The 57,671-nt window shown below is 41.8% G+C and carries 38 protein-coding genes and 1 tRNA gene (2 of these 39 cut by a window edge); 33 read left to right on the top strand and 6 right to left on the bottom strand.

The genetic code is table 11. From position 1 onward, the window contains the following. From relA to eno, 4 genes are all read left to right on the top strand, one after another. A protein-coding gene (relA, locus tag HHO47_RS08925; protein WP_169019975.1) for a GTP diphosphokinase crosses the window boundary here: on the top strand, positions 1-609 show its 3' portion. Its footprint begins 1,548 nt before the window's first position; 609 of the gene's 2,157 nt are visible here — the last part of the coding sequence; its start codon lies off the left edge, out of view; its stop codon occupies positions 607-609. An 8-nt stretch (positions 610-617) separates the two neighbouring features. Continuing rightward, the gene (mazG, locus tag HHO47_RS08920) at positions 618-1,433 is read left to right on the top strand and encodes a nucleoside triphosphate pyrophosphohydrolase (RefSeq protein ID WP_169019974.1); all 816 of its coding nucleotides are present in this window, start codon (positions 618-620) and stop codon (positions 1,431-1,433) included. A gap of 134 nt (positions 1,434-1,567) precedes the next feature. Beyond that, entirely contained in the window at positions 1,568-3,202 is a 1,635-nt protein-coding gene (locus tag HHO47_RS08915; RefSeq protein ID WP_169019973.1) for a CTP synthase, read from the top strand. A gap of 110 nt (positions 3,203-3,312) precedes the next feature. Continuing rightward, the gene (gene eno, locus HHO47_RS08910; RefSeq protein ID WP_169019972.1) at positions 3,313-4,611 is read left to right on the top strand and encodes a phosphopyruvate hydratase; all 1,299 of its coding nucleotides are present in this window, start codon (positions 3,313-3,315) and stop codon (positions 4,609-4,611) included. 113 nt (positions 4,612-4,724) lie between these two features. Here eno and mutH read toward each other — a convergent pair whose 3' ends face one another. Next, positions 4,725-5,396 carry a DNA mismatch repair endonuclease MutH gene (gene mutH / locus HHO47_RS08905; RefSeq protein WP_169019971.1) on the bottom strand — a complete coding sequence of 224 codons (672 nt, stop codon included), beginning with the start codon at positions 5,394-5,396 and terminating at the stop codon, positions 4,725-4,727. Positions 5,397-5,823: 427 nt separating this feature from the next. Here mutH and rppH point away from each other — a divergent pair, with 427 nt between their 5' ends. The 17 genes from rppH to HHO47_RS08820 all read left to right on the top strand — a co-directional run bounded on the left by rppH (position 5,824) and on the right by HHO47_RS08820 (position 23,074). Further along, complete coding sequence (gene rppH / locus HHO47_RS08900) at positions 5,824-6,345, top strand: RNA pyrophosphohydrolase (RefSeq protein ID WP_145240920.1); 522 nt, start codon at positions 5,824-5,826, stop codon at positions 6,343-6,345. Positions 6,346-6,362: 17 nt separating this feature from the next. After that, entirely contained in the window at positions 6,363-8,636 is a 2,274-nt protein-coding gene (ptsP, locus tag HHO47_RS08895) for a phosphoenolpyruvate--protein phosphotransferase (RefSeq protein WP_169019970.1), read from the top strand. A gap of 243 nt (positions 8,637-8,879) precedes the next feature. Continuing rightward, positions 8,880-9,689 carry a sulfite exporter TauE/SafE family protein gene (locus HHO47_RS08890; protein WP_169019969.1) on the top strand — a complete coding sequence of 270 codons (810 nt, stop codon included), beginning with the start codon at positions 8,880-8,882 and terminating at the stop codon, positions 9,687-9,689. An 11-nt stretch (positions 9,690-9,700) separates the two neighbouring features. Beyond that, positions 9,701-10,504, top strand: coding sequence for a prolipoprotein diacylglyceryl transferase (gene lgt, locus HHO47_RS08885; RefSeq protein ID WP_169019968.1), 804 nt, complete (start codon positions 9,701-9,703; stop codon positions 10,502-10,504). A 15-nt stretch (positions 10,505-10,519) separates the two neighbouring features. Next, the gene (locus tag HHO47_RS08880) at positions 10,520-11,371 is read left to right on the top strand and encodes a thymidylate synthase (protein WP_169019967.1); all 852 of its coding nucleotides are present in this window, start codon (positions 10,520-10,522) and stop codon (positions 11,369-11,371) included. 35 nt (positions 11,372-11,406) lie between these two features. Beyond that, the gene (gene galU / locus HHO47_RS08875; RefSeq protein WP_169019966.1) at positions 11,407-12,285 is read left to right on the top strand and encodes a UTP--glucose-1-phosphate uridylyltransferase GalU; all 879 of its coding nucleotides are present in this window, start codon (positions 11,407-11,409) and stop codon (positions 12,283-12,285) included. Positions 12,286-12,407: 122 nt separating this feature from the next. After that, complete coding sequence (locus HHO47_RS08870) at positions 12,408-13,052, top strand: SPOR domain-containing protein (RefSeq protein ID WP_169019965.1); 645 nt, start codon at positions 12,408-12,410, stop codon at positions 13,050-13,052. A gap of 120 nt (positions 13,053-13,172) precedes the next feature. Further along, entirely contained in the window at positions 13,173-13,766 is a 594-nt protein-coding gene (locus HHO47_RS08865) for a DUF4402 domain-containing protein (protein WP_169019964.1), read from the top strand. 31 nt (positions 13,767-13,797) lie between these two features. Next, entirely contained in the window at positions 13,798-14,241 is a 444-nt protein-coding gene (locus HHO47_RS08860; protein ID WP_211183669.1) for a DUF4402 domain-containing protein, read from the top strand. A gap of 8 nt (positions 14,242-14,249) precedes the next feature. Further along, positions 14,250-15,062 (top strand): fimbrial biogenesis chaperone, encoded by an 813-nt coding sequence (locus tag HHO47_RS08855; protein WP_149981655.1) that lies wholly within the window; start codon positions 14,250-14,252, stop codon positions 15,060-15,062. Between the two features lie 6 nt (positions 15,063-15,068). After that, complete coding sequence (locus HHO47_RS08850; RefSeq protein ID WP_211183668.1) at positions 15,069-18,029, top strand: hypothetical protein; 2,961 nt, start codon at positions 15,069-15,071, stop codon at positions 18,027-18,029. Between the two features lie 152 nt (positions 18,030-18,181). After that, a complete protein-coding gene (locus tag HHO47_RS08845) occupies positions 18,182-18,775 on the top strand; it encodes a FlgO family outer membrane protein (protein WP_169019963.1) in 594 nt (197 codons plus the stop codon). Between the two features lie 12 nt (positions 18,776-18,787). Next, entirely contained in the window at positions 18,788-19,468 is a 681-nt protein-coding gene (locus tag HHO47_RS08840) for a FlgO family outer membrane protein (RefSeq protein WP_169019962.1), read from the top strand. 8 nt (positions 19,469-19,476) lie between these two features. Beyond that, positions 19,477-20,136: a FlgO family outer membrane protein gene (locus tag HHO47_RS08835; protein ID WP_169019989.1), complete on the top strand. Its 660-nt coding sequence runs from the start codon at positions 19,477-19,479 to the stop codon at positions 20,134-20,136. A gap of 183 nt (positions 20,137-20,319) precedes the next feature. After that, positions 20,320-20,394 (top strand) — tRNA-Arg (locus HHO47_RS08830). Between the two features lie 524 nt (positions 20,395-20,918). After that, positions 20,919-21,473: a hypothetical protein gene (locus HHO47_RS08825; RefSeq protein WP_169019961.1), complete on the top strand. Its 555-nt coding sequence runs from the start codon at positions 20,919-20,921 to the stop codon at positions 21,471-21,473. A gap of 101 nt (positions 21,474-21,574) precedes the next feature. After that, positions 21,575-23,074 carry a hypothetical protein gene (locus tag HHO47_RS08820; RefSeq protein ID WP_169019960.1) on the top strand — a complete coding sequence of 500 codons (1,500 nt, stop codon included), beginning with the start codon at positions 21,575-21,577 and terminating at the stop codon, positions 23,072-23,074. A 229-nt stretch (positions 23,075-23,303) separates the two neighbouring features. On the opposite strand, the gene HHO47_RS08815 is transcribed toward HHO47_RS08820, so the two are convergent. The 4 genes from HHO47_RS08815 to HHO47_RS19320 all read right to left on the bottom strand — a co-directional run bounded on the left by HHO47_RS08815 (position 23,304) and on the right by HHO47_RS19320 (position 25,108). Further along, on the bottom strand, positions 23,304-23,648 hold the full coding sequence (locus tag HHO47_RS08815; RefSeq protein WP_169019959.1) for a mannan-binding lectin: 345 nt from the start codon (positions 23,646-23,648) through the stop codon (positions 23,304-23,306). Positions 23,649-23,780: 132 nt separating this feature from the next. Next, positions 23,781-24,578 carry a hypothetical protein gene (locus tag HHO47_RS08810; RefSeq protein ID WP_169019958.1) on the bottom strand — a complete coding sequence of 266 codons (798 nt, stop codon included), beginning with the start codon at positions 24,576-24,578 and terminating at the stop codon, positions 23,781-23,783. Between the two features lie 18 nt (positions 24,579-24,596). Then, a complete protein-coding gene (locus HHO47_RS19325) occupies positions 24,597-24,887 on the bottom strand; it encodes a hypothetical protein (protein WP_248290965.1) in 291 nt (96 codons plus the stop codon). Positions 24,888-24,922: 35 nt separating this feature from the next. Next, complete coding sequence (locus tag HHO47_RS19320; protein ID WP_248290964.1) at positions 24,923-25,108, bottom strand: hypothetical protein; 186 nt, start codon at positions 25,106-25,108, stop codon at positions 24,923-24,925. Between the two features lie 610 nt (positions 25,109-25,718). Between HHO47_RS19320 and HHO47_RS08800 the strand changes: the two genes are divergently transcribed. The 5 genes from HHO47_RS08800 (at position 25,719) to HHO47_RS08780 (ending at position 45,265) form a co-directional block, all read left to right on the top strand. Next, entirely contained in the window at positions 25,719-26,957 is a 1,239-nt protein-coding gene (locus tag HHO47_RS08800) for a hypothetical protein (RefSeq protein ID WP_169019957.1), read from the top strand. 10 nt (positions 26,958-26,967) lie between these two features. Beyond that, positions 26,968-27,903, top strand: coding sequence for a methionyl-tRNA formyltransferase (locus HHO47_RS08795; RefSeq protein WP_169019956.1), 936 nt, complete (start codon positions 26,968-26,970; stop codon positions 27,901-27,903). A gap of 137 nt (positions 27,904-28,040) precedes the next feature. Further along, positions 28,041-28,526 (top strand): hypothetical protein, encoded by a 486-nt coding sequence (locus tag HHO47_RS08790; protein ID WP_169019955.1) that lies wholly within the window; start codon positions 28,041-28,043, stop codon positions 28,524-28,526. A gap of 134 nt (positions 28,527-28,660) precedes the next feature. Further along, positions 28,661-29,275, top strand: a complete 615-nt coding sequence (locus tag HHO47_RS08785) for a phage tail protein (protein WP_169019954.1) — start codon at positions 28,661-28,663, stop codon at positions 29,273-29,275. A 78-nt stretch (positions 29,276-29,353) separates the two neighbouring features. After that, positions 29,354-45,265, top strand: coding sequence for a tandem-95 repeat protein (locus HHO47_RS08780; RefSeq protein WP_169019953.1), 15,912 nt, complete (start codon positions 29,354-29,356; stop codon positions 45,263-45,265). 147 nt (positions 45,266-45,412) lie between these two features. Here the strand turns inward: HHO47_RS08780 and mnmC are convergent, their stop codons facing one another. Beyond that, positions 45,413-47,437 (bottom strand): bifunctional tRNA (5-methylaminomethyl-2-thiouridine)(34)-methyltransferase MnmD/FAD-dependent 5-carboxymethylaminomethyl-2-thiouridine(34) oxidoreductase MnmC, encoded by a 2,025-nt coding sequence (mnmC, locus tag HHO47_RS08775; RefSeq protein ID WP_169019952.1) that lies wholly within the window; start codon positions 47,435-47,437, stop codon positions 45,413-45,415. Positions 47,438-47,614: 177 nt separating this feature from the next. Here mnmC and fabB point away from each other — a divergent pair, with 177 nt between their 5' ends. From fabB to folC, 7 genes are all read left to right on the top strand, one after another. Further along, the gene (gene fabB, locus HHO47_RS08770; RefSeq protein WP_169019951.1) at positions 47,615-48,826 is read left to right on the top strand and encodes a beta-ketoacyl-ACP synthase I; all 1,212 of its coding nucleotides are present in this window, start codon (positions 47,615-47,617) and stop codon (positions 48,824-48,826) included. 109 nt (positions 48,827-48,935) lie between these two features. Continuing rightward, positions 48,936-50,054 carry a 4-phosphoerythronate dehydrogenase gene (locus HHO47_RS08765; RefSeq protein WP_169019950.1) on the top strand — a complete coding sequence of 373 codons (1,119 nt, stop codon included), beginning with the start codon at positions 48,936-48,938 and terminating at the stop codon, positions 50,052-50,054. A gap of 51 nt (positions 50,055-50,105) precedes the next feature. After that, positions 50,106-51,122, top strand: a complete 1,017-nt coding sequence (locus tag HHO47_RS08760; RefSeq protein WP_169019949.1) for an aspartate-semialdehyde dehydrogenase — start codon at positions 50,106-50,108, stop codon at positions 51,120-51,122. A gap of 319 nt (positions 51,123-51,441) precedes the next feature. Beyond that, positions 51,442-55,209, top strand: coding sequence for a FimV/HubP family polar landmark protein (locus HHO47_RS08755; protein ID WP_169019948.1), 3,768 nt, complete (start codon positions 51,442-51,444; stop codon positions 55,207-55,209). Between the two features lie 178 nt (positions 55,210-55,387). After that, on the top strand, positions 55,388-56,182 hold the full coding sequence (gene truA / locus HHO47_RS08750) for a tRNA pseudouridine(38-40) synthase TruA (protein WP_169019947.1): 795 nt from the start codon (positions 55,388-55,390) through the stop codon (positions 56,180-56,182). Positions 56,183-56,342: 160 nt separating this feature from the next. After that, on the top strand, positions 56,343-57,218 hold the full coding sequence (gene accD / locus HHO47_RS08745) for an acetyl-CoA carboxylase, carboxyltransferase subunit beta (RefSeq protein ID WP_169019946.1): 876 nt from the start codon (positions 56,343-56,345) through the stop codon (positions 57,216-57,218). A 23-nt stretch (positions 57,219-57,241) separates the two neighbouring features. Beyond that, positions 57,242-57,671, top strand: partial view of a bifunctional tetrahydrofolate synthase/dihydrofolate synthase gene (gene folC, locus HHO47_RS08740; protein ID WP_169019945.1) — the start only. The gene runs 836 nt beyond the window's last position; 430 of the gene's 1,266 nt are visible here — the first part of the coding sequence; its start codon is at positions 57,242-57,244; the stop codon falls past the right edge of the window.

Genomic DNA, 57,671 nt, shown 5'->3' with positions numbered 1-57,671 from the left:
CCGGCTATTGCTCGCTATAACTTTAAAGAGTTAGATGACTTAATGGTTGCGATAGGCGCTGGCGATGTGCGTTTAAATCAGTTACTGAATTTTATCACTGATCGCTCAGATGACGAGCCCGTTATCCGCTTTAAGAACCCGACTAAAATCAGCGGTGATAAAAATGGTATTGTGGTTGATGGAGTGGGTAGTTTAATGAGCCATGTGGCTAAGTGTTGCCGCCCAGTACCAGGAGAGTCAATCATCGGTTATATCACGCAAGGCCGTGGGATTGGTGTACACAGGACTGATTGTGATTCGTTTAATAATTTAAGAACACAGCATCCTGAACGTGTTATTGCAGTGAGTTGGTCCGATGACATTAATGGCTCTTATGCTTTAGCGATTAAAATTGAAGCAAGTGACAGAGCTGGGCTTATACGTGATATTAGTTCGGTACTGGCCAATGAAAAAGTAAATGTGCTGAATATGAATATGGAAACCGTGGATGACCGTCAATTAGCGTTATTTACCATGCAAGTTGAAGTACATGATTTATCAAGTACCAATCGATTACTATCAAAATTAGATCAAATCGAAGGCGTGCATGAAGCAAAACGTAGTCACTAGGAATGTAAATGAACCAGAGAACTCATACCTCGACGAATACCTTAACAGAGTTATTAGCCATTATGGCTAAATTACGTGATCCAGCAACAGGCTGCCCGTGGGATTTGAAGCAAGACTTTACATCCATCGTACCGCATACCTTAGAAGAAGCATACGAGGTAGCTGATTGCATTGAAAAAGGTGATTTCGGTGAGCTTAAAAATGAACTAGGTGATTTACTCTTTCAAGTGATTTTTTATGCGCAATTGGCACAAGAGCAAAGGTTATTTGATTTTAATGATGTAATGGCTGGGCTAAATAATAAGTTAGTGCGTCGCCATCCACATGTATTTGCCGATCAGCAAGGGCTGACTGAACACCAACTCAGCCAGCAGTGGCAAACCATAAAAGCACAGGAGCGGGCAGCAAAAGCTGAACCGCAGAGCAACACATTATGGCAAGATATACCTGCAAATCTGCCTAGTTTGAGTAAAGCCAAAAAAATTCAGCAGCGGGTTGCAGGATTAGGCTTTGATTGGCCTAGTTATCATGGTGCATTAGATAAAGTGGCTGAAGAAGTTGATGAAGTAAAAGAAGCGTTAGCCGTTGATCCATTTTCAGCACACAGCGCAGAAGAGATCGGCGATTTATTGTTTGCTACAGTTAATGTGGCACGGCATATTAAACGTGACCCAGAGCAATTATTACGTAGCGCCAACGATAAGTTTTCAGCGCGATTTGAAAAAGTACAAGCCTATTTATGTGAGCGTGGGCAATCGCTTGATACCGCAACCCTTGCTGAAATGGATGCCGCATGGAATGCGATAAAAAGCAGCAGTAAATAATGCGAAACGCTGAGTGCGTTTTTTGTGCAGAGAATTACTAACTTTCGCTGGATTGATGGCAGTGCCTTTGCTATAATTTCGCCCCGTCTTGATTCTATATTTTTCCTTTTAATTCCTGATATTCTAGGGTTCGCATGAGTACAAAATTTATCTTCGTTACTGGCGGGGTTGTTTCCTCGTTGGGTAAAGGTATTGCAGCAGCATCGTTGGCAGCTATTTTAGAGGCCCGTGGTTTAAATGTTACCATTTTAAAGCTGGATCCTTATATCAACGTTGACCCAGGCACAATGAGCCCAATTCAACATGGTGAAGTATTTGTCACCGAAGACGGCGCTGAAACCGATCTTGATTTAGGTCACTATGAACGTTTCATCCGTACCAAAATGACAAGCCGTAACAACTTCACACAAGGTCGTGTATATGAAGATGTGCTGCGTCGTGAGCGTCGTGGTGAGTACCTTGGTGCAACAATTCAGGTTATTCCACATATTACCAACGATATTAAGCAACGTGTTTATGACGGTGCTGAAGGCCATGATGTGGCACTCGTTGAAATTGGTGGAACGGTTGGTGATATTGAGTCACAACCATTCATAGAAGCAATTCGTCAGCTTGGCACAGAGATTGGCCGTGAGCGCGCATTGTTTATTCATTTAACGTTAGTGCCATTCTTAGGCCCTGCGGGTGAAGTGAAAACCAAACCAACTCAGCATTCGGTTAAAGAGTTACGCTCGATTGGTATTCAGCCTGATATTCTTATCTGTCGTTCAGATCGTAAATTACCAAATAACGAACGTGCCAAGATCGCGCTTTTCACTAACGTTGAAGAAAAAGCGGTTATTTCATTACCAGATGTAGACAGCATTTATAAAATTCCTGCGCTATTAAAATCGCAAGAACTTGATAACTTTGTATGTCGACGTTTCCACCTTGATTGCCCTGAAGCTGATTTAGTTGAGTGGGAACAAGTGTTATACCAAGAATCAAACCCAACGGGTGAAGTGACTATCGGTATGGTTGGTAAATACATTGAACTACCTGATGCCTATAAATCTGTGAACGAAGCACTTAAACATGCGGGCCTTAAAAATCGTTTAACAGTAAACATTCAATATGTTGATTCGCAAGATGTCGAAAGCAAAGGTACTGAATTACTGGCTAATCTTGATGCTATTTTAGTACCAGGTGGTTTTGGTGGTCGCGGTGTTGAAGGTAAAATTTTAGCGGCTCAATATGCCCGCGAAAATAAAGTACCTTACCTTGGAATTTGTTTAGGTATGCAAGTTGCGCTAATTGAGTATGCACGTAATGTTGCTGGTCTGACTGATGCAAATTCAACTGAGTTTAATGCTAACTCAGCAAGCCCTGTTGTTGGTTTGATCACTGAATGGTTAGATGCTGAAGGTAACATTGAAACACGTAGTGAGAAATCTGATTTAGGTGGCACTATGCGTTTAGGCGCACAAAAGTGTCATTTAACACCGGGTTCTAAAGTACGTGAAGTATATGGTAGTGATGAAATTGTTGAACGTCATCGTCATCGTTATGAAGTAAACAATAATTTTGTTGAACAGCTTGAAAAAGCTGGCCTGAGTTTCACTGGTTTATCGGAAGATAAGAAGCTAGTTGAAATCATCGAGAATAAAGATCACCCGTGGTTTATTGCGGCTCAATTCCACCCGGAATTCACCTCAACCCCGCGTGATGGTCACCCGTTATTTGAAGGGTTTGTTGCCGCTGCATACACCCATCAAAAAGCGTCATCGTAATGCGAATAAGCCGTGCTCTATGCACGGCTTATTTGTTTTTAAAGCGGCGGTATTAAGGAAAATTAATAAAGCCAAAGTAGACTCACCATTTTGGGAAAAGAGGAATCAATATGTCAAATATCGTAAAAGTGATTGGTCGCGAAATTATGGATTCGCGTGGTAACCCAACTGTAGAAGCTGATGTTCATTTAGCGGACGGTTCTTGGAGCCGCGCTGCTGCACCATCAGGTGCATCAACAGGTACTCGCGAAGCACTAGAATTACGTGATGGTGACAAAGCACGTTACTTAGGTAAAGGTGTGTTAAAAGCGGTTGGTTTTATCAATAATGAAATTTCTGCTGCTTTAGAAGGTCAAAACGCACTAGAGCAAAGCACTGTTGACCAAGTGATGCTAGATTTAGACGGCACTGAAAATAAAGAAAAATTAGGTGCAAATGCAATTCTAGCAGTATCACTTGCTACAGCAAAAGCTGCTGCTCAATCTAAAAAAGTAGAGCTTTATGAGCACATTGCTGACCTAAACGGTACGCCAGGTGTTTATTCAATGCCATTACCAATGATGAACATTATCAATGGTGGTGAACATGCTGATAACTCAGTTGATATTCAAGAATTTATGGTTCAACCTGTTGGCGCGACTAACTTCCGTGAAGCATTACGCATGGGCGCTGAAGTATTTCACAGTCTTGCCAAAGTACTTAAAGCTGAGGGTCATTCAACTGCTGTAGGCGATGAAGGTGGTTTTGCACCAAACCTTGCCTCTAATGAAGCGGCGCTTGCTGCAATTAAAGTTGCTGTTGCTAATGCAGGTTACGAGTTAGGCAAAGACATTACTCTAGCGCTTGATTGTGCTGCGTCTGAGTTTTATGACAAAGAAGCAAATATCTACGACCTTAAAGGCGAAGGTAAAAAATTCACGTCAGAAGAGTTTAACTACTTCTTAAAAGATCTAACTGAACAGTACCCAATCGTGTCTATCGAAGATGGCCTTGATGAGTCTGATTGGGACGGCTTTGCACACCAAACTAAGCTACTTGGCGATAAAGTTCAGTTGGTAGGTGACGATTTATTCGTAACAAATACTAAGATTTTAAAGCGTGGTATCGACAACGGTATTGCTAATTCAATCTTAATCAAGTTTAACCAAATTGGTTCACTAACTGAAACATTAGCAGCAATCAAAATGGCTAAAGACGCTGGTTTCACAGTTGTTATTTCTCATCGCTCTGGTGAAACTGAAGATGCAACAATTGCTGATTTAGCAGTGGGTACTGCTGCGGGTCAAATCAAAACAGGTTCATTGAGCCGCTCTGATCGTGTAGCTAAGTACAACCAATTGCTACGTATTGAAGAGCAATTAGGCGCTAAAGCCCCTTTTAATGGTCTTAAAGAAGTGAAAGGTCAGTAATTCTTTTATAAGAAGCTGATTTAAGCTTTTTGAAAAATCCTCGCAAATGCGGGGATTTTTTGTTTTAAGAATACAGTGGCTTGCTGGCGCGTTTTTTCCAACGCTTTAGAAAATCACAGCCGAAATTGCTGTTTCAAAATCTGCCCTGTAAAGCTGGTTTTTAAATAAAAACCACGGGGGAGGGTTTTAATAATTTGCCCATTCGGGCCGATGGCATCGGTGACTATTCTACTATTAGCGGCTTTTGGGCGAATTTGCATCACATCCCCTAGGTGCCCTGAAATTTCATCAACACGTCCCAGCGCTATCAGCTCCATTTGCTCTTCCCAGTCTCGCTGTAACTGCGCATCTTGCTCAGCTGTGGGTTGCCATAAAAAGCCACTGCCAATGATCCTGTCAAATGGTACAATGTCGCGCTCGCCTAATATAGGCAGCCACAAGACATGATTGAGTTTTTTACGCACATTACTTTGCTGCCATGTCATACCTGTGACATTTAATAATGGTGTCACAGACACAAAAGTGGTTTCTAGTGGTTTGCCTTTATATGAAATTGGTAACGTTTTAAGTTCAATCCCTAGCTCTTCAAAGTCAGGAGTTGGTTTGGAACCCGCTGTTGCTCCTAATGCATATTCAATCAATTGGCCTGTCCAACCTTTCTCCTGTAATAAATGCTCAGGTGTTTTAAACTGATAATGACTTGCTAATTGACCTAATGTTAGTCCTGCAATGTTGCTAGCACGTTGCATTAATTCATTGATTGAATGTGGTTTTATCGGTTTCATGGTGAGTTATTTGGTTGTATAAATTCACTACTGATGATAACAAAAGAGTTTAACCGTGGATATCTTTGCGTTTGGGTGTTTTTTGTTCAGCTATGGAACGCTGTGTTTTTAGGCAAGGTAAAACTTACTGATTTTAAGCTTAATATATTGAATTTAATGGTTTTTAACTATTAAATTTGTAAGGCTATTAAACTATGTTGAAAACTTGTAGGGATAAATACAGAACTATGAACAATGTTATCCACAGAAATTGTGGAAAAGGCCAGTTATTGGATTGGTGATTGTGGATTTGTTTGCAAAATGAGCTGCATAAACTAAAGTTATGCACAAGCTGTGAGTAAGATGCGTAAAACTCTGAATATTGTTTGCCGTATTGCAGGTAATGTGGAACAATCATTAAAAATCGACTTACAAATGAGGCACTAAGGTGATTGATGCCGAAGGTTTTCGTGCCAATGTCGGAATTGTAATTTGCAATAATCAGGGGCAGGTCTTTTGGGCCAGACGTTATGGTCAGCATTCTTGGCAGTTTCCTCAAGGTGGTGTTGATAGTGGCGAAACAGCAGAGCAGACCATGTTCCGTGAATTACACGAGGAAGTTGGCTTGCGCCCTGAAGATGTAGAAATTGTCGCAAGTTCAAAACATTGGTTACGTTATAAATTGCCCAAGCGTTTGATCCGCCGAGATTCAAGTCCGGTGTGTATTGGGCAAAAGCAAAAATGGTTTTTATTGAAATTGCGTTGTAAAGACGAAGACGTCAACTTACTAAAAACACATCATCCGGAATTTGATGATTGGCGATGGGTGAGCTATTGGTATCCGGTAAGGCAAGTTGTATCGTTTAAGCGCGATGTTTATCGCCGTGTTATGAAAGAATTTGCACCTTTTGCGATGCCTTTTAATAAACGTGAACAGTCCAAAGATACTTGGCGTCATAAAGGTAAATAATATAAAGGAGCAGTATTATGCTAGCTACGCTCAGAGCTATTGCCGAGTCCGTTTCGCAACAAGCGAGTTTGGATAGCGCGCTAGCATGCTTTGTTAAAATGGTAAAAGATGCCATGAAGACTGAGTGCTGCTCCATTTATTTTGCTGATTATAGTCAAGATAATTTCGTATTAATGGCTACTCGGGGTCTTAACCCTGCTGCCGTTGGTAAATTTAGAATTGGTTTTACTGAAGGTTTAGTCGGCTTAGTTGCACAACGAGAAGAGCCTATAAATATTGCCTTTGCTAAATCACACCCGCGTTTCAAACTCTCACCAGAAGTGAATGAAGAAGGCTTCAACGCATTTTTGTCTGTGCCTGTAGTTCATCAAAAAAAAGTGCTGGGCGTTATTGTTGTACAACAAAAAATTGCTCGTGTATTTAGTCAAGATGAAGAGTCTTTCTTAATTACGTTATCTGCGCAACTAGCGTCGCAATTAGCCCATGCAGAAATCAAAGAAGTACTACGCCAAGATGAGTTTTCTCATCAAACTTCCGTTTTAAAAGGTGTTTCCAGTGCACCAGGCATTGCGATAGGACAGGCGTTTGTTATTCTGCCGAAACTTGATTTTAAATCGATAGAATTAAAAAAAGACGAAAATTGTACTGAACAACGCCGCTTATTTACCCAAGCTGTTGCTGCAACTCGCAAAGAATTTAACACTCTGTCGATGACACTTAGTGATTCTATCCCTAAAGAAGCGTTGGCAGTGTTTGAGGTGTATCAGCAATTACTCGACGCAAAAAGTTTAGGGCAAAATGTTGAGGTACAATTATTAGAAGGCTGGTGTGCAAAAAGTGCATTAAAAATTGTGATTGAACGATTGATCTCGCAATTCAATGCCATGCAAGACCCTTATATTAAAGAACGTGCAGTTGATGTTAAAGATATTGGCCTGCGCGTATTACATCATCTGGTTAATACTGAACACGCAGTAAAAAGTTATCCTAAAAACACGGTACTGATCACTAATACCTTAACCCCTGCCATGCTCGCAGAAGTGCCGAAAGGCCATTTAGCTGGCGTAGTGAGTGTTAATGGGGCGGCAAATAGTCATGCGTCAATTTTAACCCGTGCCATGGGGATCCCTGCAATTTGGGGTATTGAAGATTTACCGTTATTGCAGTTTGATGGTAAACCAATGATTTTAGATGCATACTCAGGGCGATTATATATTTCGCCATCGCAAATGCTGCAAGATGAGTATTTACAATTACAGCACCAAGAAAGTCTATTAAACGACAAATTTGTGGCTGAGCAAGAGTGCGATGCGGTGACATTAGATGGCGAGCATATTAGCTTGTTGCTCAATGCTGGTTTGGAACTCAATACTGAAAAAGCTAACACCAAAGTCTGTGATGGCGTTGGCTTATACCGAACTGAAGCCTGGTTTATGCAAAAAGGCCAGTTTCCCTCACAAATAGAACAAGAGAACTGGTATCGCGAAGTACTAGCCAGTTATCATCCAGAACCTGTAGTGATGCGTACGCTTGATATTGGTGGTGATAAAGCACTTGATTACTTTGATATTACAGAAGAAAACCCATTTTTAGGCTGGCGTGGTATACGTGTTACCTTGGATCACCCAGAGATCTTTTTAGATCAGCTCAAAGCCATGGTTAAAGCAAATATTGGTTTAGGTAATTTAAAAATTATGTTACCAATGATAAGTGGTACTGAAGAGGTTGATGAATCGTTAGCATTGTTAGAGCAAGCCTATTTTGAACTGGAAGAAAAATACCCAGAGCAAGCCATTGAACGCCCTGAGATTGGCGTAATGTTAGAAGTCCCTTCAAGTGTATTTATGCTGCCTGAGTGGTCTAAAAAAGTAGATTTTTGTTCCGTAGGTAGTAACGATTTGACGCAATACTTACTTGCCGTCGATCGTTCTAATGCGCGTGTTGCTGATTTATTTAATCCCTATCATCCAGCGGTATTAAGAGTGCTGCAAAAAGTTGCAAAAGAGTGTCAGCAATATGAAATGTCATTTAGTTTATGTGGTGAATTAGGTGGCGATCCTGAAGGTGCATTACTGCTGATTGCTATGGGGTATCGACGTTTGAGTATGAACTACTCATCGTTAAGTAAAGTTAAATGGGTATTAAGACGTTTAAAAGCCAGCGATATGGAAGCCTTATTGACTGAGTGTTTAGCACAATCTACTGCAAAACAAGTGCTTAGGTTAACGCGTAATTTTATGATCGAGCACCAACTCGGTGAATTATTTTATACCCCTAATCAGGTTTCTTAGTTATACCAATCGACTTCAATATTTAACCATTCTAGCGTGCCAAATAAAGCGCTAACTGCGTTATAAATTTCTCAAGTAGAACAACTGCATGTCGAAATTTATGCCTTGTTATCACTCTATTTATCTGTCGCTATAAATGGCTAATAACTTAACACGATTGGTATTACCAAAACGAGTGCTGTAAAGATTCGTTATAATCGATTAGTATATGCATATAATAAATCTAATTTATAAGAGTGTACAATGCATGATTTAATCATCCTGATTATCAGCTGCGCGTTATTAGGTTGTGTGGTTGGTTTTTTAGCAGGGTTATTAGGCATTGGTGGTGGACTGATTATTGTACCAGTGCTGAGTTCATTATTAGTGTATTTTAATGTTGTTGCGGTTGATCATGTACTGGTTATTGCTATTGCTACCTCCCTTGCTTCTATTTTATTCACTTCAACGTCATCTGCATTAGCGCATCATAAGAATCAAAATGTGCCATGGGAAATTGCCCCTTGGGTTATGTCTGGCGTGGGGCTTGGTGCTTTGATCAGCGGTTTTGCAGCCAGCTTAATTCCTGAACAATTATTACGCATCGTTTTTGCTATTAGTGTAGTGTTTATTGCAGCGCGTATGGTGTTGTCTGCACGAGATAAACCTGTCGCGGTCAAACCGATGCCAAGTGGCCCGATAATTGGCGCGATTAGTGCTGTGATGGGAGGATTATCCGGTTTGATTGGTATTGGTGGCGGTGCGCTAATTGTGCCACTACTGCATTATTTTTCAGTTGATATTAAAAAAGCTATCGGCTGCGCGGCAGCATGTGGCATTGTGATTGCGCTATTTGGTTCAATGGGATATATCAGCGCCGGGTGGCAAGTTACCGATTTACAACATGGCTTTGCTGGTTTTGTGTATTTACCTGCATTATTAGGTATAGTAATAACCTCGTGGTTTATGGCACCTATTGGGGCTAAAGCAACGCATTATTTACCTGTTTCTACGATAAAAAAAGTGTTCGCGGTATTATTAATAATTATCGCGCTTAAAATGGTTTTTAGTTAAGGTTTAATTTTATGGCTCTTGAATTTCCAGAGATCGATCCGATCATCTTCACAGTCGGTCCGCTAAGCGTACGTTGGTATGGTTTAATGTATTTAATTGGTTTTGCTTTTGCCATGTGGTGGGCAAATAGGCAAGCGGCTAAACCTAACTCGGGGTGGACGAAACAAGAGGTCAGTGATTTACTGTTCTACGGTATGTTAGGAGTCATTCTGGGGGGGCGAGTTGGCTATGTCCTGTTTTATCAATTTAGTTACTTTTTAGAAAATCCTTGGTACTTATTTAGAATCGATCAAGGTGGTATGTCTTTCCACGGTGGTACTTTAGGGGTGATAACCGCTATTTGTGTGTTTGCTTGGACACGTAAAAAACAGCTACTTGCGGTTGGTGATTTTGTCGCCCCGCTAGTACCAGTTGGTCTTTTAGCAGGGCGTATTGGTAACTTTATTAATGGCGAACTATGGGGGCGCACAACTGATGTACCTTGGGCCATGGTATTTCCTACTGGCGGGCCATTGGCGCGTCACCCTTCACAACTGTATGAAGCGTTTTTTGAAGGCTTAGTGCTGTTTATTATTTTGTATGTGTTTACTAAAAAGCCTCGTCCAGCGGGCAGTGTCGGTGGATTATTTTTACTCGGCTATGGCGTATTTAGGTTCTGTGTTGAGTATGTACGTGAACCCGATGCACATTTAGGTTTATTTGGCGGCTTTATTTCAATGGGACAAATATTGTCATTGCCAATGGTCATCGCAGGCCTTGGTTTGATAATATGGGCGTATAAAAAGCCACAGCCAACTGTTGCCAACAAAGCTTAATAAAAGAAGTTAATAATGAAACAATATTTAGAATTATGTCAGCGCATTGTTGATGAAGGTATTTGGGTTGAGAATAAACGCACCGGAACGCGTTGTTTAACAGTCATTAATGCGGAGCTTGAATACGACGTTACGAACAACAAGTTCCCAATGATCACCACCCGTAAAAGTTATTATAAAGCGGCCATCGCAGAGCTGTTGGGTTATTTACGTGGTTATAGCAGTGCTGCGCAATTTCGCGACATAGGTTGTATGACTTGGGATGCTAACGCTAATGAAAACCAAGCATGGTTAAATAATCCGAACCGTAAAGGTGAAGATGACATGGGCCGTGTATATGGCGTACAAGCCCGTGATTGGCGACGCCCTGATAGCACACCGTTAGATCAGCTAAAAAAGGTCATTGATAATCTTAAAAATGGTGTGGATGACAGAGGTGAGATCATCACCTTTTATAATCCGGGTGAGTTTGAATTAGGGTGTTTGCGCCCATGTATGCACACGCATACTTTTTCGCTTCTTGGCGATACGCTTTATTTAACCTCGTATCAGCGCAGTTGTGATGTGCCACTTGGTTTGAATTTCAATCAAATTCAATGTTTTGTATTACTTGCACTGGTCGCGCAGATCACTGGCCACAAAGCAGGTAAGGCCTATCATAAAATCGTTAATGCCCATATTTATGAGAACCAACTGGAATTAATGCGCGATGTGCAGTTACAGCGTGAGCCATTTGCATCACCAACGCTTACGATTAATCCAAATATTAAATCACTCGAAGATATCGAAACGTGGGTCACCCGTGATGATTTTGAAGTATATGATTACCAGTGTCATGACGCTATTAAATATCCATTTTCGGTATAATCATTAAATATAGTAACTATTTAAGGAAAAATATTATGAAAGCAGTGATCCCAGTCGCAGGACTTGGCACCCGTATGTTGCCGGCGACTAAAGCTATTCCAAAAGAGATGTTACCTGTTGTAGATAAACCCTTGATTCAATATGTAGTTAATGAAGCGGTTGCTGCGGGTATTAAAGAAATTGTATTAGTGACTCACTCGAGTAAAAACTCGATTGAAAACCATTTTGATACCAGTTTTGAGCTAGAAGCAACGCTAGAGAAGAGGGTAAAGCGTCAGTTACTTGCTGAAGTACAAGCTATTTGCCCTAAAGATGTGACAATTATTCACGTTCGCCAAGGTGAAGCAAAAGGCTTAGGGCACGCAATCAACTGTGCAGCGCCAATTATTGGTAACGAACCGTTTGTGGTTATTTTACCTGATGTGATCATAGATGATGTTGAAAGTAATCTTAAAAAAGATAATTTAGCTGAAATGATTACTCGTTTTAACACAAATGGCGAAAGCCAAATTATGGTTGAACCTGTGCCAATGCAGGACGTTGATAAGTTTGGTGTAGTCGATTTAGGCGACGTAAAGCTTGAGCAAGGGCAAAGTGCAGCGATCCTTAATATGGTTGAAAAACCTCCCTTGCATAGCGCACCATCAAATTTGGCTGTGGTAGGTCGTTATGTGCTAAGTAAAAATATTTGGCCATTACTTGCAAAAACTCCCGCAGGCGCCGGCGACGAAATTCAGTTAACAGATGCAATTGCGATGCTAATGGAAAAAGAATCTGTTGCTGCTTATGCAATAAAAGGGCGTAGCCATGATTGCGGTAGTAAGTTGGGCTATTTAAAAGCCACTATTGAATTTGCACTGCGTCGTGATGAATTTAAAGATGAACTAAGTGATTTTATTAAAACCTTAGTTTAAGCTCATTTATTGAGCCTAACTTATAAAAGTGCCTTAGTGGCACTTTTTTATTGCTTAAAAATCCTGAAACTGGCACTGACTTTGCTTATAATACGGCATTATTTATTTTGTGATGCTAACAGATGATGTGTTTTAAAAAGCAAGCTTGGTATACCACAGTGTTGGTTACAGCAACTGTCTGGCTTAGTGGGTGCAGTAGTATTAATGCTAACCCGGTGGAACAGCAGCCTGCATTAATTTCTGATCAACAAGTTAAAGAGTATGTTCAGCAATGGCACTCGCAACAAGAGAGTATTACTCGTTTAGCTGCGATGGAGGAAGACTTGCAACTATTAATAATGGCACTTGCATCAGATACAGAAATAGCTGAAAACCCAGCAGCGTTGCGTCAAAATGATGTTGCAGTTGTACATAGCAGCGATGATCCACAACTATCTCAACTCAATAACGCAGCAAATCAACAAACTCAAGCACCCGCAAACAATTATCAGTCACATTTAACTGCTCCCTTACCTGGGGCACAACTTGGCCTGTATTTAAAACCGCAGAGAGTGAGGACGCAAATAGTAAGGTTACAGCAACAATATCCGCAGGCATTTAGCCAATTAGATTTTGTAATGACAGAGCGTCACAATAAAGGTGTTACTATGTATGGGTTACGAGTTGGACCATTTCAAAACTATAATGAAGCCAATGTTTTTTGTTCATTAGCACAAAATTTAGGCCAAAAATGCCTGAGTGCCCCATTTGTTGGTCAGCCTTTGTAATTAAATAAGCTATTTTTCTGATTTTTCAGTAATTAAGCTTAAAGTAATTGTTCTGAGTGTCGATAATATCTAAGATAGGGGCAACATAGGGTAATGTCCCATCACTTATAAGGATTTAATATGAAATTATCTTTAACTCTTCTGGCAGCAGTAGTTACAGCAAACTCATTCGCGACTTATGCAACAACTGAAAGCTTTGATGCGAAAGTTAAAGTGCAAAATACTGTCGTTTTAACCAAAGGAAATGACTTAGATTTTGGTACAATTCGAGCGGTTGCAGATCCAGACGGTGTTAACCAAGCTACATTGGTTATCAACCCTGAGCCTACAGCAAGTCCTGTATCGTCTAGAACTGATAACGCACCTGCGATTATTTCAATAATAGAGCAAGGTTCACCTGCATCTTTTACAGTATCGGAAGTAGTGCCAAATGCTCGTTTATCAATTACTAACCCAACAGCAACAACCCTGAGCTCTAATGGCCAAGGTTTGAATGAGCCAAACTTTACGGTTGGTACTTGGACATACTTTATCACTAGCGGTCCAAATGCAAACGCTTATTATTCATCAGTGACGCCTAATTTAACTGCTGACGGTGATGGCAGTGTATCGTTTAATATTGGTGCAACTCTTTCTACAGCATCAACAACTTCTAGCGAAGCGTACCGAGATACTGAGTACACAGGCACTTTTCAATTAGAAGTTGCTTATTAATTTAATCATGCGTTTTTTCTTGTTATTTGCGATGCTTTCAATACTGTATTCACAGTCAACAAGAGCCGCGAGTATAGAGCAACAAGCGCTTGATTTTGGCACCTTAGTTATTCTTAAAAGTGATCAAATAGGTTCTGTAATTATCAAGGATGATGGTTCGATTAGCACTTCTGGCGAAATTTATATCCTTAAAGAAGGTCGCCCAGCTGAGCTGATACTCACTGACATCCCCCCTGGCACTCGAGTCTCTATGAATTTAGTGGCTCCTGCAACTATGCAACACAATACTAAAGGAAGTAGTAGTGCCGACTTTAGAGTGACCTTAAATGGCTTTCCTAAAGACGCAACAAGCGATGAGTTTAGCGAAGTGCATGTATTTATTGGTGGTAAATTAGAAATAAATACAAGCAGCAAACAATATGTTGACGGCGACTATTCAACAACCACAAACTTAGAAATTTCAGTGGATTATTAAGGATTTAAATGTTTAATAAATTAACCGTGATACTGCTTTTAAGCTTTTGTTTTTTTAGCCAGGCGGTAATGGCGAATTTACTTATTTCTCCTACTCGTATTAGTTTTGATGAGCGTCAACGTACTGCAAAGGTCACAGTGATCAACACCAGTGACGAGTACAAAACTTACCGAGTGCATTGGAGCGAAAAGCAATCCACATCAACCGGAGGGTATGTAACCTTACTTGAGCCGACGGCGACAAGTTTAAGCCCGATGACGCGCTTATCACCAAAGCAAATGCGTTTGGCGCCTGGTGAAAAGCAAACCGTTAAAATTGCAATTCGAAAACCAAAACAGTTAGCAAATGGTGAATATCGTTCGCATTTATTATTTCAGGCGTTGCCAAATGAAAACCCAAATAGTACGAGTTCAATAAAAATTAATATGATCATGAGCTACAGTATTCCAGTCATCCTTCGTGAACATGCTGAAGTACCAAAAGTATTCATTGAGCAAGCGCAAGTGATTAAAAACCAGGGCAACCAACGACTACAATTTAAATTAAAACTCAATCGTGAAACTCACTTTAGCAGTTATGGTAAATTAACCGCGTTTTATCAACAAAATGCTAATGCTAAGCTGGAAGCTATCGCTGAAATTGGCAATTTAAGTATTTACTCGGATGTAAAAAATGCCGAGGTAATGTTGAGTTTATTTAGTGATAAAACCCTAGATAAGCCTGGTACTGTTATTTTTAAATATATCGGTGCAGATGAATATCAAGACATAAATTTTGCCGAGTATGCTTTAGCGATTAGTCCAAAAATGCTGCAACTTTAACTCTTCATGACCAAGAATACAGGGCTAAAGTGCATCACACTATGGCTAAGTTTATGCCTTAGTAACAATGCATTCGCGACTAATAACGTAACTGTGAATGATGCATTAAAAACACTTCGCAAGATTGAAGCTAAATTAACCGACTTACCAACAGCTTCTCAGCCTAACGTTAACAGCCCTGTTGCGTCAAACCAACCGCGGATCGCAAGCGGTGAGTTTTTATTATTTTCGTTGTCTTTAAATGATTACTACTTAGGCGAAGTGTTCGCTTTAAAAAGTGATCAGGGTATTCAACTTGGCCTTAGTAGCCTAGCTGATATATTGCAATTTGGAATAGAAGTTGATCTTGTAACTCGTTCTGCCCAAGGCTGGTATCGAGATCAACAGCCTTTCATTTTAAATGCCAGCAGCCAGCCTGCAACCCTGATAACTGACGCAGGTATACTTGAACTAACGGCTGCTGATATTAGCATTGATGATGACATGTATATTGAAATGGCGCAGTTAAAAGAGGTTTTTGGGCTGCAATTTACAGTCGATTATGGTGATTTAGAAATAGAGTTAAGTTCGGCCATCTTATTACCAATTGAACAACAGCGAGAACGCCATGCTAGAAGGCTTAACCCCTCGAATCGTAATGCCAAGCCCACCTTGCCTTGGAAAGCCAGCCCGTATCAAGCGCTTTCATCACCTGTTGCTGATTTACAATTAAACTACAGTGCTGATAAAAATCAAAATAGAACAAGTTACTCATTATTAGGTGCACAAGACTTTGCTTATTTATCTGCCGAATACTTTTTATCTGGTCGCGAGGGCGATTTACTCAGCGATTCGCGTTTAACATTTACTAAGCAAGACCCGCAAAGCTCATTACTGGGAGTGTTAGCAGCCAGTGAAGTTGAGTTTGGTGATGTAACGGCCACACAAGTTGGCAGCCGTTACAACAGTCAGTATGGCCGTGGTATTAAGTTTTCAAACCGCGGACTGACTCAACAATTCGATAGTAACCGTATTAATTTAAGTGGTCCGGTTCAGTTAGGCTGGGACGTTGAGCTTTATCGTAACGGCATATTGATTGCGCAGCAAATAAGCCTTTCAGATGGCCGTTATAATTTTGAGAATGTTGATTTGTTTTATGGTGAGAACAACTTCGAGCTTATTTTTTATGGTCCTCAAGGGCAGGTCGAGCGAAAAAGCGAATATTATTTTATTGATAGTAACCAATTAGCACAAGGTGAAGGATTTTATGAACTATCAGTCTCTGAGCAAGGTAAAAAATTGCTTGGCAATACAGCCTTCAATAATGACAGCACGGGCTGGCAAATAGCAGGGCGCTACGAGCAAGGTATTACAGACGACTTCTCGATATATACCGCTGCATTGGCACAAAAAAGAACACATGACGACCTACAACACATGTCACTGGGGACTAACCTTAGCTTATTTAGCGCTCTGCTATTAAACTTAGATTACCAGAAAAATAATCAACATGAACAAGAGCTTGAACTTACAGCACGCACGCAATTTGCTGATCAATCTTTACTTTTTAGCGCAACGAATCGAACCGATGAATTAAAACAAAAATACGACAGCTATCAGTTTGATATGGCTGGCGAGTTGATGCAAAACAGTTACGGGCGGCTAAACTACCAAAACAATTTATTGTATCAAACATCAGATAACCGAGGCATCTATAAGCAAGCACAGAACCGTTTGAATTATGCGATTGCAGGTCTAGCTTTGAGCAACCAATTACAATGGCAACAAAGTAATAATGTTGAATCAGTGTATGGCTCAACACGTTTGCAAGGGCGTTTGGGTCGTATTTATAGCCGTTTTAGTGTTGATTACACATTATCTCCTAGCAATGAAGTCACCAGCTACGAGGCTGAGTTTAACCGTAGTATTACCAGTCAACTGCAAGCAGAAGTCACCTTACGTGATTCTCGTATTAATGATATTCAATCGGCTGATTTAGGCTTAAGTTGGCAAAGCAATAAGTTTAGTCTCACTAGTAATCTAAACTACGACAGTGAAGATAACTGGCAGCTTGGCGTATATAGCCGATTCAGCCTTGGTTATGACACACAAAACAATCACTATTTTGTGTCCAAGCAAAGCTTAACAACGACAGGCACATTAATGTTACGGGTATTTTTAGATCAAAATAACAACGGCATTATGGATCCTGACGAGCAAGGTGTTGCTGGTATAAAAGTAAAAGGGCTGCAAAATTATCGCCAAGCAATAACCGATGAAAATGGCATTGCATTGTTAACCTCAATGCCAGCTAATCGCACCACAGATATTGTGCTCGATAGAGACAGCTTCCCCGATCCGTTTTTTGTGCCTGCCAATGAGGGCTTTTCAATTACCCCAAGAGCAGGGTTTATTGAATACATGGATTACCCGCTAAATAACGCCAGCGAAATTGAAGGGGTGGTATATCAGCAGCAAGGCGATCACACTTATGTGCAGCCTTATGCAACAATTACTTTACTAGATGAAGCTGGAAAAGAAGTTGCAAACACCCAAGCGGCTTATGATGGCTATTATTTGTTTACCGACCTACGGCCAGGGCAGTATCGGGCTGTGGTTGACGATAGCTTTAAAGAACGTAAAGCATTAAAAAACACCCAGCAAGTAACAGTTGATTTATCAGCAAAAGGGGATGTGTTGGTTGGGGTTGATTTTACGTTAAAATCACTTGAAGAAGTGTCGGGGACTATTGTGAATGCGGGGAATTTTTCATCGTTAATGATGTTAAAGGCATACTTACGTTTGATAAGCCCACGCTTAAAATTACAACAGCAAGACGTGTTTTATATTCATGATCAACAGCAAAGTAAGTATATACTCGCTTTAGGGTATGCAGAGCAGGCAAAACCTGAATTTACGGATCTTTGTCAGTCATTAATACAACAGGGGTTGAAGTGTGATATTGAACAACGAACAATACTTTATTAAAGGAATATCAAAAAAATGCCCAAGCTGATTGTGATAAATTAAAGCTACAACAGCTCAACTGCATGGTGACTCACTACACAGATAACCCAATAAAACTATAAATAGGCATAGTACTTGCTTTGTTATTGCCATGTTTAGTGAGGATGGCAATTATGCGCCTTTTGTTATGTTTATTATTGCTGAGTCTAACTGCGTGTAGTCTAACGCAAGAAAAACCGCCAGCACCAAGTACCAATGCCCCAAAAGCAACAATGGCATCTTATACTGTGCATCAGTATGTGAGCGACTTGAGTAGTCAATTGAGCCATGTGCAAGGGCCATTTAAAAGCTCTGCACGGATTGCCGTTACTAGCTTTTACTTAGCCAACGCGCTAGACAGTGAGCTGGCACAAGGGCAGGGCGCAGGTCTGAGTCAACAAATTCAAGAAAGCTTACTTACTCAGTTTACCCAACTTGGCTATAACACGATTGAATATCGCCTTGAAAAACACCTTAATTTAGCCAGCAATGCAGATAGCATGTTAAGTCGTGATATTAGCAAGTTACGCCAACGTCAGAATATTGACTTTGTGATCACGGGAACACTCACACGGCAACAACATGCCTATATAGTGAATGCCCGTATGGTAAATACACAAGATAGCCGCGTTGTATCTGCCGCTAGTACAGAAATTCCCATAAATGTGATGTGGGGCGATGAAAAAATACAACAGCGCGACGGTTATATTTACCGCAGCGAATACTAATTAGGAGCTCTCATGAAACGCTTAATATTAACTTTATGTTTGCCACTGGGTTTTGGTTGCGCGCAAATGATGGAACCGGGCAAAACGGCACAAACTGATAACTCTGCGCAGTTAGAGGGTGATCAAAGAATGGTTGCTGCTCCTGGGCAAAGTAATACATTTTATCAAAATAATATTCCAGTGATGAACGATAGCAGCCAAGTAACAGTCCCAACACGTAAAAATATCAACCATTACGTGCGGGGTATAATGCAAGACATGGCAGAAAACCTGCAATACGTGAACAGTAAAACGCCGCTGGCCGTATCAAGCTTTATCTTTTTAGATGATGATTACAACGGCGGCACATTATTAGGTAATCAAATCGCTGAAAGTTTTATGCACGAGCTACACAGCTTTGGTGTACCGGTGATCGACTTTAAAACCACCGACTACATGCGTGTTACTCCCTCTGGCGACTTTGTATTTAGTCGCGATTATTTAGAGCTAAGTAAAGATCAAAACTTTAACTATGTACTGGCCGGCACTATGGTAAATCATCAAGGTGGTGTACTAGTCAATGCCCGAATTATTGGTTTAGCTAGTAAGGCTGTGGTTGGCTCTGCACAAGGGTTTATTCCGCAATCCGTTGTTGATGCACTCGACAGCAGCTATCGCACTGATGGCGTAATGCTGAAACAAGCGAGTAAGTGAGGCCGATGATGAGTAAGCTAATCCACAGCGCTAAGTTATTAACCGTAGGGGGGATGATCAGCATCCTCAGCGCATGCAGTATGACCAATAATACGGCTGAGCCTGTACAAAGTACGACTAGCCGATATGACCTTACTCAAATGCTAAAACAAGTACAAATGAATAGTGCCGAGCCACTCGATAACTCAGCGCAGTTTAGTCCTAACAAGCATCATAAAACACTGGTTAATTATGTAGAGCAAATGGCGTTAGACTTAGTCGACACAATGCAAACAGAGCTTGATACCTCGATTGCCGTTACTTCATTTGTAGATTTAGATGCCAGCCTTAATAACAGCAGCCAATTAGGCAACCAGTTATCAGAGAGTTTTATTCATCAACTGCAAAAATTTGGTTATGGTATTGTTGACTTTAAAACCACCGACCAAATAACTATGAACCCACGCGGTGACTTTGTATTTTCACGCGATATAGAGCAGTTAGCGGATCAACGCATCGCCAGTCATGTGTTATCAGGCACCTTGATCTATCGCAGTAATGGTGTTGAAGTAAATGCCCGTATTATTGATATCACCAGCAAACGCGTCGTTGCCAGCAGCAACAAAATACTGCCTTATTACGTACTCAACAACGCCGATATTCACCTACAACGCGCGAGTATTAACTAGCGTCGTTATAAAATCCATTTAACTGCTTGATTGTAAATAGGATAAACCGTTATAATTTCTTATCAGCTATCAGCTATCAGCTATCAGCTATCAGCTATCAGCTATCAGCTATCAGCAGCTCGAAGCTCGAAGCTCGAAGCTCGAAGCTCGAAGCTCGAAGCTCGAAGCTCGAAGCTCGAATGTGGCCTCTTAGTTAAATGGATATAACGGCCCCCTCCTAAGGGGCAGTTACAGGTTCGATTCCTGTAGGGGCTACCAATAAAATCAATGGGTTACGAGTTGTTTTCTGTTTTATTTGTTTTTTTGTAGCACATTTATAGCAGTCTAAATCGAAATTTTCTAATTTCAAAAAAGTTTATTCGCGCGCCAGTTTTCAAAATATCCAAATTACATTTAAGACAGCTTACCCTAATAGCAAAAGTTAATTAACCGTGATGTATGATCAAGATTTACTCCCTTTATTTCTAGTCTTTCATGCTATTACTATAGAATTTTGGTTGTTAAGTATAAATTGAGTTCTTGAGTCGCGGTGATCTATAACTGTGCTTTAAATGGGTTAGTTGTTTTAAAGTAATAAATTAGGTTTAATAGAAGCAGAATAAACGCTGGGCAATGCAGTAATAGCTTGGAAGTGACTGTCACTTTATCACTGTGTTTATTTTGGGCAAGTTCAAAATCCCCAAATCATCAGCAATACCATTTAGTTGCATCTAATGTTATTGCAATTTCAGTTCGGTACAAATATTAGGGTGTTAGTAAATAAATGGAGGTTTAGTTTGGAAATGAGTGCAGCCTTAAAGTCAGCGAAAGCTCTATATGATATCAGAAGTAATTATAAACAGAATCAACTGTTTGAGCTGTTGAAAAAGGGAGAGCTTTCAATAAATGATTCTGAAGTGAAATATAATAAAATAATTTCTGCGATCATTGTAACTCAAGAGGTATTAGAAAGGGCTAATTGCGAAGAGAAATTTGAAATATTAATGAGCTTCTATATGGCAAGTACAACGTCAAAACTCATTGATGAAGACCCCGATTTTTATCATGAAGCTTTAGCTGCTTTAAGTAACTTATCTTTTCGTGAGCTTACTGTTTTATATCATTTAGATGAATATCAAAAAAAAGTCTCTCATCGTAGCGAGATTAATTATAAACCTGAAGATTATATCGCAGATAAAACTCACATATTGATTGATGATGTTTATGCTCTTTTTCACAGGCTGCTCAGTAGTGGTTTAGTCATTCAATGTCCTTTGATGGGCGGTTACGTCAGGGTATATACATCACCTATCTTTAGCCGAATTCAAAGGTTAATAACCTATGATTATTTTAAATAGCTACGAATTTAGTAACTTACTTTTCTAACTCATCAATATTTTAACTAACAACCTTTTTCATTATTAGTGCGCTAAATGGTATAAATGGAACTTATAAAGCTATGAATTTAAATGAAATTTTACAAGAAAACTTTAATGCTAACGATACAATTAAAATTCAAAAATATATTTCAAAGAATGCGAGTTATTATATTTCTGAAGGTGAAAGGTATTCCTTAGATTTCGCCTTTTTCATTGATGTTGCTTCAAGGATGAAAGTAGGTGGTGAATTAGTACTATTAAGTAAATTCATAAAATTATTAGATGCATTTGAAATTAGTGATTCAAGTGAAGAAAAACACAAAAACTACTGCCTTATAGCCAGCTTATTATATCCTCTTACAGAGGTAGATAGTAATTTTGATGAATTATTCGAGTATTATTGCGAAAAAGTAATATTACTTTCTGGTGGTATAGCAAAAGCACTTAAAAATAGACTTATAGAAATATTGCCTAGGCACGGCACTTTTGAGTTGTATGCTAAATATTTATTTTTTAAAGAGCGTTACCATGAGGTTGATGCTTTATGTGAACACGCTAGAGCACAAGAGTGGAGAGGTAATTGGAATAAATGGAAAGGAAAAACGGTTGGAGAGGTCAAATTATCAGTTAAAAAAGCAACTAAAGTGCAAAAAATTGGATTTGATGGTGAGATGGCAGCCATCGTAAAGTTGAAAGATATGGGGTATGAAGTAGCTAGGTTCGGTAAAGAACGAAAAAATAGTAGTCTAAATCATAAGTTACTCAATATTGTTCCAGATACGCACGTTGGACTTTCGCATATAAATATTTTTAAAAATAACTTGGGTCAAAAAAGGGGGTTAGGTATAAATATTTCGTCTGAAAATTTAGAACAAAACACCTACCCAAAAGAGTTAGACTATACATTTGAGGAGTTTATAGAATTAGCTAAAACTTGCTCATCAAAATATCCTTGTCACTTATACCAAAAAGACAGAAAGCAGGCTCCTTGTAGCTTGGGAAGAAATTTATTTAACCCTATCTATTTAGATGGATTAACCCCGCCCCTTTATACAGGGCACTTTCATAAATGTGCCAGTATTCAAAAGTGCCAAGGAAGGTTTGGCTTGATTTCTGCTTTACAACGAGGAAAAATCGGTAGCCTCAATGTAACTAACCAATTTTTGCAAGATAATATTCGGGTTCATTTATATATTCAAAAGTGCTTCCTAGAACATCAAAATAGTAAAAAAACTCCCAAAGATATTTTGGATGGTGGGAAAAAATATAAAAAATTAGGGCATCCCGGGAGGTATGATTTTATTGCATACAATTCAGAAGAATGCGTCGCTGTAGAAGTAAAGGCAAACACATCTAAACTATCATATTGGCAAGAGATGAGGCTTGCACTATTAGCTAGCTTTGGTCAAAAGGTTATGGTTCTGAGTGTGGTTGATAATATTACAAATATCATAACTCCCCAATTTAATGTTGAGCTGCCAACAGAAGAAGATTTTTTATCAACTCTAAATTATTCCCACCCACCGGAATCTCCTATAAAGGGAGTAATTGGTGACACTTTAATTACTGGTTATAGCTAAAGAGATTTTAAAGTTTAATGCCATAGGGATAAATCTTATTTCATAGTGTAAATATTACTAGTACAGTTATTTACAGAACTCCAAGTAAGAGCCTTTTTGCCATTCTGGCAAGTGGTTAGCTAAAGGTATTTTGTATGCTTTCGTTTTGGTAGTGGTTGCAAGTCTAGTTTGAGGAGCAGTTAAAGCGCTATAAGCTTAGGTGTCATAGCGCTTTATAAATTCTAACTAATTAAAATTTATACTCTATTTCAATAACACTCATCACACCATTTACGATGGTTTTCCATTCACCGGTAAACTCTGCACCATATGAAGCGGCGATAGTTTTACCTATTTTTTGAGCTTCGTCATTGCTCCAAAGAGGGCCGGCTAATACAGTTGTTTTGAATGAATTACTACCTGTGTTTGTCACTTCAAGTTCAACTTCAACAACACTCATTTGACTTTCTACTACTGTATTCCATTGGCCTGTCCATGTGCCTTGATGTGCTGCGGCAACGGCTGGCGCTTTTTCTTCAGCATCTTTTTGATCCCAGATTGGACCTGCTGGGATATTCACTTTAAATGTAGCCATAAATTTCTCCTTAAATTGCTTGAATAGGTTGGCGAGCAAAAGCTATTTGCTTTACTCATTAAGGAGTATAGGAACAAGGACAGGCTTTTCTATTACACGTCATTACAATGAGTGTTGCACTGATATCATAAATCACACTGACTTTGGTAACGATGAGTAAGCAATTACAGCGGCATCCCTGTGTGCTAGATCGGGGTGCTGTAATTTTTTACTGTATTCATCACAAAAGGTGATTACATCTCCTTCCGTTACCAAAAAAGGGTCGTGAGTAAAGTTTAATAACAGCGATTGCCAGCGTTGTATTATCTTTTTAGGTGGGCTTGGCAGCTCTTTTAATATTGCTTTTGACTGGCTAAATTGGCTCTGTATTGCGATGTTTAGCATATCGTCATTTGCAGCTCCTAGCCAGCTAGTACCATTATCACCCACACATAAAAGTGGCATATAAGGCGCAAGTGCTGGGCATACATCATTTCTATACACCGCAACTTTCCAATAGCTACGGGCTATTTTTACAAACTGAGTAAAATCTTTAATTGATGTAAAGTTTGATGTCGATAAAGGCAAAATCTCTACTCTGGGTTTATTGGCATTTACGGTGTCGTTGGCAACATCAATATACCAAGGACCAATAATAAATGCGTTTTGAAAATACTCATCCCGCAGTGAACCCCATGCTTTTTGTAAAGGATTGCCCTGTGCAATAAGACCTTTTAATAAGCTAAGCCCTGGTTTGTTTGTGTGTGGCAGTTGTGCTTGTAGTAATGTAAATACCTCGTCTCTTATTTCTCTGCAGCGGCCAATAGGATAAGGTTTTTCAGCAAAGTACGGCATAGTAGGCGCAAGTGTTAAATCGGCTACTAATCTTAGTTGGGCTAAGTCAGCACATAGTAAAGTAAGCTGCTCTGAGGGGAAGTTATTATCAAGCACGTATATTCCTTATCGTATTTATTGTAATTTTTTTAGTTGAGCTTGCGTATAGGCGTCATCCCTAAGCCACCTTAACATGTTCGGATAACCGTTGGGGTGATCAGGTTGTTCGCACATAAACCATGAATATAACAGCGGATAGCCAAAGCCAGTGTTATCACTAAAAGCGGTTATTAAGCTAGCTGAACTGCCTTTATAACCGTGTTGATGAAATAAAACATCGGGTGCAGTATTTAAGTAACAGGCTGCGGCCCATGACCATGCAATCGCGGTCATTTCTTCAGCGGCTTGATGATCATGGTTTTTCATATCGCCGGTTAAACAGGTTCTGTTTGTCTCTGAGGTTACTGCAATATGCCCTGCTTCATGAAGGATGTCACCAGGTATAGACCTTTTTCTAAATCAAGTAGTAAAGTGCCCAGTACAACTTTAATTCCCGGCAAAAAAGTCTTTTCGTTTAAGGTAGTATAGCGATGATGTATACCTATATCTGTAAGAAAGGCGAGAATTTTTTCAACCCTAATATCCATATCACCCCTTGTATTTAGCTGCGACACTTGTTGCTTTTAATAATGTAGCACTCTTTTTTAATTAAGTTTAGCTGGAGCCTGCTTATCTTTCGGGCGCTTACCACAGTAATATGTTTCTTTAGTCAAAATAGAGCATTTTGTGGTGTGGTTATTCCCCATAAATAAGCGATAACGCTGTATAAAGTTACAAAAACAAAACTGTGCGGATAAAAAGAATAGCAGAGAAGTGGTCGCTCGATGTCAAATTGGGCTAATAGTCCTCGAATTGTGCAATATATAAATATGAACTCATTATAAAATTAAGCAAAATCAAGCCTGCAGTTATTTATAAGAATAACAATTATGCCATGTAATAAGGTGTAATGTTTTTTATAACGTACCTGTGCCATTCTCAGAACACTTAAAAATAAGCCGCATTTATTAAAATATTTATTTTTATAATGCTTTTTTTACTATTTTTGATATGAATCAAATAACTTAAAAGCCATATAAAATAAATGAAAATTAAAGTTGTACCTTATAGTTTTTAAACTAAGCTTTTAGCTGAACATAGCATTAATTCCCCAATGGAATTTAGCATAATAATTGGATTTCAAAGGAATGTTTCAGTATGGAAGCACATAATTCACAGCCTACAGTGAGTTTACAATACGTGGATCCCCAAGTTGATGAGTTATTAAAGCATTCAATACGTACTCAGCTTGAGTCTCTCTTGAAAGCTAAATTAACAACAGGGCAGCGTCAGCTGCTTTTGAAAAAAAGTTTTGTGGATGCGATGACGTTGGTATTGAGTAACACTCAAGTTGAACACCTGCAATTAGTTAACACTTTCGAAGCTATGTACGATCAAGCTGTACAATCAATGGCATTGGCGCAGCTTAGCCAAGAGCAGTTAACGCGGCAATATGTGTCAGCATCTGGCTTAATTATGTCTCCTCATAATTGTAAACACACCATTAAAGATGTTTATCGCATTAAGGGATATGCGCGTGGGATTGATCTAGCGATACAAAGTAAACTAAAACACTCACCGTCAATCACCATTTTATACCCTGCATGTGGCCCATTTGCGCCGTTATTACTGCCTTTGTTGAGCTATTACAAAGACAGCAATACTTTTACATCACAGCAAATCAACGTCATTTTGGTGGATGTACATCCTGGCGCAATATTGTCTTTACAGCAGTTAATTAAAGACTTGCAGCTTGATGATTTTATATTGCGAATTGAAGCGGCTGATGCAACCGAATATGAGCCCGCAGAATCGATAGATTTATTAGTATTAGAGGCCATGCAGCATGGTTTTACCAAAGAAGGGCAGCTCAGTATTGCTAAGCACTTAGTTAAATTTCTAAATATTGATGGCTGGATGATCCCACAAAATGTGTCGGTTAGGGGCATGATGGTGATAGGAGAAACCGAGTTTAATCAGCAATGGAAAGAGGTGGAATATAGTCATTCGCTCAATACGAATACTAGCGCACAGCAAGATCGTGTGGAGTTGGGTGAAATATTAAACATCAATAAATCAACATTGCTCAATATGCAAGAACTTGAATTGCAAGATGGCGTGAAGGTTATTCCTGCAAGCAAGATTAAATTACCCACAGGTGTGAAAGATATGGGGGAGCGTATTTTAGCTATATATGCGCACATCGACACCTTTGCCGATGAAGGTGTTGAGCAATATGACTCAGGCGTAACTCATCCTAGACCGGATATGACTTTTTACATAGATGCTAAACCTCGTGATGTGGAGCATACCCACTTTGTCGCTAGTAGCGGCGACATGGTGCAGTTTTATTATCAATTGAGCGGTTTACCAGGGTTTGTGCCGGTAAAGTTATAAGGAGGTTGCAATGCAAAAATTCGCCGTTTTTACGGGTAGCTGTCAAAGCTTACCTATAATGCAATATTTATTAAAAAACAATAGATTAGCTTGTGTGGTATTGGTTGATACGCAGCAAAACCATGACTTAATGCAGTTACAACACTGGTTGCAGCAAAGTGCTATAGAAACACTCACTTATAAATGCTCAGATGATAAAGGTTTGATTGCGCAGCTAGATCGGCTGGCAGTTAACCGAGGGTTAATTTACCTGTTCAGGCACAAAATCCGCCCTGCATTGCTCCAGTACTTTACAGGTCACTTAGTCAATATCCATCCAAGCCCATTGCCTGATTATAGAGGGCCTTTCCCACTTTATTGGCAGTTGAGAAATGGTGAAAACACAATCGCTTTAAGCTTACATCAAGTAACCGAGTTAGTTGATTATGGCAATATCGCGGCAGATGTTGAGATAGAGATTCATCCCTTCGATACCATGAACAGTGTGCAATACAAAGTCGCACAGGCTCTACCGAGGCTTGTTGAAAAATACTGTCAACTAGATGAAAAAAAAGAAATTAAATGGCGTAAGCAAGAAGGAGATGGCTGCAAGAGCGCACCACAAATAGAGCAACAGCAGCTTATAGTCAATTGGCAAAAGCAAACGGGCATGCAAATTGTCAATATGGCTCGTGCGGGTAATGTTGACTTTGGATGCGCACTATTTCAGTTGCGAGGTGAGGCATTTCAATTGTTGCAAGCAAGCGTTGTAGATAGCACTCTAACTGGCGTACAAGCAGGTATGGTCATTGAAGTCGATAGGCAAAATGGACTAGTGATTAAAACCGTTGATGGCGCATTGCGCTTAGATATCATTGGCACGCAACTAGGGGGGTTTGATGGCTATCGATTTGCGATGTTATTTGGTTTAGAGGCTGGTATGTCGTTGGTGCAAAAAAACTTTTAGCCATGTGCTTGGATGTTTAAGGCTTAAATTTATTAGGGAGCAGTGTTTTTTCTGAGGCGATAAATAGATGTATGTGGGTGTTATCGGTTTTTGGGTTAAACAGTGCTTAAAACATAACTTCAGGTGTGAGATGGCAAATGAAGATAAATATTAATGTGACTAATCGATATGGTTATGACATAGCGATATACCCCTACAACAATGGTGCATTGCCAAATAAAGAGGCAGGTCAAGTTGTTTCAAAGCTAGAAGGGAGCGGTGAATTAACCGTTGGTACAAGTGAGTCTGGGGTAATTGAAATCCCGGGTATGGGGGCGATGGTGTTGATGTTTTTAGGGGAGCAAAAGCTTGCCAATTATCATGATAAATTTTGTGAGCAACCAGATGAGTTCGACCAATGCGAGCAAATGGTATTGGTTCGCTATAAAACCACTGAACTGTATTGGCGTTTTCCTACTTCGGATAAATCGCCATCATTGGAGATCAGTGTAAATGAATTAGGTACAGTTTGTTTTGACAAAACATCGGTTGGCAGTATTCGCCAAGTATCCATACCTGAGTTATTTATTCCTCCTGTTTTTTCTGCAGATCCTTTTGCTGAAGAAGTTAAGGAAGAGTCGTAGCCTAAGTGAGTTGAAAACTAAGCACAGTGTGCTTTGGCACAGGTAATTTATAACAAGTAACGAGTGAGTGACACCGAGTGTAATATTGAGGTCCGATTGTCACAAAAAAACTTAACAATCAAAGAGGATTAAATATGGCTTCTGATTCATTTATTGGCACTATGATGCCGTTTGGCGGAACTTTTGCTATTCGAGATTGGGCTTTGTGCTACGGTCAGCTGCAAGCAATTAGTGAAAATACAGCATTATTTTCATTGCTGGGTGATAATTATGGTGGAGATTCACGTACTTCTTTTGGCTTACCAGATTTACGTGGGCGGAGCCCCGTAGGTATGGGGACGATGCCTGGAGGTATGAATTATAGATTGGGTTGGAAAGAAGGGCGAGAAGCCACTTCATTGTCGTTAGACCAGCTACCAACACATACCCATGGTGCCGCGTTCTCACCCTCTGGTAGTGGCTCAGTATCAGGCGTAATGCATGCTGCAACTGATGGTGCAAATACACAAGTGCCTAGTGCTGATACTTATTTAGCTGCTAATTCAAGCGCTGGGTACTATAAGCAATCCGGTTTTGCTCCGGCTCCTAGTTTGACGCCTATTAGCGGGCTTGTAGTGGATGGTGGTAGTGAAGGTGGTACGGTCACTATAGATACTGCTGGTTCGTCTAGAGCCGTGAGTATAATGAGCCCATTTCAGGTGGTAAATTGGCAAATTGCTCTACAGGGTCTATACCCGTCAAGAAGTTAGTTCGTTAAACATTTGTCATCGACCTTAAGATAGTACGAGCCTATCTTGATTTAAACAATACAATGGAGCGTGCACGCTATGCAATTAAACAAAATAACTCAATCTTTACATTTGCTTGGCGTGTCAGTTGCTCTTGCTGTATCAGCAAACTCGTGGGCGCAAAGTACGATAGATTATACGTCTGTTAATACTGGCGGTGCAGTAGATAATCACACAGCAACAGTCGGTTTATCAACAAGTACAGATTTTACAATTGATTGGGGAACAGGGTTACAAGGAAGTAATGAATATACTGATGAGAAAGTAATGGCGAGTAATGCTGCTATGCTTCCTTACAGTACCGTAGACGGAATCGCATTTAATAACTCCACTGGTGGGTTGCAATTAACAGCGACAAACTTTTTTGCTATTAAGTCAATGAATTTAGGCCGAAGGATTGATGGTAATGATTTAAATAACAATAGTTTTACTGTTACTGGCTACAGAGGAGGAGTTGCTGTTGCAAGTGATGAATTGACCTGGAGTACATTTGGCGCAGGCGAAGCTGAAGTGTTTACGCAAGGGGCTGGGACTTGGGAGTCAAATGATGTCGATTGGAGTAACTTAGATAAAATAGTAGTAAGTTGGGCGACTGTGAGTAATGGTAGCGGTGGCGTCGATGGTTCTGCTGATTTTCAAGAAATAGCAGTTTTAAATATGGTTGTTGATGACCCAACAATCTCTGATTCTACCGCGCCAACGTTAGCTGAAATTACAGCGGTTACCACACCAACAAGTGACAATACCCCAAACTATGTTTTTAGCACTGACGAAGCAGGCACTCTGTCTATGGGGGGAAGCTGTGGTACTTCTACTTCAACAACGATCAGTGGTACTGGTAATCAAACAATTACACTAACGCAGACAGACAATAGTACGGCGTTGGCCGATGGCACTTATGCTAACTGTACAATAACCGTGACTGATGCTGCAAGCAACGCAAGTAGTGCTTTAAACATCACTAGTTTTACGGTAGACACTACGGCGCCTATGGTAGCAGAGGTAACTGCGGTTACAACCCCAACAAACTCTACTACGCCGAGTTATACATTTAGCTCAACAGAAACAGGGACATTTTCAGTCGGCGGTAGTTGTGGTACTTCAACTTCAACGGCTATTAATAGTACGGGTAATCAGGTTATTACCCTTACAAATACGGATAATAGTTCAGCATTGGCTGCAGGCACATACAGTGATTGTACGATTACAGTTACCGATGCGGCAGGTAATTCTAATACACCGATAACCATTACTTCATTTACCATCGACACAACGGCTCCCACATTTGACGGTGCAAGTTCAACGCCAAATGATAACGACAGTAACGTAACTGCAAGCAATAATATTGCGATTGATTTTAGTAAAAACATCGCGTTAGGGTCGGGTAATATTACGATTCGTAATGTGACAGATAGCAGCGATTTTGAGGTGTTCAATATAGCATCAGAAAGTGATGGTACTACGACAACGCCGGGCGCTGGGCGTGTTGGTATCACAAATGATAAAATTTATCTCAACCCCACTAGCAACTTGATAGGTAACCGTAGTTATGCGATTAGAGTTGATGCTACAGCAGTAGACGATAGTGCGGGTAACAGTTTTGCTGGAATAAGTGACGATACCACATTTAATTTCTCTACTGCTAATACAGCACCTGTTGTGGATCTTGACTCAAGCTCAGGTAGTGATAACAGCAGCGCTTCATTCTCAGAAGCTGGCGGAGGTGTAAATATCGCATCGAATGCTGTTGTAACAGAGGCGGATGGCGATACAATAACAACAATAACCGTTGCATTAACAAACGATCAAGATGGCGGCTCAGAAGGGCTTAGTGTTTCAGCGGCTGCACAAAATGCACTTGGTGGTATATCAGGTGCCTCAGACATTACTCTGCAAGATACAATTTCGATAACGGGTGCATCTGCAACCGTTGCACAAGTGACGACCTTTTTACAAGCAATAACGTATAGCAATACCAGTGCAACACCGAATACCACAGCGCGTACAGTGTCAGTTGTTATTAATGATGGCACTGTAAATAGCGTGAGTCGTACAGCGACAATTTCGGTTGCAAATATTACTTCAGCGAGTTCTGCCGCTGCTGGATTTAGTACCTTAAACGGCATAAATTTAAGCCCAGCAATAACGTTTAGTAATGACAATGAAACGCTAACAATTAGTAATGCATTACATATTGCGGGATCAACGGCCGATGGTGGCGGTGGAACAGACACTATCAATGTTATTGATGGTGCTGACCTTACCGGTTTTGCATCGTTGACCGGTTTTGAAACCCTCACACCGTATAACAATGGCTCATTGACATTAAGTGAAACACAGCACGAGAGTTTCACCACCATAAATGGTAATGGAATAAATCAGTTTACCATTGCCAGCGCTAATGGCGATCAAACACTCACTGGCGATGCAGATATTGAAACCTATGTGCTTGGCGCAGCAATGACCTTTACTCTTGGCAACGCAGCGCAAAATGTAACTAGTAGCAGCGCAGATGACACCGTTAATATTAATGCCTTTGCAGTTACTGGAGCACTCAATGGTGCTGCAGGCACCGATATATTACAGGCCGGCGCTGGGGCTGATCTTAGCGGTGCAACACTTTCTGCCTTTGAATCATTAACGCTTGCCAGTGGTGCGAGTGTAACGATGACCGAAGCGCAGCACGATAATTTTTCAACGTTTACTGCTCCGGGTAGTGAAACAATAACCATTAGTTCAGCAACGGATGGGCTAGTAGGTAACAGTACGATTGAAACGTATGTGCTTGCTGCGGCAAATACGTTCACCCTTGGCGCTGTGGGACAAAATTTTACGGGCAGTACAGGAGATGATTCTCTTAATGTGGGATCGTTTGCTGCAACGGGTGTTTTAGCAGGCAATACGGGTACTGATACGCTATCTATTGGCAGTAGTGGCAGTATTTCTGACGCCACTATTAGCGGTTTTGAAAACTTGGCTGTAGCCAGTGGCGGTTCAGCAAGTATTGCTGCATCACAGCTAGCGTTGTTTTCAGGTACGGTATCTGGCAGTGGTACAGAAACACTGACTATTTTAGGTGACGGTAATTTCGCAACAGTTTCTGCAATTGAAAACTATACAATAGCGGATGATAGCAGCAACGCTCGAACGATTGCTATTAGTAATGCAGGGCACTCAGTAACAGCGAGCTCCGCAACTGATGCTATTACGTTTGATATTGGTACGTTAGCTTATACAGGCACAATTACTGGCGAAAATAGTGTTGCAGATACGTTATTGATGAGTAATGGCGCAAATATTAGTAGTGCAACCATCAGTAATGTGGCTAATTTAACACTTGCATCGGGCGCATCAGTGTCGATGACGGCCAGTCAGCATGGCAACTTTACCAGCACCATAACAGCACCAGGCTCAGAAACGATTACTATCACCGGTGATGGTGATTTTACAACTTTAACTGGCATTGAAAGCTACGATGTAGCTGATGACAGTACAAATACCCGAACGATCACCGTATCAACAGGGACTACTAATGTAACGGCTGGTTCGTCAACCGACGCAATCACTTTTGCTATTGGTGGCAGTGCATACACGGGTACGCTAATTGGTGAAAATAGTGTTGCCGACCAAGTACAAGTAACTGATGGTGCAGACATTAGTGGCGGTGGATTTTTAAATATAGGCACTCTTTCGTTAGGTAGCGGTGCAACAGTGGCTATTGATGCGGCTAATCTTGGTAATTTTAGCACTGCTATAACGGGTAGTGCGGGGACTGAAACACTGAAACTTATGGATGGTGGGGTGTTTGATTTCACCAGTACCTCAGTGTCTGCTGTTGAGGAAGTGGCAATAGGAACTGACAATAATGCTACGATAACCTTGACTGACAACTTTAATGCCAATGGTCAAGCAGTATCAGTGTCAAATGCTAGTGGCGGCGCAATTACAGCGGCCTTATCAATAAATGCTTCAGCCTTTGCTAGTGACATATTGACTATTACAGCCAGCAATTTTAATGGTGATGATACACTTGTTGGTGGTAGCGGCGCAGATACCATCCGCCCTGGCGGTGGTACTGATTCGATGACGGGCAATGCCGGTAACGATAATTTTGTTGGTAGTGTGGCACAATTATCAGGGGATACAATCACTGATCTAGCCGTAGGTGATAGCTTAACTATTACAGGTGTGACAGGGCTTTCAAGTGCCAATGTGCGATTTAATGGTACTAGTACATTAGAAGTTGATACAGATGCCACCGATTTTAACATTTCAGAGCTTACACTTGCGTTAAGTAACTCCCCTGCTGCAAATTTAGCTTTTAGTGTGGCTGACAGTGGGAGCGATACTGTTATCACTTTTGTTGAGCCAAATAGCGCTCCCGTATTTAGTAGCTTGAATGGCGGTACGACCTTTACTGAAAATGGCTCGGCAATTGTTATCGACTCTGATGTGACGATTGCTGATACTGAGCTCGATGCTCTTAATGGCGCGATAGGTAATTATAATAATGCCAGCTTAACCATTAGTCGAAACGGTGGAGCAAGTACGCAAGATGTCTTTGCGAACAATAACTTATTGGGGGTGCTAATTGAGGGTAATACATTTACTTATAATTCGACCACGGTCGGAACGGTAACCACCAACTCAGCAGGTACGTTAGTACTGACCTTTAATGCGAATGCGACCTCTGCCATTGTTGACTCAGTGCTGCAAAGCATTACCTATCAAAATAGTTCAGAATCACCATCATCCACAGTGACTTTGGATTATGTTTTTAATGATGGGGTAGCAAACAGTACGGGTACAAATCAAGCTGTAGTGAACATTACTGGGCTAAATGATGCCCCAACGGATATGAGCTTGTCTACAACTACGGTGAATCAATCATCGACGGGTCCTGGAGCCAATATTGGTGGATTATCAACCACAGATGTAGACACTAGTGATAGTCATAGTTATGGTTTAGTTAGCACTGGAGCGAGTGTAACAGGCACTTGTAGCGCGGATACTAATAATGGTAGTTTTCAAGTAAATGGTTCTATTTTGCAAACTCAGGCTGCGTTAAGTGCAGGCAGTTACATAGTTTGTTTGCAAACCAATGATAATACAACCACATTCCAAAAGTCTTTTACAATAACTGTAACAGACGATGTTGCACCTAATGCACCGTCCACACCTGATTTAGATGCGGCTTCGGACAGTGGTCCATCAAGTACAGATAATATCACCAGTGATACATCACCAACGTTAAGTGGTACTGCTGAGAGTGGTTCAACGGTTAGGCTTTACAGCGACCAAGTTGGCGCTGGAGCAACTGTAATTGGTTCAGGCGTAGCGACCGATGGCAATTGGCAAATTACCACTGACACTTTAAGCGCCGGATTAGACCATGCTATTTCAGCTAAAGCGACGGATAGTAGTAATAATGTTAGTAGTAGTTCAGGTGCGTTGACCGTAACAATAGACACTGCTGCGCCGATCGCACCGAGTATGCCAGATCTGTCAGCAGCAAGTGATAGCGGTGCTTCTAACACAGATAATATTACAAACGATACCACACCGACCTTTACGGGAACCGGTACTACTGATGACACCATAACGCTGATTTCAAGTATTGATGGCTCAATAGGTAGTACTGTTGCTAGTGGTGGGGTGTGGAGTATTACCGTAGGCTCAGCTATGACGAGTGGCTCGCATGCCATTATGGCACGTGCGACAGACTCTGCTGGTAATATCACCAATGGTACGAGTACTACAATAACGATTGACACTAATGTGAGTGCTCCGAGTATTACCACGCCCATTGAAGTAGATGGTCGGATCAATGCTGTAGAAGATGCGCATGTGCTTATTCAAGGCAGCGGTGCTGATTCTGGTGCTGTGGTTAATGTGACTATCAGCGATGGCGCAAATAGTTTATCGCGCAGTGTGACGGCTGGTGGCTCTGGTGCATGGACTATCAGTGGTAGTGAGTTTGATGTGAGCAGTTTTAATAACGGCACGCTCACCGTCAGCGCCACACAAAGTGATACGGCGGGTAATACGTCAAGTGCAGCCAGTGCCTCGGTGATTTTAGATAACGCAGCACCAAGTGCAGTGACTATCACTACGCCGATTGAAGGCGATGGCCGCGTTAATGCCGCAGAATATGCGGATGTATTGATCACTGGCTCTGGTGCAGAAGCCAATGCCAGCGTGAGTGTGACTATCAGCGATGGCGCGAATAACCAATCACGTACTGTGACGGCTGATGGCTCAGGAGCATGGACTATCAGTGGTAACGAGTTTGATGTCAGCAGCTTTAATAACGGCACGCTCACCGTCAGCGCCACACAAAGTGATGCGGCCGGCAATACGTCAAGTGCAGCCAACAGCTCAGTGATTTTAGATACTGTAGCACCAAGTGCAGTGACCATCACCACGCCGATTGAGGGTGATGACATAGTTAATGCCAATGAAGATGACAGTGTATTGATCAGCGGCTCTGGGGCAGAAGCAAGTGCGACTGTTAGTATAGATGTTGCAGGTGTTAGCCGTACAATAACCGCAAATAGCAGTGGTAACTGGTCTCTTAGTGGCAGTGAGTTAGACATTAGTGCGTTAAATAACGGAATATTAACGGTATCTGCAACGCAAACGGACAGGGCTGGTAATACTTCACCGGCTGCAACTACTAGTATTACATTAGACAATATAGCGCCTACAGGGCATGCTGCGAGTATTGATCAGAGTGTAATAAATGCCAGTAATGAATCTGCAATGAGTGTTTCTTTGTCTGGTTTGGAAGGAACTGGTACGCTTAGTTATCAAGTAAGTGACGGCAGTAATTCAGTCAGCGGTACGGCAACTATTAGCGCAGCAACGCTGCAAATCACAGGTATTAATGTGACCTCATTGGCTGAGGGAACGTTAACCTTCTCAGCAATAGCTACAGACACCGCAGGCAATGCAAGCTCAGCTGTGACTGCAACAGTAACCAAGCAATATAATGTAGCGCCGGTATTAAGTGGAACTCCCAGTACAACAACAGCAGAAGATGCCGCTTATAGCTTTACACCGACACTGACCGATAGTGATACGGGCGATACTCACACCTTTACTATCATTAACAAACCAAGCTGGGCGAGTTTTAATACCAGCACAGGTGAGTTATCGGGCACACCGGATAACAGTGATGTAGGCAGCTACGCTAATATCACCCTTGGTGTGAGCGATGGTACGGCCAGTGCCAGTTTAGCGCCGTTCACGTTAGAGGTAACCAACACTAACGATGCGCCTGTTGGACAGAACTTTAGCTTTAACCTTGATGAAGGCGCAACGCTCACGGTGACACAGGGCAATGGTTTATTGAGTAATGCGAGCGATGATGACACTGGCAATACACTGACAGCGGTCGGGGTGAGCCAACCGCAATTTGGTAGCTTAACGCTGAGCGGTGACGGCAGCTTTAGTTATCAACATGATGGCAGTGAAAACCACAGCGACAGCTTTACCTTCCAAGTACGTGACAGCGATGGGGCACTCTCGGCGGTGCAGACAGTGACACTGACGATAGCAGCCGTGGCGGATGCGCCTGTTGCTGTTAATGACAATGCAACGACGGATGAAGACACCGCGGTTAACTTTAGTTTAGTGGCCAATGACACCGATGCTGAAGGTGATTTAGTGGCCGCCTCAGCCGCCATTGTATTACCTGCAAGTAAAGGCACGGTGAGTATCACCAATGGTATTGCCACGTATACACCGAACGCCAATGAAACAGGTACCGACACTTTTACCTACACCGTGAAAGATGCGGCGCTGAATACGTCAGCGGCGGCCACAGTGACAGTGACCATTACCCCAGTGAATGATATTCCTGAGGTACAAAATGTTAATCTCAGTATTGATGAAGACACGGCCTCAGCGGCCACCGATGTACGCAGTTTAGCCCGTGATGTGGAAGACGCCACCCCCACAGGAGATATCACCATTGTCCGCAGCCCAACGTCAGGGCAAGTGGTATTAGACCAAGCCGCGGGTAGCTTTGTGTATACCCCAGATAGCAATGTCACAGGGCAAGATAGTTTTACCTATACAGTAACCGATAGCGAAGGTGGAGTATCACTGCCAGCCACAGTGACCGTGAATATCGGGGCGATTAACGACCGCCCAGTTGTAGCTGATGATGCAATAACAACCGATGAAGATACCGCAGTGAGCTTGGCTATTTTAGCCAACGACTCAGACGTGGAAGACAGCGGCTTTAATGCTGCCAACGTAAGCCTTGAGAATAAAGGCACCGGCGCTGGCATGTACAACTTTGCGGACGTGAGTGTGAACCTTGATGGCAGTTTAGCAATCACACCTAAACAAGATGTCAACGGCGAGTTTAGCTTTACCTACACCCTGAGCGACAGTGAAGGGCTCAGCTCAATGCCAGCGACAGTAACATTGACCATCAATGCCGTGAATGACGCCCCCGTTGCCATGGATAATACCGCGCAACTGCAAGAAGAAGGCTCATTTGAGGTCAACGTACTGGGTAACGACAGCGATGTGGATACCGGCGACAGCTTAGATGCCAGCAGTGTGACGGTAGTCAGTGCACCAAGCAATGGGCAAACTCAAGTAACAGCTACCGGGGCGATTATTTACACCGCCAACGCCAATTACTTCGGCAACGACAGCTTCACTTACACTGTTAAAGACAATAACGGCGCAACCTCCAACGAGGCGAGCGTAACCATGACAGTGACCCCAGTCAATGACGCACCAATCGGCCAAGCACAAACCTTGGCACTCGATGAAGACGCCAGCGTATTGATCACTTTACTTGCCACAGATATTGAAAACGACAGCTTAACCTATCGTATTGAAAGTGATGTGAGCCAAGGCACCCTCGTGCAACAAAGTGCAGATAGCTGGCTTTATACGCCTACCGCGAATTTCAATGGCAGTGACAGCTTTAGCTTTATTGCTAATGATGGCGAGTTAGACTCAGCACCAGTGAGCGTAAACTTAACCGTCAATGCCATCAATGATGCACCGGTTGCCATCAATGATACCGTGTCCGTTAGTGAAGACAGCGCAATAACTATCAACTTGGCAGGCAGCGACATAGAAGGGGATACTTTAAGTTATCAAATAAGCAGTCAACCTCAAAACGGCAGCGTGACTTTGACGGGCTCACAAGCCGTGTATCAAGGTGATAGCCACTTCTTTGGTACAGACTCCTTTAGCTTTATTGTTAACGACGGCACGGTGGATTCAGCACCGGCAGACATTAACGTGAATGTCACTAGCGTGAACGATGTGCCAGTGATCAGCGGCGCACCGACTTTATCGGTCAGTGAGAAAACCGCCTATAGCTTCACCCCAACCGCCGTTGATACAGAAGGCGACAGCCTCACCTTTAGTATTACCAATAAGCCTAGTTGGTTGAACTTTGATAGCACCAGTGGAACACTCAGTGGCACGGCCACGAACGCCGATGTGGGCGTACACAATAATATTGTGATCAGTGTCAGCGATGGTATGGATACCGTAAGCCTACCAGCCTTTAACTTGACCGTGATCAACGTTAATGACGCACCAACGATTGGTGGTGTTCCTGCATTAAATGTTGATCAAGGTGCACTGTATAGCTTTACCCCAATAGCGAATGACATTGATGGTGACAGCTTAACCTTTAGCATCAGCAATAAGCCGAGCTGGGCAAACTTTGACAGCAACACAGGGCAGCTATCTGGCACACCGAGTAATGATGATGTGGGTGTAAATAATAACATTATCATTGCAGCATCAGACGGCGCGCTTACGACAGCATTGAGTAGCTTTAATCTTACTGTTAAGAACGTTAACGATGCACCAACAATCAGTGGTACACCAAGTACTACAATCAGCGAAGACAGCCCGTATCAATTTATCCCTAGCGTGAGCGATATTGATGACGACAGTTTAAGCTTTAGCATTAGCAACAAACCAAGCTGGGCGAGTTTTAATATCAGCACAGGTGAGTTATCGGGCACACCGGATAACAGTGATGTAGGCAGCTACGCTAATATCACCCTTGGTGTGAGCGATGGTACGGCCAGTGCCAGTTTAGCGCCGTTCACGTTAGAGGTAACCAACACTAACGATGCGCCTGTTGGACAGAACTTTAGCTTTAACCTTGATGAAGGCGCAACGCTCACGGTGACACAGGGCAATGGTTTATTGAGTAATGCGAGCGATGATGACACTGGCAATACACTGACAGCGGTCGGGGTGAGCCAACCGCAATTTGGTAGCTTAACGCTGAGCGGTGACGGCAGCTTTAGTTATCAACATGATGGCAGTGAAAACCACAGCGACAGCTTTACCTTCCAAGTACGTGACAGCGATGGGGCACTCTCGGCGGTGCAGACAGTGACACTGACGATAGCAGCCGTGGCGGATGCGCCTGTTGCTGTTAATGACAATGCAACGACGGATGAAGACACCGCGGTTAACTTTAGTTTAGTGGCCAATGACACCGATGCTGAAGGTGATTTAGTGGCCGCCTCAGCCGCCATTGTATTACCTGCAAGTAAAGGCACGGTGAGTATCACCAATGGTATTGCCACGTATACACCGAACGCCAATGAAACAGGTACCGACACTTTTACCTACACCGTGAAAGATGCGGCGCTGAATACGTCAGCGGCGGCCACAGTGACAGTGACCATTACCCCAGTGAATGATATTCCTGAGGTACAAAATGTTAATCTCAGTATTGATGAAGACACGGCCTCAGCGGCCACCGATGTACGCAGTTTAGCCCGTGATGTGGAAGACGCCACCCCCACAGGAGATATCACCATTGTCCGCAGCCCAACGTCAGGGCAAGTGGTATTAGACCAAGCCGCGGGTAGCTTTGTGTATACCCCAGATAGCAATGTCACAGGGCAAGATAGTTTTACCTATACAGTAACCGATAGCGAAGGTGGAGTATCACTGCCAGCCACAGTGACCGTGAATATCGGGGCGATTAACGACCGCCCAGTTGTAGCTGATGATGCAATAACAACCGATGAAGATACCGCAGTGAGCTTGGCTATTTTAGCCAACGACTCAGACGTGGAAGACAGCGGCTTTAATGCTGCCAACGTAAGCCTTGAGAATAAAGGCACCGGCGCTGGCATGTACAACTTTGCGGACGTGAGTGTGAACCTTGATGGCAGTTTAGCAATCACACCTAAACAAGATGTCAACGGCGAGTTTAGCTTTACCTACACCCTGAGCGACAGTGAAGGGCTCAGCTCAATGCCAGCGACAGTAACATTGACCATCAATGCCGTGAATGACGCCCCCGTTGCCATGGATAATACCGCGCAACTGCAAGAAGAAGGCTCATTTGAGGTCAACGTACTGGGTAACGACAGCGATGTGGATACCGGCGACAGCTTAGATGCCAGCAGTGTGACGGTAGTCAGTGCACCAAGCAATGGGCAAACTCAAGTAACAGCTACCGGGGCGATTATTTACACCGCCAACGCCAATTACTTCGGCAACGACAGCTTCACTTACACTGTTAAAGACAATAACGGCGCAACCTCCAACGAGGCGAGCGTAACCATGACAGTGACCCCAGTCAATGACGCACCGTTAGGTCTTCCACAAAGCTTGATACTTGCTGAAGATAATAGCGTGTTGATCACCTTGGCAGGCTCAGATATTGAGAATGATGCTCTAAGCTATCGTCTTGATGAAGGCGCATTACATGGCTCGCTCGTGCAGCAAAGTAATGATAGTTGGTTATATACGCCAAACGCTAATTATAACGGTAGTGATGGCTTTAGTTTTGTTGTTAATGATGGACTATTAGATTCAACAACAACGCCGGTATCGTTAGTTATCACCGCAGTTAATGACGCGCCAATTGTGGGTCTACAAACCGGCGTTACTGATGAAGACACACCAGTCGTTATGAACTTAATCGGTAGTGATGTTGATGGTGATACATTAACCTATACAATCGTCAGTCAACCAACTTATGGCACTGCGACTCTCTTAGGTGATCAAGTTACTTATCAAGGTAATGCAAATTACTTTGGTGAAGATCAGTTTAGCTATATAGCGAGTGATGGGCTACTTGATTCTACTCCAAGCACAGTGTCAGTAACTATTCATAGTGTTAACGATTTGCCGGTGATTAGTGGAATACCAAGCTTAGCGGTTAATGAAAATGACTTATATAGTTTTGTACCAACAGCGACAGATAATGATGATGATAATCTCAGCTTCAGTATTGAAAATAAACCAAGTTGGTTGAACTTTGATACCACCACAGGGGAGTTGTCAGGCAGACCTAGCAATGCTGATGTAGGAAGTTATGCAGGCATTACGGTGCGTGTAACGGATGGGGTTGCAAGCCAAAGTTTAACCCCATTTACACTGATAGTAGTGAATGTTAACGATGCACCAACAATCAGCGGTTCACCTGCAACATCAATTGCGCAAGATACAGGTTACTCATTTACGCCAATTGTGTCGGATATTGATAATACTAGTTTATCATTCACGATTGCAAACAAGCCGAGTTGGGCAACGTTTGATAGCACAAGTGGTACATTAAGCGGTGTACCGACACGAGATGATGTTGGTCTATATAGTCATATTTTGATCAGCGTAAGCGATGGGCAGTTAAGCAGTACGCTTAATCCATTTAGTATTGATGTAACGTATGTGAACGCGCCACCTGTTGCTAATGACATGGTAATGCGCGTTAAAGAAGATAATAACCTCAGTGTCAGTGCTCAGGTGAGCGACAGCGATAACGACAATTTAGTTATAGAAGTGGTCACTCAACCACAGTTTGGTAGCTTAACAGTGCAAGGAACGGTATTTAGTTATCAGCCACAGGCTGATTATTATGGTAGCGACACCTTTAGCTATTTAGTGACTGATGGCAAAGTAAAGTCTACTATAGCTACTGCGTTAATTACTGTTGAGTCAGTAAACGATCAACCGGTCGCGGAGGAAGATACCTTTGACTTAGCGCGAACAGAAAGCGGCCGTTATATACTTGATGTGTTAGCGAATGACACTGACGTTGATGGTGATGTAATAACAATTATTGGTGCTAGGGCATCAGTGGGTACAATCAGTGTTGTTGATCAGCAGCTTGTCTATCAATTGAACGCAAATACTCAAGATACTATTAAAGTTGAATATATTATTGCCGACCCAGCGCAAGCGCAGAGTACAGGGTTTGCCTATATTAACTTTATTGATAGTCAAACTGATGCACCAACTATTACACCTCCAGCTGATATGAGTGTTGATGCAACAGGGTTGTTCACTCGAGTGAAGTTAGGCACAGCTGTTGCATTTGATAGCGATCAAAACCGGTTACCAGTCGCAACTTTCAATCAAAGTATGCTATTTACGCCAGGCGTACATCAAGTGTATTGGCAAGCGACAGACAGTAGTGGTACAACCACAATGGCAAGCCAGCAAGTAATGGTTCACCCACAAATATCACTAGGTAAAAATAAAGTTATTGCTGAGGATCAAAGTTATATCACACGGGTTTATTTGAATGGACCAGCGGCAAGTTATCCTATCACTGTACCTTACAGTGTATCTGGAACAGCAACGTCAGATGATCATGATTTAATTAGTGGTGAAGTGGTTATTGAACAAGGCCTCGTTGGTGAGATCAGCTTTAGAGTCTTTGCAGATAGTCAGATTGAAGCGGATGAAACAATTGTTATAACGCTTGATGATAGCCTTAATACTGGCGCGCAAGCCTCTAATGTTGTGACTATTTCAGAGAATAATATAGCACCAAGCTTAGTAACCATAACGGAGCAAAACAATCAGTCGCGGCCATTTGTTTTAGCCAGTGACGATCTCGTAACAATTACAGCGTTGGCAACAGATAATAATCCTGAAGATAGTATTTCGTATAGCTGGCAAGCTGCAGATGAACGGATTGTCGATCTAGGTGATGCACCTGATACATTGGTGTTCTCTACAGCGGAACTCGATATTGGTATTTATGAAATAGCAGTAACTGCAACAGATGACGCTGTGGATAGTTTATCAACAACGGTGACCAGTTATGTGGAAGTAGTAGCTCAGTTACCTAAACTAACAACGGCTGATACTGATAATGACTTAATACCAGATAATATTGAAGGCCTACAAGATAAAGATCGCGATGGTATACCTGATTATTTGGATAACATTAATGAGTGTAATGTATTACCTGAGCAAGTAAATGAGTTAGCGCAGTTCCTTGTTGAAGGGGATGCGGGAGCATGTTTAAGAAAAGCATTCTCAAGCATACAAAATAGTAGTGGCGCAGCACAATTGTTTGAAAGTGAACTACCTGAAGATGTAGGTATGGATAACTCTAGTGGCTACTTTGGCTTTATAGTCACTGACATGGAGCAAAAAGGTGATAATTACCACATAGTGCTTCCACAAAGAATGCCAATCCCAGCGGGAGCGATTTATAGAAAGCTTATCAATAATGAGTGGATTGACTTTAATACCAGCAATGGCGATAAGCTCTATTCAGCGCTAGGGGAGCGAGGTTACTGCCCTTCACCCAATAGTCAACTGTGGCAAGAAGGGCTTAAAGAAGGTGACTGGTGTGTGCAATTACGTATAACGGATGGTGGTTTCAATGATGACGATGGCTTAGCGAATGGTCAAATTGTTGACCCTGGCGGCGTAAGTATTATGAGCAGTAATAACAGCGCGCCTGTTACCCAATCAGATCAAGTAACTATTGCACTTGGTAATAGTATTGTTATGGATGTGCTTAGTAATGATAGCGATGCAGATAATGATGTACTCACGCTCACTAGTGCAAGTGTTGATTTAGGTGAGGTAGCAATCGTTAATAATCAACTTAGCTATCAACCAGTACTTGATTTTATTGGTACTGCAACAATCAACTATAGTGTATCTGATGGTAAAGGTGGAACAGCCTTGGGTACGGCGAATGTTAGTGTGGTAGTGAATAGTGCCCCAACAACGATTGCTGATATTGCAAGCACCAATGATCGCACACAAATAGTTATCGATGTGCTTGCCAATGATAGCGATGTAGATGGTGACGCACTTAGTTTAATAAGTGCGCAAGCTACGCAAGGAACAGTCACTATAAATAACGATGACACATTGAATTACCAACCCAAAGCAGGTTTTGAAGGTGTTGATTTAATTGAGTACACAGTGGCTGACAGTAAAGGTGCTGAAGCTCAAGGAGAAGTAAAAGTGACCGTAAAAGCTTATACAACCACCACGGTTAAAAATAGCTCATCAGGTAGTTTAGGCAGTACAATGGTGTTATTAATGATTGGTTTAGTCTTTATACGTCGCCAATCAAAATTGACGCCATGGGCTTTACTGGCTACGGCTACGGTAGTCAGTCAGCCTGTACTCGCTGGTGAGTGGTCTATGGATGGCACGCTTGGTTATGCGGCCGTTGCTGGCTCAACCACCGCTCATCAATCTGTTGAATTAGCGAATACTGAATTCGATGATAGTGATATTAGTTGGTCAATAGGCGCAATTTATTCCTTAGCGACTAACTGGCAATTTGGCGTACGCTATATCAATTTAGGTGAAGGTAGTATGACCTTTGTTGGAGATACGCTTGATCCAAGTAACGCGCAATTGGATATATCACAAACCGTGCCGGTGTTATCACAAGGACCTGCGATACAAACTGCTTATGTATTCCCGCTGTTAGGGCAAGTTAAGAGTAAGGTTTTTGTAGGGGCTTTCCATTATCATTATTCAATTGATAGTCGTTCATCTACGGGGCAAAAAATTACATATAATGACACTAATACACGCCCTTACTTTGGCGGTCAGTTGGCTTATCCAGTGCTTGAAAATACAGATGTTTCAATTAACTACAGCCATTATAAGTTAAGAGAAAATGATGTGAATGAATGGGCGCTAGGGTTTCAGTATCAATTTTAGGAGTAATTAAAGAAAAAATAAAAACGGCTAGCTTTTTTAAGTTAGCCGTTTTTATATTTAATGATAGGTTTACTCACTAGTACACGGAGCTCATCAGTAACCACGGCAAAGTCTCGGCCTAACGTTCCAGTTTTTATTTTTGTTAAGCTAAATTTTATTTCGAATTAAATCACGAACAATAAAGCGGGCTGGGTGAATCGCTTGGCTTACTCGCTCACTCAAAGGCTGTGGTTCATTGTTAAGTGCAGCAACCAATTGCTCCGCACACAGGGGCGCACTGCATAAGCCACGAGCCCCAAAGCCTGTGAGTATGTGTAGTCCTTGTTGTGGTTTTTGTAAGGGGTGATATTGATAGCGTTTCCCTGCGCGTAAATTGGCAAACGCGTGAATATAATCACTTTGCTGCGGCCATTCTCCGGCCATAGGGAGGTGATCAATAAAACTACAACGTACAGCGGCTTTAGCTGTCGTGATCGCACCTAGACTACTGGCAAAGTCGGTTTGTCCATAAAAGTGAAGCAGTTGCTCACGATTTTTTTGATTGTCTTGGTCTTTGACCGCGCGGCTTTTTGAGTTTTTCTCGAATGTTGCCCCCATACAGTGATGGTCTAAATAAGCAGGAGTAAAGTAGCCTTTATGACATAGCACGGTTTTTAGTTTACGTGATGCAGGACTTGCTTGTACATGGGATACTTGACCACGTACGCCAACAATTGGCAGAGCCTGAGTTTGTACAAAACGGTCGCTGTGCTCACCAGCACACACAATAACGTCACTAAATGGGCCAAATTGTTGCCCTTGGCTCAATAGCAGCCAGCCTTGCGAGGTTTTCTCAAGTTGTTCGATATCACAATTAAAATGGCTTTTAATTGGTTTGAGTGTATTGGCCTGTTGGAACAGAGCGCTCACTAATTGTGGTGGATTAACCCATCCACCTAACGGAAAATACACGCCTGAGTAGCCTGTACTTACACCGGCAATTTCATCACCTTGCTCAGGCGTTACGCTGTGCATGAGTTCATTTGGCCACAGCTGTTTATGTGCAATATTTTGATGGCGCTCAACTAAGGGTTGTTTGATCGCGTGTTGTAATACGCCGCACCATTGATGATCATAGTGAAAGCCATGCTCAGTGAGTTGCTGATAAAGTCGTTTTGCATATAAAAAGCTGTGTGCAAAAAGCTCACTATGAGGAGAGTTTTTTGCTTGTAAATGCGGGTAAACCGCACCTTGTACATTATGAGATGCGCCCATCGCGAGGTGCCGATCTTGGCAAAAAAGTTGGCTGTTAACTCCACGTTTCGCCAAACTGTATAAAATAGCGCTGCTGGCTATCCCTCCGCCAATGACAGCAACGTTTTTAAGTGAGCTTTGCTGATGAGCCAAATAAGGTGGCGCCGATTGTGCTTGGTTAGCATGGGCTAAAGAGCCAATCAGCATTTCATTTTTTTTGCCATAACCTTTGATTTTTTGTACCGTAAACCCTGCATCAGCAAGCCCTCTACGTACAACACCTGCAACTGTAAAGGTTGCGAATGTGGCATTACTACGAGAAATATTCACCATTGAATTAAATAAGGTTGGCTGCCACATTTCGGGGTTTTTACTCGGTGCAAAACCATCTAGATACCACGCATCGATAATACCTGTTTGCGGGTAGCTTATAGTTGCGAGCGATTCTTGCACATCGCCAAAATACAAATCGAGTGTAATTTGACCATTATCAAATTCAAGACGATGACAACCAGCTAAATTAATCGGGTACTTAGCAAGTAACTGTTTACTTAATGCTGCTAAATTAGGCCATACTTGCAATGCCTTTTGCAGATCGTCAGTTCTAATTGGATACTTTTCAAAAGACATAAAATGTAAGCGCTGCACATTTTGTTGTGCGGGGTTGTGAACTTCTTGATTATGGTGTTGCCTACTGGCTAGATGATTTTTAAATTGTTGCCATGTGTTTAAAAAATTAAGGCCAGTACCAAAACCTGTTTCAGCAATAACGAAATGTGCACGGTCATGATTTTGTAATCGATGAGGCATATTATTTTGTTGATAGAACACATAATCAGACTCAGCTTGGCCATTATCGTTCGAAAAGTAGACATCGTTAAAGTCGTCTGCAACGGGTGTACCTAAGTTATTAAAGTGAATATCAGCGTTTTTAATCATGGCATGCAATTAATGAGTACTTTTTTTCATTATTTTACGTGTTTTCTTTGAAATAGTCTGGCGTTATTTATAAGCTAGAGGTTCAGAGTACAAGTGTACGCTAGAAAGCTGACCACTTCGTTGTAAGTTTCAGCGTAAAATAGAACACAATTTAGTATCAAGCTAAGGTAATTACCCATGAGAAGAGCCGTTATTACGGGTATCGGTGTTGTATCAAGCATCGGTAACAACAAAGAAGAAGTATTAGAATCGTTAAAAACAGGTAAGAGCGGTATCGCTTTTAACCCTGAATTTGCTGAATATAAATTACGTAGTAACGTATCTGGCAAAATTGATATTGATGTTAAAGAGTTTGTTGATCGTAAAGCAATGCGCTTTATGGGCGATGCCGCTGCATATTCATATATCTCAATGGCGCAAGCAATTGCAGATTCTGGTTTGTCTGATGATCAAGTATCAAATGAGCGTACGGGTATCATTGTTGGTTCCGGTGGTGGTTCATCTAAATGGCAGGTTGAAGCGGCTGACATTTTACGTGAAAAAGGCGTAAAACGTGTAGGCCCCTATATGGTTCCGCGCACCATGGCAAGTACAACGTCTGCGTGTTTAGCAACACCCTTTAAAATTAAAGGTGTTAACTATTCAATTAGTTCTGCATGTGCAACCTCTGCACACTGTATTGGTAACGCAGTTGAGCAAATCCAATTAGGCAAACAAGACGTTGTTTTTGCCGGTGGCGGTGAAGAGCTTCACTGGACATTAGCAATGGAATTTGACGCAATGGGCGCACTTTCTACCAAATATAATGAAACACCTGAAAAAGCCTCTCGTACTTATGACGCTAACCGCGATGGTTTTGTTATCTCTGGTGGTGGCGGTATTATTGTTGTTGAAGAACTTGAACATGCGCTGGCACGTGGTGCACATATTTATGCTGAAGTGGTTGGCTATGGCGCAACATCTGATGGCTATGACATGGTTGCACCATCAGGTGAAGGTGCTGCACGTTGTATGCGTCAAGCAATGCAAGGCATTGACAGTATTGATTACCTAAACACTCACGGTACATCTACACCAGTAGGTGATGTAAAAGAGTTAGGCGCAATTCAAGAAGTATTTGGTGGTAATTCACCGATGATCAGCGCGACTAAAGCAATGACAGGCCATGCACTGGGCGCCGCTGGTGTGCATGAAGCTATTTTCTCACTATTGATGTTAGAGCATAGCTTTGTTGCGCCTTCAATCAATATTGATGAGCTAGATGAACAAGCAGCAGGCTTAAACATTATCACTGAGCGTAAAGACATTGAACTAAATACTGTTATGTCTAACAGTTTTGGTTTTGGTGGTACTAACGCTACGTTAGTGATGAGTAAATATAAAGGCTAATTAAAAAGTCACATCACAACTAAAAGCCGAGCAACTTGCTCGGCTTTTTCGTTTTCAAAGTCGGCTAGGTTCGTTACAATAGCGGCTCTTAGTGCTTACGGACTTGTTAATGAAAATTCTTGCAGACCAAAACATGCCACTTGTTGAGCAATTTTTTGCTGATTTTGGTGAAGTAACGCGTTTTGATGGTCGGACATTACAAAGTGAACAGCTCATTGATGTTGATGTCTTATTAACTCGCTCGGTAACCTCAGTAAATGAAGCATTATTAATACATGCTAATAAATTATGCTACGTAGGTACGGCGACAATCGGCGTTGATCACATTGATACTGACTTACTCAAACAACGCGATATTGCATTTACCAGTGCACCTGGTTGTAATGCCGTTGCTGTGGCTGAATATGTGATCAGTAGCTTGTTTGCACTGTGCCAAGAAAATGCCTGCACCTTGGAGCATAAAACCATTGGGATTGTCGGAGTGGGTAGTATTGGTAGCTGTTTGCGAGAAAAATTAGCAGCGTTTAATGTCACTGTATTGGTATGCGATCCACCTAAGTATGAAGCGGGACAATTAGCCGAACATACGGATATTGATGAGTTGTTGAGTAAAGCGGATATCGTCACTTTCCATGTGCCGTTAGTAACGACCGGTAAACATAGTACCTTGCATTTAATGAACAAAGCGCGTTTAGCAGCGCTTAAACCTGGCACTATTTTGATTAATGCCAGTCGCGGTGATGTGGTTGATAATCATGCTTTACTGGAAATTATGCGTGCTGGTGCAAAGCTCGATGTGGTATTAGATGTATGGGAGAACGAACCTTCCATATTAACAGATTTACTTGAGTTTGTGCGTTATGCCAGTGTCCATATCGCAGGCCATACCTTAGAGGGTAAAGCACGTGGCACGCAAATGCTCTATGAAAAGCTGTGCGAGCTTAAAGGTGTGCAAACAGGCAAAGCATTAGCTGATTTTTTACCAGTGCCCGCGCTTACCCAAGTTACATTACAAGAAACCTTCAGCGAAGCTGATTTAGGTCAGTTGATCCATCTAGTTTACGATGTGCGTCGTGATGATGGTATTTTACGATGCAACTTAGCAAGTGAAGGGTTTGATAGCTTACGTAAAAACTACCCCATTCGACGTGAATTTAGCACAGTAAAAGTACTGGATGCCGGCGCATATTCGCCTTTACTGCAAGGGCTTGGTTTCGTAGTCGAATAACTTAAAATTTAAACAGCGGCCACAATGGCGGCTGTTAAACGAGGAATACACATGTCACAAAAATATAATGTTGCCGTACTTGGCGCTACAGGTCTTGTTGGTCGCCAAATTATTGAAACGTTAGAAGATCGTAAGTTTCCTGTTGATCAATTATTGTTATTGGCAAGTAGTCGCAGCGCTGGTGAAGATATTAAGTTTCGTGGTGAAACGATTGAAGTGCAAGATGTTGCAGAGTTTGACTTTAGCCAAGCGCATATTGGTTTATTTTCTGCCGGTGGCAGCGTGTCAGAAAAATACGCGCCTATAGCCGCTGACGCGGGTTGTATCGTAATTGATAACACCTCACATTTTAGAAACGACTTTGAAATTCCACTGGTTGTGCCTGAGGTTAACGCTACAAGCCTCGCAGATTTTAGAAATCGCAATATCATTGCTAATCCTAATTGCTCAACCATTCAAATGATGGTGGCATTAAAGCCTATTTATGATGCATACGGCATCGATCGTATCAACGTATCGACTTACCAAGCGGTATCAGGGGCTGGTAAACAAGCGGTTGATGAGCTTGCTAAACAAACCGCGAATCTAATGAATGCTCGCCCAATCGATAGCGAATTATTTCCAAAGCAAATGGCGTTTAATGTTATTCCGCAAATTGATGCTTTTGAAGATAACGGCTACACCCGCGAAGAAATGAAAATGGTTAACGAAACTCACAAAATTTTGGGTGACACAACAATAGCTGTTAATCCAACATGTGTACGCGTGCCAGTATTTTTTGGTCATGCTGAAGCGATTAATATCGAAACACGTATGCCGTACGACTTTGAGCATGTTAAACAGTTACTTAATGACGCACCAGGGCTTGAGCTTATTGAAGACGAAAGGGATTATCCAACCCCGGTTACTGATGCAAGTGGTAATGACACTGTTTACGTAGGGCGCTTACGTCAAGATATCTCACACCCGCATGGTTTAAATCTGTGGGTGGTAAGTGATAACACTCGTAAAGGGGCTGCAACTAACAGCGTACAAATTGCGGAAGAATTGATAGCAAACTACCTTTAATTGTAGATAAGAAAAGCGGCAGTTTGTCGCTTTTTTATTTTTTAACTGCCAAATAATTGCCGCATAGCTGCTAAAAGCGTATAAACTTAATCTTAACGATAAACAACTCTTGCGGCTGATAAAGTTTAAGCTATTACCTTTCAAAGTGTTGCGATGGATATTAAACCGCAACTGGTTTATAGTTTGCAACTGGAATAGAGCTTGCAGGAAAGACTTAATTAACTATTTATTTATGTACGTTATTTCTGCAAGAAATAATCAATGTTTAAGCGTCTAATTTAATGATGCTGCGTTAACATTTAAACATTAAAGGATCAGCATGCGCGGTTTAGCTACACTCCTCTTATTAGCGTCTGCATTGGTGGTAACACCGATATACTCCCAAGACGGCAGCCAACTTAAAGGGCCTAAAGGCGTTGATTACGGCGTACAAGGGCGTTCTATTGGACCAATAAAACCAACCGATACGCTATGGCGTATTGCTGCAAAAGTGCGACCTGATAACTCAGTCAGTATTTATCAAGTTATGCAGGCATTATATGAAAAAAATCCGCAATCATTTTTAGATCAAAACCTCAATCATATGCGCGATGGCGCGTATTTAAAAATCCCAACCTTAGCCGATATCCGTGCAGTAAACCAGGAGCTTGCCAAACAGCGCTCAGAGCAAGATGATGAGCTATGGGAAAAAAAGAGAAATGGTACACTGACGAACAGCGAAATTACTGCTTCACAAACCAAAGTAACTCAAGCACGCAAAGTGGATGTTGATGAAGCTAAACAAGAGTTAAAACAAGAAATCAATAGCATCAAAATCCAGCAGGGCAGTCAGCTTGTTGAATTACAAAGGCAGTTTAAGTCTTCAGTTGATAATGTTGAAGAAATTTTAGTCGAAAACAATAAATTAAAACAGCAGTTAACAGGTGTCTCTAAAGAGCTTGAAAATATTCGTGAGCAGCTTGGTAAAGACAGTGAGATTCAACGCCAACTTTCTGAACTAATTGCAAAACAGAACGAAATTATAGAGCAACAACAAGCAAAAAAGCTCGAAGAGACTAGTGAATTTAATTTTGCTGGGCTATTAGCAAATCCACTAGTTCTCATACTGTTAATGACAATTCCAGCGTTATTAATCATCTTTGCAATCGTGATGTTTTTACGCAAGCGTAATAACAAAGAAGATGAAAGTACTGATGATGACGAGTTTTTACCACAAAGCCCTAGTTATACAGCTGAGGAAGAACTTGATCTTGATCCAATTATTCCAGATCCAGTTCAAGAGGATGATGTAAGCATTCAGCTTGATGATATTGAGAACGATATTTTATCTGATGACGACGATATTATTTTTGATGACAATATTGATGATGCGTTTGAAGATGGTGATAGTTTATTAAATCAAGACGAATTAAATGGCTTACTTAGTGACGATATTGTATTTGATGATGAAAGTGATGAAGCTAAAGAAGAAAATGATGAACTTGATATATTCATGCAACAAGATTTTGACCAAGCAGATGATGACAGCTTAGGCGACGACATTGATTTAGATATTAAAGCCGACAACAATGATGGCGATATTCTAAGTGCAGCAGATCTAGATGATTTATTTGCAAATGGCAATGATGAAGCGACTGCTGAATTAGATGACTCGCTTGACTCAGATGATGACTTAGCAGCACTCAGTGAAGAGTTAGCAGATGAAGATGATGACTTTGATATTGATGCATTGATCGATGAACAAAGTAGTAATCAACCGGCTGATAAGAACGATAACGACGAATTTGATCTAGACGATATTGACAGCCTAATTGATGAAGCTGGCGATCAAGCAACCACAGAGTCAGTATTGGCTGAAGAAGACGACGAATTTGATCTAGACGATATTGACAGCCTAATTGATGAAGCTGGCGATCAAGCAACCGCAGAGTCAGTATTGGCTGAAGAAGACGACGAATTTGATCTAGACGATATTGACAGCCTAATTGATGAAGCTGGCGATCAAGCAACCGCAGAGCCAGTATTGTCTGAAGAAGATGATGAATTTGATATTGACGATATTGACAACCTAATCGATGAGACTGGCGATCAAGCAATCGCAGAGCCAGTATTGTCTGAAGAAGATGAATTTGACTTCGGTGATATTGAAAGTTTAACGGATCAAGCGCATAGCACGCAGCTAGATGAAGCTCTTTCTGATTCGATGGAAGAGTTATCGAATGTAGAAGACGAACTAGACGTAGAAGACGTTGAATCGATTGCATCAAGTTTAGTCGATGGATCAGAAGTAACTATTGAATCTGAGCTTGCAGCAGAGCCAGAGCTTGCCGTAGAACCAGAGCTTGCAGCAGAGCCAGAGTTTGCAGCAGAGCCAGAGCTTGCAGCAGAGCCAGAGTTTGCAGCAGAGCCAGAGCTTGCCGTAGAACCAGAGCTTGAAGAAGAGCCAGAGTTTGCAGCAGAGCCAGAGCTTGAAGAAGAACCAGAGCTTGAAGAAGAACCAGAGCTTGCAGCAGAGCCAGAGTTTGCAGCAGAGCCAGAGCTTGCCGTAGAACCAGAGCTTGAAGAAGAACCAGAGCTTGAAGAAGAACCAGAGCTTGAAGAAGAGCCAGAGTTTGCAGCAGAGTCAGGGCTTGAAGAAGAACCAGAGCTTGAAGAAGAACCAGAGCTTGCAGCAGAGCCAGAGTTTGCAGCAGAGTCAGGGCTTGAAGAAGAACCAGAGCTTGAAGAAGAACCAGAGCTTGCAGCAGAACCAGAGCTTGAAGAAGAACCAGAGCTTGAAGAAGAACCGGAGCTTGCAGCAGAACCAGAGCTTGCAGCAGAACCAGAGCTTGAAGCAGAACCAGAGCTTGCAGAAGAACCAGAGCTTGAAGAAGAACCAGAGTTTGCAGCAGAGCTTGAACTTGCAGCAGAACCAGAGTTTGAAGAAGAGCCAGAGTTTGCAGCAGAGCCAGAGCTTGAAGAAGAACCTGAGCTTGAAGAAGAACCAGAGCTTGAAGAAGAACCAGAGCTTGCAGCAGAGCCAGAGCTTGCAGCAGAGCCAGAGCTTGAAGGTTTAGATGATAATTTATTTGCACAAACGAGCGCAGAATCAAGCGACGATTTACTCGATGAAGATGATTTAATTGAAGAATATAATGATCCCTCACTAAAAAGTGTTGACGACTTACTCAATGAGCTGCAGCAAGAAGACGATTACGTAGAGCCTCCACAATGGTCTGCTGTTGATGAGCTCAATGATGATATCGAAGAAGTCGAAATTGATCTGGGCGATGACCCACTTGCAGATGAAGAACTCGGTGATGAATTTGATTTAGCACTGGAAGACGAACCTCTTAGCATTGATATAGTAACACCAAGTTTAGAGCTTGATGATTATCCAGAACTTGAACTCAATGATGAAGAGACTGATGGTGACGCAAAATTAGCCGATGAGGCTGAGCTGGAAACGGCAGAACCAGAGACTCCAGAGCTGAAGCTTAGTCAAGCTGAGCAAGATCTTGCTAATGCAATGGCGGGAGACCACGATTTAGATAGCTTAGAACACGATTTTGATGATGATTTTATGGCTGATCTCAGTCAAACAAATTTTGATGCATTGCTTAGTGAGTTGGCTGAACCTGAGTCATTAGCAATAGATGATAGCAGCGAGTTTGCAGTTGATTTCAATGCGCTACTCAGTGAAGATCTTGCAGCACTTGAAGAGCTTTCAGTACCAGAAGATATGCCGTCGGCTGAGCAATTAAGTGAAGACGTGAATGCATCAACAGATGAGGATATGATTGCGGATGCATTTGTTGATATTGATGCGTTGATCGAACAAAGTGATGATGCAAGTTTAGATCATGAACCTTATGATGATGTAAATATGGATGTAGGATTAAGTGAGTTTGACGCTTTATTAGCGGGCGATAGTCCAACTGATGTGGATGCTGAAAGTGGCGGTTTTTCAGCAAAGCTCGACTTAGCTCGGGCCTACATAGAAATTGGTGATATGGACTCTGCGCTAGGTGCGATTGAAGAAGTTGTTGCGAATGGCCCCGAAGAAGTACAAGAAGAAGCACAAAGATTAAAAGCAAAATTACTGTAAGTTGTTTCTGCATTTATAGTTAAAACGGGGGAGTAAATTTAGTTTACTCCCCGTTTTCTAGCTATTGAAAATACGTTGCTTGGCTACTGTGTGCATAATTTGTATAGAGTCACTTTTATTGCAGCGTCAGATAGCATAAAATGCCCTGCTCATTAGCACAGTAGGTAAAGCAGTAATTATGCGAGTAGCACTTGGAGTTGAGTACAACGGCGCCCGTTATAGTGGTTGGCAACGTCAATCGCATGTAAATAGCGTACAACAAGAAGTAGAAACCGCGCTTTCGCGTATTTGTAATCACCCAGTTGAAATAGTCTGTGCTGGGCGCACTGATGCTGGCGTGCACGGCACTGGGCAAGTGGTACATTTCAATACCGATGCTGAACGCGATATGGTTGCATTTACTATGGGTATGAATACCTTGTTACCGAAAGATATTGCTATTCGCTATGCAAAACTGGTGAGTGATGATTTTCATGCACGTTTTAGTGCTACTGCTCGTCGTTATCGTTATGTTATTTATAATAACGCCTTTCGAGGTGCAATATTAAATGAAGGCGTTACGCATTTTCATCATCCACTTGATGAAACTAAAATGCAAGAGGCATGTCAATATCTATTAGGTGAGCATGATTTTACGTCATTTAGAGCTTTGCATTGTCAAGCGAATACTGCTACACGTACAATTCATCACTTGTCGGTTGAGCGACAAGGTAGTTATGTGATTATTGATATTAAGGCTAATGCATTTTTACACCACATGGTGCGTAACATTACCGGTTGCTTAACCGATATTGGTATTCATAAGCAGCAACCTGTGTGGCTAAAAGAGTTACTTGATTTAAAAGAGCGAGCCAAAGCCAGTGCGACGGCAAAGGCGGCAGGTTTATATTTAGTTGATGTAGACTATCCGGCGCGGTTTGAAATTCCGTCGACACCACTTGGTCCTTTATTCTTACCGGATGCACAAGGTTAGTTGATGATAATTTAAACATAATCTTGCAGGCATTTCACTACTAAGACCAGTTTTTTATACCGCCTGTGTGGAATTCATGTTTTAATTGAAAAAATTTGTCTGTCAATAATGATTTGGCAGGAACGCAGCAAAGCACAGAATAGTATTAAGAGAGTTGCAAATGAGTTGGTTAGAAAAAATCCTACCTAAAACAACAAAGTCTTCGGCTCGTAAAGAGATCCCAGAAGGTGTTTGGGCAAAGTGTACAGATTGTGATTCGATTTTATATAAAGCTGAATTAGAAAAATCACTCAATGTATGCCCTAAATGCAATCACCACATGCGTGTGAGTGGCCGAAAACGCCTAGAGCATTTCTTAGATGATGCAGATCGCAAAGAGCTAGGTACAGAGCACGAACCAAAAGATATTTTAAAGTTTAAAGATTCGAAAAAATATTCAGATCGTATCGCAGCCGCACAAAAGTCAAGTGGCGAAAAAGACGCATTAGTTGCAATGAAAGGGCGCTTAAAAGGCATTCCAGTTGCCGCTGTCGCATTTGAATTCTCATTTATGGGTGGTTCAATGGCATCGGTTGTTGGCGCACGTTTTGTGGATGCTGTTGATCAGTGTTTAGAGCATAATATGCCGCTAATTTGTTTTTCAGCTTCAGGTGGTGCACGTATGCAAGAGGCACTTATGTCACTTATGCAAATGGCTAAAACCAGTGCTGCACTTGCTAAGATGAGCGAACAAGGTTTACCGTTTATTTCAGTTATGACAGACCCAACTATGGGCGGTGTATCAGCATCATTAGCTATGCTAGGTGATATTAACGTGGCGGAGCCAAAAGCATTAATTGGCTTTGCGGGGCCGCGTGTAATTGAACAAACTGTACGCGAAACCTTACCTGAAGGCTTCCAACGCAGTGAATTCTTGCTTGAGCATGGTGCTATCGATATGATTATTGACCGCCGTGAAATGCGTGACACACTTGCCCGTATACTAGCTAAATTTATGAACTTGCCTTCTACGGAACAAGAGCATAGAGTAGCGTAAATTTCAGCTTTACTGATACAGCTATGACAAAAAATCTTCCTAGCCAATCATCAAGCCTTGATGATTGGCTTTGTTATTTAGAAAGTGTTCACCCAGCAAATATTGCCATGGGTTTAGAACGCGTAGCTAAAGTTGCCAATACCATTGGTTTACTAAATAGCCCAAGTAAAATTATTCTAATAGCCGGCACCAACGGCAAAGGCACCACTGCCCGATGTTTAGAATCACTGCTACTTGCCCAAGGTTATTCGGTTGGCACCTATGCATCTCCTCATTTAATTAATTATAACGAACGAGTGCGCATTAATGGCGCTGAGCTTGATAACCAATTTCATGTGGATGCGTTTGACTTGCTCGAGCAAGAGCGCGGTGATACGCCACTGACTTATTTTGAGTATGGCACATTAGGCGCACTGGCTATTTTTAAACGCCATAGCGTTGATTATGTGCTGT

Source organism: Pseudoalteromonas arctica, from assembly GCF_012927645.1.
GTDB lineage: Bacteria > Pseudomonadota > Gammaproteobacteria > Enterobacterales > Alteromonadaceae > Pseudoalteromonas > Pseudoalteromonas arctica_A.
The sequence above is the reverse complement of the archived record's forward strand: the minus strand, read 5'-3'. Positions and strand labels throughout refer to the sequence as shown.

Bases quoted from the DNA above. Each gene is read 5' to 3' on its own strand.
- lgt (WP_169019968.1), top strand. From the start codon at position 9,701: ATGGCTCTTGAATTTCCAGAGATCGATCCGATCATCTTCACAGTCGGT.
- HHO47_RS08760 (WP_169019949.1), top strand. From the start codon at position 50,106: ATGTCACAAAAATATAATGTTGCCGTACTTGGCGCTACAGGTCTTGTT.
- HHO47_RS08835 (WP_169019989.1), top strand. From the start codon at position 19,477: ATGAGTAAGCTAATCCACAGCGCTAAGTTATTAACCGTAGGGGGGATG.
- mnmC (WP_169019952.1), bottom strand. From the start codon at position 47,437: ATGATTAAAAACGCTGATATTCACTTTAATAACTTAGGTACACCCGTT.
- HHO47_RS08880 (WP_169019967.1), top strand. From the start codon at position 10,520: ATGAAACAATATTTAGAATTATGTCAGCGCATTGTTGATGAAGGTATT.
- fabB (WP_169019951.1), top strand. From the start codon at position 47,615: ATGAGAAGAGCCGTTATTACGGGTATCGGTGTTGTATCAAGCATCGGT.
- truA (WP_169019947.1), top strand. From the start codon at position 55,388: ATGCGAGTAGCACTTGGAGTTGAGTACAACGGCGCCCGTTATAGTGGT.
- HHO47_RS19325 (WP_248290965.1), bottom strand. From the start codon at position 24,887: ATGAAAAACCATGATCATCAAGCCGCTGAAGAAATGACCGCGATTGCA.
- galU (WP_169019966.1), top strand. From the start codon at position 11,407: ATGAAAGCAGTGATCCCAGTCGCAGGACTTGGCACCCGTATGTTGCCG.
- HHO47_RS08915 (WP_169019973.1), top strand. From the start codon at position 1,568: ATGAGTACAAAATTTATCTTCGTTACTGGCGGGGTTGTTTCCTCGTTG.
- HHO47_RS08790 (WP_169019955.1), top strand. From the start codon at position 28,041: ATGAAGATAAATATTAATGTGACTAATCGATATGGTTATGACATAGCG.
- HHO47_RS08855 (WP_149981655.1), top strand. From the start codon at position 14,250: ATGTTTAATAAATTAACCGTGATACTGCTTTTAAGCTTTTGTTTTTTT.
- HHO47_RS08800 (WP_169019957.1), top strand. From the start codon at position 25,719: ATGGAAGCACATAATTCACAGCCTACAGTGAGTTTACAATACGTGGAT.
- HHO47_RS08825 (WP_169019961.1), top strand. From the start codon at position 20,919: ATGAGTGCAGCCTTAAAGTCAGCGAAAGCTCTATATGATATCAGAAGT.
- HHO47_RS08795 (WP_169019956.1), top strand. From the start codon at position 26,968: ATGCAAAAATTCGCCGTTTTTACGGGTAGCTGTCAAAGCTTACCTATA.
- HHO47_RS08755 (WP_169019948.1), top strand. From the start codon at position 51,442: ATGCGCGGTTTAGCTACACTCCTCTTATTAGCGTCTGCATTGGTGGTA.
- HHO47_RS08765 (WP_169019950.1), top strand. From the start codon at position 48,936: ATGAAAATTCTTGCAGACCAAAACATGCCACTTGTTGAGCAATTTTTT.
- HHO47_RS19320 (WP_248290964.1), bottom strand. From the start codon at position 25,108: ATGGATATTAGGGTTGAAAAAATTCTCGCCTTTCTTACAGATATAGGT.
- mutH (WP_169019971.1), bottom strand. From the start codon at position 5,396: ATGAAACCGATAAAACCACATTCAATCAATGAATTAATGCAACGTGCT.
- HHO47_RS08815 (WP_169019959.1), bottom strand. From the start codon at position 23,648: ATGGCTACATTTAAAGTGAATATCCCAGCAGGTCCAATCTGGGATCAA.
- HHO47_RS08865 (WP_169019964.1), top strand. From the start codon at position 13,173: ATGAAATTATCTTTAACTCTTCTGGCAGCAGTAGTTACAGCAAACTCA.
- HHO47_RS08785 (WP_169019954.1), top strand. From the start codon at position 28,661: ATGGCTTCTGATTCATTTATTGGCACTATGATGCCGTTTGGCGGAACT.
- HHO47_RS08840 (WP_169019962.1), top strand. From the start codon at position 18,788: ATGAAACGCTTAATATTAACTTTATGTTTGCCACTGGGTTTTGGTTGC.
- HHO47_RS08780 (WP_169019953.1), top strand. From the start codon at position 29,354: ATGCAATTAAACAAAATAACTCAATCTTTACATTTGCTTGGCGTGTCA.
- ptsP (WP_169019970.1), top strand. From the start codon at position 6,363: ATGCTAGCTACGCTCAGAGCTATTGCCGAGTCCGTTTCGCAACAAGCG.
- mazG (WP_169019974.1), top strand. From the start codon at position 618: ATGAACCAGAGAACTCATACCTCGACGAATACCTTAACAGAGTTATTA.
- HHO47_RS08860 (WP_211183669.1), top strand. From the start codon at position 13,798: ATGCTTTCAATACTGTATTCACAGTCAACAAGAGCCGCGAGTATAGAG.
- HHO47_RS08845 (WP_169019963.1), top strand. From the start codon at position 18,182: ATGCGCCTTTTGTTATGTTTATTATTGCTGAGTCTAACTGCGTGTAGT.
- HHO47_RS08820 (WP_169019960.1), top strand. From the start codon at position 21,575: ATGAATTTAAATGAAATTTTACAAGAAAACTTTAATGCTAACGATACA.
- HHO47_RS08870 (WP_169019965.1), top strand. From the start codon at position 12,408: ATGATGTGTTTTAAAAAGCAAGCTTGGTATACCACAGTGTTGGTTACA.
- HHO47_RS08890 (WP_169019969.1), top strand. From the start codon at position 8,880: ATGCATGATTTAATCATCCTGATTATCAGCTGCGCGTTATTAGGTTGT.
- eno (WP_169019972.1), top strand. From the start codon at position 3,313: ATGTCAAATATCGTAAAAGTGATTGGTCGCGAAATTATGGATTCGCGT.
- HHO47_RS08850 (WP_211183668.1), top strand. From the start codon at position 15,069: ATGACCAAGAATACAGGGCTAAAGTGCATCACACTATGGCTAAGTTTA.
- accD (WP_169019946.1), top strand. From the start codon at position 56,343: ATGAGTTGGTTAGAAAAAATCCTACCTAAAACAACAAAGTCTTCGGCT.